This window comes from Leeia sp. (assembly GCF_041909055.1).
Lineage (GTDB): Bacteria > Pseudomonadota > Gammaproteobacteria > Burkholderiales > Leeiaceae > Leeia > Leeia aquatica.
In genome coordinates this window covers 1-45596 of record NZ_JAYREC010000009.1, presented here as the reverse complement: position 1 = coordinate 45596, position 45596 = coordinate 1, and the positions used below count along the sequence as shown (strand labels likewise).

Below are 45596 nucleotides of genomic sequence, written 5' to 3'. Positions count from 1 at the left end.
TCGCGTTCAGCAACAGCGGAGACAACCCGTCGACGGTAGACCGGGTGATCAACGTGGTGGTGAACGACGGCACGGCCAACTCCAACGTCGCGGTCAGCACCATCCACGTGACGGCGGTGAACGACGCCCCGGTACTGGACCTGGACGCCAACGACAGCAGCCTGGTGAGCGGCAGCGGCTACCAGACCACCTACACCGAAAACGGTGCCGGGGTCTCGATTGGCGACACCGACGTCAGCATCACCGACGCCGACAGCAGCAACATCGTCAGCGCCACCATCACCCTGACCAACGCCCAGGCTGGCGACCTGCTGGCCGCCGGCAGCCTGCCGGCCGGGATCACTGCCAGCGCCTACAACCCGGCGACCGGCGTGATCACGCTGACGGGCAGCGCCAGCCTGGCCAACTACCAGGCCGCGATCCGCGCCATCGCGTTCAGCAACAGCGGAGACAACCCGTCGACGGTAGACCGGGTGATCAACGTGGTGGTGAACGACGGCACGGCCAACTCCAACGTCGCGGTCAGCACCATCCACGTGACGGCGGTGAACGACGCGCCGGTCAGCGCCGGTGGTGCGGTGACGGGAACAGAAGATACGCCGTTCGTCTTCAACTGGGCGCATTTCAATGTGTCGGATGTGGATACGCCTACCGCATCGTTGAGTGTGCAAATTACCTCTCTGCCGGCGGATGGGATCCTGCAGTTCTTCAATGGCAGCAGCTGGGTGAATGTCACCCTCAATCAGGTTGTCTCGCAAGCCAGTATTGCAGCGGGCAACCTGCGCTTCATGCCGGATCTGCATGAATCGGGCGATGGCAGCTTTGCGGGCTCGGGAACGGGTAATCTGCAGTCTGACTATGCGCAGTTCAACTTCCGCCCGACGGATGGTGTCACTCCGGGCGCAAATGCCAGCATGCGAGTGGATATTGTGCCGGTGGCCGATACGCTGAACCTGTCTGTGGTGAATGCCGGCAAGGTGACGATGTTCAATACCACCTGGGAGACGTCGGATACCGGCTTGACTCAAGCCGTGCTGAACCCCAACACCACTTCAACAGGTAATCTGACCCAGACAACACTGGCCGGCTGGACCCGTGTGGATACGCCAGACCCGTTTGCCGGGGGTAGCAATGCCTGGGAGCTGTGGTCCAATGGCGATACCATGGCCAACCAGCTGGGTAACCAGGTGGCTGTCACCGCAGGCACCGGCAATGGTCAGAACTGGCTGGAGCTGAATAACGCGGATGGTAATGGGGCTTTGACGCAGACACTGGGTATCCAGCGCAGTGTGACCACGACCGCAGGCAAGGTGTACGACCTCTCCTTTGACTACGCAGGCCGCCCCGGCTTCTCGCAAGACTTCACGCGTATTACCGTTCTGGTGGATGGGGTGAAGGTGGCCAGCTATGCCGGCACCAGTCCGCAAACCGGCCTGAACTGGGAAACATTGCACTTCAGTTTTGTGGGTACAGGCGCATCGCAAAACATCCGCATCATTACTGACCCGATTCAGTTCAACACCAATGGCCGTGGGGCGATGATTGATGACATCACCCTCACCGAAGCCCAAGGTGCCCTGGCGGGGAATGCTGGCGGTGGTACCAAGACCCAGATCAACTTGGCCAGCTATGTAACGGCCAGCCTGGTGGATACGGATGGCTCGGAAACCCTCAAGCTCAGCTTCGCCGGCATGCCTGCAGGCGCAGTCATTGTGACGGCCAGTAATCCGACCGGCTACAGCCCGGTGGGTGGCATCATCACCATCTCGGCCGGTGAGCTGGCCAGTGCCAAGCTGCAGATGTCCTCCAGCTTTGTGGGTGATGTTGCCATGACGGTGACGGCAACGACGACTGAACCGAACGGCAGTACCGCGTCGACCAGCCAGCCGCTGAACTTCACCGTGCTGGTCGGGGCAGGGGATGTGGGAACGGAAACCAGCACCCACACCCTGATGGCCACCACCTCGGTGATCGCCGGGCCGCTGGGTCTGCATGGCGAGTACTTCGGCTACAACGAAACGGCCAATCCGGGCACGGGCTACAACCTGCAATCGGGTGATGGTACAGTGGGCAATCTGGACAGCATTGCCGATATCACCTCCATCATCAACCTGCGGCAGGGCAGCAATATTGTCGGCACTGGCACGGCAGCCAGCGCCGCGGCGACGGATGCCACCTTCATTGCCAATAACCTGAACTATGGGCAATCTCCCACGGTGACGGGCAATCTGGGCAGCAACCCGAACGTGGTCACCGGCTCGGCCATCACCTCTGGGGCGCTGTTCAACTTCCTGGGCGCGAACAACACCGGCAGCAATGCCGGCACACTGACCGCAACCAGCAGCTACGGGCAGACGACAGACTCCATCATGCGGATGGCCGGGCAGGCGTACTTTGCCGAAGGCAACTACGACTTCCAGGTACGCGCGGATGATGGCTTCAGCATCCGCATTGATGGCGTGACGGTGTTCGAGTTCAATGCCAACCAGTCCCCCACCACCCGGACCACTACCACCCCGATCAGCCTCACCGAGGGTTTGCACAATATTGAAATCCTCTACTGGGAACAGGGTGGCAATGCCGAGCTGGCGGTTGGCTTCCGCCAGACCGGGGCCGCCAGCTTCCAGACCCTGGGGGTGAGCAACCTCGCCATCTTCCAGAGCACCAATGCGCCAGCGCTCACCGAGTTGCAAGATGTGATCCGCGACCCGAGCAACAGCGCACAGTACCTGATCCGGACAGGACAGGAAGCCTACGGTGGCAGCGGCTCGGACAACATCACCGGCAGCGATGGCCGCGACATCATCCACGGTGGTGCCGGTAACGACACCATCAACGGCGGTGGCGGTGCGGACCGGCTGGAAGGTGGCGCCGGTAACGACACCCTGACCGGTGGTGCCGGTGCGGATACCTTCCGCTGGGAGCTGGCAGACAAGGGCACGGTGGGCACGCCCGCCATCGACACCATCACCGACTTCAACAACGGTGTCGGTGGCGACAAGCTGGACCTGAAAGACCTGCTGCAAGGCGAAAACCACACCACCGGTATCGGTAACCTGAACAACTACCTGCACTTTGAAAAGGTAGGCACCGATACCGTGGTACACATCAGCAGCAGCGGCGGCTTCTCCGGTGGTTTCAACGCCAGCCTGGACGATCAGCGTATCGTGCTGACCGGGGTAGACCTGACCAATGCCGGCGCACAAGCCGACCCGGCCATTATTCAGGACCTGCTCACGCGTGGTAAGCTGATCACCGACTAAGGGGAGGGTAGTCTGCCACACAACAAACCGGCCCTGTAGGCCGGTTTGTTGTTTCAAACAGGAAAGGTGCAGTTGATAGAGCGCGTACAGCGCAATAGCCGAAGGGCATTGCGCCGTACCCTGCTTCACCTTCGAAATGGCTCGAGGTGTTTTCAATGCCCCTGATATGGGTATTGCCCCAGCGTATTGGGCTAAAGGTGGTCTTCTCTCATCGCTAGGCCGAATCTGTCAGGCTTGGCGTATATGGTTCCACGTACGGTAAAATGTCCTGCGGTTATTGCTCCCTACGCGGGTTGAACGGAGAAGTTCGGGAAAGCATTAACCCGGTTGAGCCAGCCTGCCAGAAAACGGCGCAGTGCAGGATTCTCTTGCGCCAGAGTACGATAGTAGCCAATGCGTCCTGCCTTGTAGTGCATGTACACCTCAACAGAATCATGGTAATTCAGTGAGTCCATGATCTTGCGAGTAAGGTGACCACCAGGCGCATGATTGCTGCCCAGCATATTCAATACATGAATCAGCAGAATGATGGCGTGGAAGCCGGCATTGACATGAAAATCGCAGATGATATTGGCCAGTGGCTGGAACTGGATTTCATCCCCAAAGATTGGGTCCCAGTATTCGGATTTGTAAATCTTGCCAGCTTGTTCGTCGGTCAGCGCTCGCAAGTTCTCAATGGTGGGGCTGAGGTGGAGAATCTTGGGAGCAAACTCACGAAATGTGCCAAAGGTAATGCCTTTATTGGTAGAGCCGCCGGGATCGTATGGATTATCTACCCAGCCGCCTTCAAATTTTAGCAGCATGGGCAGGTATATATTGAAATCGGCCATAGTGTCCTCAGGTTTTTGGCTCGCTTACCGGTTTATGCCAACTCGCATCCAACGGCACTGATACTGATATAACGGTCGACATCAGCAAACTGACACTCAAACGTAACGCCTATACATCGCGTGATACAGAGTGGCGTGGCTAATGGGATTCGCACATCTTGCCACTGCTCATGTTGCAGATTAAGTGTGTCGAGGCGTACGAGAGCGATTTCACCATCGTGCAATGCCACCGAGCTGATGCTCGCCCCTTTCCCTCCTTGCATCCGTATCCAGATGGCGCTGACTTTCATGAGGGGGCCCGGCAGCTGCATGGGTGAAGGAATGGCGTAGTGCAAAGACAATGTGGACCAAGAGCGGCCTTGCACGACTCGGGCATTGCCGCGAATGCTGTCTGCTTCAAGCTGGTGGGCATTGATCACCGCTGCACTATTACCATGCACCCAGCTGATAGGCGCTGCCAACGCACCGGGACTAGCGGCTGCGATAGGCAGCACAGACATGCTTAGCGATGCCTTGAGGAGCGTCCGGCGACTGCGGTCCTGTACCCATACATCCCCACCAGATTCATCGTCCATGGCCATGCAGTATGTTCCCCACTGATGAGCTGCAACTATGTCTCACGTACCAACACACCGGGTGTAATAGGTGTTGTATATGGTCTAATCAGCTTTGGGAAGTGCACCTGTACAACCTGGCAGCCCGCGTAGGGCGCAATAACCGCAGGGCATTGCGCCGTGCTTGCCTTATTCCCGATTCGGGTCTGGGTGATTGTACGCCTGCCCGGGTGGCGTCGGGCTGGCGTCTATTGATTGCGAGATGACAGTGGCAAGTGGCTCAAGCGCTACGCTCGCTGAGCGAGCCGTGCTTCGATCCGCTGCTGGATACCTGCGGCATCCAGTCCGCATTCACTGAGCAGCAGGGCAGGGTCGCCGTGGTCGATGTAGCAGTCAGTCAGGCCCAGTTGCAGTACAGGGCAGGCGATGCCGTGTTCTGCGAGGGCTTCCAGCACGGCGCTACCGGCACCGCCCATGATGGCATTTTCTTCGACGGTGACCAGCAGGCTGTGGCTGTTCGCCAGTTGCCGCACCAGTTCCAGGTCCAGCGGTTTGACGAAGCGCATGTTGGCAACGGTGGCATTGAGCGCTTCGGCGGCTTGCAGCGCCGGTGTGAGCATGCTGCCAAAGGCGAGGATGGCGACTTGTTCGCCTTGACGACGAATTTCCCCTTTGCCGATCGGCAGCGCCTGCAGCGCACCATCGGATGGCGTGCCGGGGCCGTGGCCGCGCGGGTAGCGTACTGCGGCAGGGCCGTTGTACTGGTAGGCGGTGGTCAGCAGTTGGCGGCACTCGGTTTCGTCGGCCGGGGTCATCACCAGCACATTGGGCAGGCAGCGCAGGTAGCTGAGGTCGAACGAGCCGGCATGGGTCGGCCCATCGGCGCCTACCAAACCGGCGCGGTCGATGGCGAAAGTGACATCCAGGTTCTGCAAGGCCACGTCGTGGATCAGCTGATCGTAGCCGCGCTGCAGGAAGGTGGAGTAGATCGCCACCACCGGTTTTTTGCCCTCACAGGCGAGGCCACCGGCAAAGGTAACGGCGTGTTGCTCGGCAATCGCCACATCAAAATAGCGATCCGGATATTCCTGTTCAAACCGCACCAGGCCTGAGCCCTCGCGCATGGCGGGGGTAATGCCGACCAGGCGCTCGTCTTGTGCCGCCATGTCGCACAGCCAGTTGCCAAACACCTGGGTGTAGGTCAGCTTGCCACCCGACTTACCTCCGCTGAGGCCATTTTCCGGGTCGAACTTGCTGACACCGTGATAGGCCACCGGGTCGTTTTCGGCCAGCTTGTAGCCTTGCCCCTTCTTGGTGACCACGTGCAGGAACTGTGGGCCTTTCAGCGAGCGGATGTTTTGCAGGGTAGGGATCAGCGCATCCAGATCATGGCCGTCAATCGGGCCAATGTAGTTGAAGCCGAAGGCTTCAAACAGGGTGGACGGGGTGAACATGCCTTTCATGTGCTCTTCACCACGGCGGGCAAACTCGCGCAGTGGCGGCACCACTTCCAGCACCTTGTTACCGGTACTCTTCAGGGCGGAGTAGAACTTGCCGCTCATCAGCTTGGCAAAGTAGGTGTTCAGGGCGCCGACATTGGGCGAGATCGACATGTCGTTGTCGTTGAGGATCACCAGCAGGTTGGTATCCCGGCGCGCGCCTGCGTTGTTCAGGGCCTCGAATGCCTGACCGGCGGTCATCGCGCCATCACCGATGATGGCGACCACCCGGCGCTCTTCACCTGCCAGCCGGGCTGCTTCGGCCATGCCGAGCGCGGCAGAGATGGAGGTGCTGGAGTGGCCGACGCCAAAGGTATCAAACTCACTCTCTTCGCGCTTGGGGAAGCCGGCCAGCCCGCCTTTCTGGCGCATGCTGCCCATGCGCTCGCGACGCCCGGTGAGGATCTTGTGCGGATAGGACTGGTGCCCCACATCCCACACCAGCCGGTCATACGGGGTCTGGAACACGTGGTGCAGGGCGACCGTCAGCTCGACTGCGCCCAGATTACTGGCGAAGTGGCCACCCGTCTTGCTGACCGACTCCACCAGAAAGGCACGCAATTCGTCGGCCAGCTGCTGCAGCTCTTTGCGGCTCAGCGGTTTTAACTGGTCCGGATGGTCTATGCGGTTCAACAACTCGTACATGATGATGCTTCTATTTCAAGATTGAATGCTTAATGGTGGCGCAGCACGATGAAATCGGCCAGCTCACGCAGTCGTCGTCCGGCATCGCCAAAGCTCGCCAGGGCATCATGCGCCTGCTGATGCAGCGCGGCGGCCATGCGCTTGGCCTCTGCCAGGCCGAGCAGGCTCACGTAGGTGGGTTTGTCCGCAGCGGCATCCTTGCCCGCGGTCTTGCCCAGGGTGGCGCTGTCAGCTTCGACGTCCAGAATGTCGTCCACCACCTGAAACGCGAGGCCGATGGCGCGGGCGTAGTGGTCCAGCGATTGGCGAGCGGTGTCCGGCAAGGCGGCAGATTTATCCGCGTGGCACAGACTGCCCATGCGCACGGCGGCATGGATCAGTGCGCCTGTCTTCATGATGTGCATCAGCTCCAGCTCAGGCAGCTCCATGTGCTGGCCTACGTGCTGCAGGTCAATGGCCTGGCCGCCCGCCATGCCAAGTGAGCCACTGGCGTGGGCCAGCTCCTTGACCAGGGCGATACGCTGGTCTGGGCTCAAAGGCGCGTCGGCCAGCAATTCAAACGCCTGGGTTTGCAGGGCATCCCCTGCCAGCAGGGCAGTGGCTTCGTCAAATTGCACATGGCAGGTGGGTTTGCCACGACGCAGCACATCGTCATCCATGCACGGCAGATCATCATGCACCAGCGAGTAAGCGTGAATGCACTCCAGCGCACTGGCTACTGGCAGAATGGCGCCTTCGCTGGCGTTGACCAGTTGCCCGGCAGCCAGACACAACAGTGGGCGAACCCGCTTGCCCCCGCCGAGGGTGGCGTAGCGCATGGCTTCATGCAGGCGCTGGGGCAGGGTGTCACGCGCGGGCAGCAGCTGCGTCAGGGCCTGCTCGATCAATTGCTGGCTGTAATGGGCCCAGACTTCAAAACTGGCGTTGCGGTATTCAGCGGGCGTCATCATTCAGCTCGAATGGTTGTAACTGGCCTTCGGCGTTCAATTGCTGCACTTTGTGCTGGGCTTCCTGTAATTGGCCCTGGCACTGGCGCAGCAGGGCTGCCCCCCGGCTGTAGGCGGTCAGCGAGGCTTCCAGGCTGAGCTGGCCGCCTTCCATCTGGTTGACGATACCTTCCAGTTCGGCCAGTGCTTCTTCAAAGGTCGGCTCAGCTTTGCTCTTGGCCATGTCAGCGTCCTTGTTGCAGCAATGGGGCCAGATAGTGCCCGGTGTGGCTTTCCGGATAGGCTGCTACCGTTTCCGGCGTGCCTTCCACCAGAATGCGGCCACCTCCTGCGCCACCTTCCGGACCCAGATCCACCAGCCAGTCGGCGGTCTTGATCACGTCCAGATTGTGTTCAATGATCACCACGGTATTGCCGTGGTCGCGCAGGCGATGTACCACCGACAGCAACAGCTCGATATCGTGGAAATGCAAACCGGTGGTCGGCTCATCCAGTATATACAGGGTACGACCGGTGTCACGCTTGGACAGTTCCAGCGCCAGCTTTACCCGTTGTGCCTCGCCACCGGAGAGGGTGGTGGCACTCTGACCCAGCCGGATATAGCCCAGCCCCACATCCAGCAGGGTTTGCAGCTTGCGGGCCACCACCGGCACGGCGCTGAAGAACTCGGCAGCCTGCTCCACCGTCATGTCCAGCACTTCGTAAATATTCTTGCCCTTGTAGCGGACTTCCAGCGTCTCCCGGTTATAGCGCATGCCGTGGCAGACGTCACACTGCACATACACGTCCGGCAGGAAATGCATCTCCACCTTGATGACGCCATCGCCCTGGCAGGCCTCACAGCGCCCACCCTTGACGTTGAACGAGAAACGGCCCGGGCCATAGCCACGCGAGCGGGCTTCCGGCACGCCGGAGAACAGGTCGCGGATCGGAGTGAACAGGCCGGTATAGGTGGCCGGGTTGGAGCGCGGCGTGCGGCCAATCGGGCTTTGGTCGACGTTGATCACCTTGTCAAAGAAGCCGAGGCCATCAATATGCTCGAATGGTGCAGGTTCTTCGTTGCTGCCGTACAGATGGCGGGCAACGGCATGGTAAAGCGTATCGTTGATCAGGGTGGATTTGCCAGAGCCTGAGACGCCGGTGATGCAGGTGAGCAGGCCCACCGGCAGGTTCAGCGTCACCCGCTTCAGGTTGTTGCCGCTCGCGCCCTGCAGGACCAGCATCCGCTCCGGATCCGGCGCAGTGCGCTGCGCGGGGACCTCGATCTTGCGTTGACCACTGAGGTATTGCCCGGTCAGCGATTGCTCGCACTGCTTGACCTCATCGGGAGAACCGGACACCAGCACCGCACCACCATGCACACCGGCGCCGGGGCCGATGTCCACTACAAAATCCGCCGCGCGGATGGCGTCTTCGTCGTGCTCGACCACGATGACGCTGTTGCCGAGATCGCGCAGCCGCATCAGGGTTTGCAGCAGGCGGTCATTATCGCGCTGATGCAGGCCGATGGAGGGCTCATCCAGCACGTACATGACCCCCGTCAGCCCGGAGCCAATCTGGCTGGCCAGGCGGATGCGCTGTGCTTCGCCGCCCGACAGGGTATCCGCCGCCCGGTTGAGGTTCAGGTAATCCAGGCCGACATTGTTCAGGAAGCCAAGCCGCTCGCAGATTTCCTTGAGGATTTTCTCGGCAATGGCTTGCTTCTGGCCTTGCAGGGTCAGCTGGTCAAATAAGGAAGCGGCTTCGCGCAGCGGCATGCCGCTGATTTCGTGCAGGGTTTTGTCGCCTACCCGCACATTGCGCGCCTCGATACGCAGGCGGGTGCCCTCGCAGCTGGGGCAGGGCTGGTTGTTCTGGTATTTGCTCAGCTCTTCCCGCACCGTGACGGAATCGGTCTCACGGTAGCGGCGCTCCAGATTGGGGATAATGCCCTCAAACGGATGCTCGCGCAGGAAGGCGGTGCCTTTCTCGCTGATGTAGCGGAAGGCAATGCTGGTTTTGCCAGAGCCATACAGCACCACCTGCTGTACCGCATCCGGCAGTGTTTCGAAGGGCTGCTCGATATTGAAATCGTAATGCGTCGCCAGGCTTTCCAGCATCTGGTAGTAGAACTGGTTACGCTTGTCCCAGCCCTTGATGGCACCATTGGCCAGGCTCATCTGCGGGAAGGCCACCACTCGCTTGGGGTCGAAGAAGGTGATTTGACCCAAGCCATCACACTTGGGACAGGCGCCCGCCGGGTTGTTGAACGAGAACAGGCGAGGTTCCAGCTCCGGCAGGCTGTAGGAGCAGACCGGGCAGGCAAATTTGGCGGAAAACCAGTGCGACTTGTCGCTGTCCATTTCCAGCGCAATGGCGCGGCCATCAGCATGGCGTAATGCGGTTTCAAAAGACTCTGCCAGCCGCTGCTTTTGCTCGGCATCCACCCGAAGGCGGTCGATCACCACTTCAATGGTGTGCTTCTTGTTCTTATCCAGCTTGGGGGTCTGGTCCAGTTCACAGACCTCGCCGTTGACCCGTACCCGCACGAAGCCCTGCGCCCGCAGCTCGTCGAACAGCTCCACATGCTCGCCTTTGCGCGCGCTGACGGCCGGGGCCAAGATCATCAGCTTGGTGCCTTCCGGCAGCGCCAGCACATGATCCACCATCTGCGAGATGGTCTGCGAAGACAGCGGCAGCTGGTGCTCCGGGCAATACGGGTCGCCCACCCGCGCAAACAGCAAACGCAGGTAGTCATGAATTTCCGTGACGGTGCCGACCGTCGAGCGCGGGTTGTGGCTGGTGGCTTTCTGCTCAATGGAGATGGCGGGCGAGAGGCCTTCGATCAGATCGACATCCGGTTTATCCATCAGCTGCAGGAACTGCCGCGCGTAGGCGGAAAGCGATTCGACGTAACGCCGCTGCCCTTCGGCATACAAGGTGTCGAACGCCAGCGAGGATTTGCCGGAGCCCGACAAGCCGGTGACCACCACCAGCTGGTTGCGCGGGATATCCAGATTGATGTTCTTCAGATTGTGGGTACGGGCGCCGCGGATACGTATGTAATCGGTCATTGTTGTCTGTTCTGGCCAGAGAAAGGCCTGGTCGGGCTCGGGGCTATCCACCTGGCTCGCGGCAGGTGGGCCAACCTGTTAATATACCGGACTTCTTGCGTTTACCCAATTTCCCTGACCATCAAAATGAGTGCATCTTCACGCATGTCGGCGCTGGAATTGCGCGCCAGCGCCGGGCTGGCAGGCATCTACGCGCTGCGCATGCTGGGTATCTTCCTGTTTCTGCCGGTATTCATGCCCTATGCCGCCCACCTGGAGGGTAGTAATCTCAAGCTGGCCGGGCTGGCGTTTGGTATTTTTGCGCTGGTGCAAGCCGTGCTGTTGATCCCGTTTGGCATGTGGTCTGACCGAATCGGGCGCAAAAGGGTGATCTACATTGGCCTAGCGTTGATGGCCGCAGGCAGTTTTCTGGGCGCTTGGGCGGATAGCATCGGCTGGCTGATTGTCGCCCGTGCCCTGCAAGGCACCGGTGCGATCAGCGCTGCGCTGACCGCGCTGTTGGCGGACCTCACCCGTGAAGAACACCGCACCAAGGCCATGGCGATGGTGGGCGGCAGTATTGGTGTGACGTTCGCCGTGTCGCTGGTGGTGGCGGCACAGATTGAGCACGCCATTGGCGTCTCCGGCATGTTTTTCCTGATGGGGTGCCTGGCGATTGCAGCGGCCTTCGGCGTACGCTTTGTGGTGCCGGACCCGCAGCGCTCACGCTTTCATTCTGACGCGGAAACCAATGCCAACCGACTACCCGCCATCTTGCGGGATGGTCAGCTGTTGCGCTTGAACTTTGGCGTGTTTGCGCTGCACGCTGCGCAAGCCGCCATGTTCTCGGTGATTCCGTTTTCGCTGGCCCAGTTGGGGATGCACAAGCCGGATCACTGGCACGTCTACCTGCCGGTGGCCATGGTGGGCTTTGTGCTGATGGTGCCTGCCATCATCTACGGTGAGAAGCGCGGCAAATTGAAGCAGGTGTTCCTTGGCGCCATTGTGCTGATGATGCTGGCGCAGCTGGGCATGGCCTTGTGGCTGGACTCGATCACCAGCATCGTGCTGTGGCTAGGGGTATATTTTCTGGCCTTCAATGCGCTGGAAGCGACCTTGCCGTCCTTGATCTCCAAGATGGCACCGGCCGATGCCAAAGGTACCGCCATGGGCGTGCAGAACACTGCACAGTCGATTGGTTTTGCCGTGGGCAGTGTCGGTGGCAGCTTCCTGCATGCACATGGCGGACCGGCGGCGGCCTTTCTACTGTGCGCCGGCCTGATGCTGGTGTGGGCCATCCTGGCGCTGACCATGCAAACCCCGCTGCCGGTATCGAGCAAGATGCTGCATATTGCGGACGACTGGGAGGGGGATGCAGCCCTGCTGGGCGAGCAACTACGAGCCTGCGCCGGGGTGATTGAGGCGGTGGTGATTCCGGGCGAATCGGCAGCCTACCTCAAGGTGGCCCAGGCGGGGTGGGACGAAACCGCCGTGCTGGCGCTGATCGAAGCGACTTCCGGTACAGACCGTGCATCCGCCTGACCTTCGCGTTAGAATGCTGCATTCCTCTTTTTGCCTGCCACCGGGCAGGTACCAACGACAGTACAGGTAATCAACACATGGCCTCTCTCAACAAAGTTCTGCTGATCGGTAACCTCGGGCGTGACCCGGAAGTCCGCTACATGACCAACGGCGAAGCGGTGGCCAACTTCAGCATTGCCACTACCGAGAGCTGGAAGGGCAAAGACGGACAGAAGCAAGAGCGCACCGAATGGCACAATATTGTCATGTACCGCAAGCTCGCCGAAATTGCGGGCCAGTACCTGAAAAAGGGTAGTGCGGTTTATGTTGAAGGCAAGCTGCAGACCCGCAAGTGGCAAGACAAGAATACTGGTCAGGACCGCTACACTACCGAAATCATCGCGGACGAAATGAAGATGCTGGGTGGCCGCAGCGGCGGCGGCAGCGCCCCGTATGACGCCGACGACGGCGGCTTCTCCACCCCGCCGCAATCCTTTGGCGGCGGCCAGCAAGGCGGCGGCTTCAGTGGCAATCAGGCCGCCCCCGCGCCGCAACAGCAACAAGCCCGCAAACCGGCATTTGACGACCAGTTCGACGACGATATTCCGTTCTAGGCTCGATTATATTATGCAATAAAGCCTCAGTTGCTTTGTGGTTGCTGGGGTTTTTTGTTAGTGTTTTTAAGAATTTTCGTTGACATCGCATGCGACATCAAGCGATCTGCTGCAAGACGATATATCGGTGGTATCTAATGTACTAGCCCCCAACTGCTTCCCTAGCAAAGCGCAAAAGCTTAATAGTGTAAGCACCAGGTATTTGTGCTACGAAGCCATACATCATCGCAGTCAAACCGATAACCCAAGGCTCAGAAACAAGTAGGGCTAGCGCCACCAAAATAATCAAACCTATTAAAACGCCAACGAAGGCGGCCTGAGCCTGAGGAATCCCAAGGATTTGATTGTGTTGTCCGCGATATTTTAGCTTAACACCTTTTTTTGTAATGGAAAGCCAGATATTGGGCGTAGAAGAAGTCTGGGCAGAATTCAGATAAGTGATCGTGATTGTTTCACCACGATTAAAAATTGGAATGACATGTTCACGCCGCCCTGTATACATACTCCATTGATCTTCAGACGGAGTTTGTCCCTCCTCAACGTGCAATCTTTCTTTATAATTTTCAGACCACTCGAGAATATTTGGGGAGTCAAGCAACTGAGTTTGTTCACTCATGAGGCTGGTATCGCTTGTGTAAGTCTTAACCACGACGCTCTCATAGTCGTTCAGACTTTCATTTCTCATGGTTATTGTCGATAGATAGAGGTTGGAGACTTCTTTTCCATTCCAAGTTACTGCAAACGATCCAAAGATCGGGTCTTCAGTAGTAATGCCGACAATGTTGTGCGTCACTGAATAGGAAAATACACCTCGCCTATTGAGTACTCGTTGAGTAAGCCATGCGGTAAGGATGCCCCCGAAACCACCAGCGATAATGGAGATATATTGGTTCTGAAAAAGTTTAAGTAGCACGCTCATATCAGCCTAAACAGGTGTATATTTGGTTCATCGATGTGTTGAACTTGGCATGGTACGCGCATTCTTCATTACCTTCCAAGCATGCGAGTTGTAGGTGCCCAAAAGTACAGCATTAGCCGAGGTCTCTGTGCCACACATTGTTGAATGTGTGGAAACTGTGCCCGCCTTGTGGGCACCTGCACCACCGTATGCTTGCCCTTACTTGGTGCCCCCACCTTCTTACCAGATTCGTCGCAGTTTGTCGTAGGGGACGGTTTCGTCACGTGATTTTTTCGTTGCGGGTCGGGCTTTGTGCCCACCGGGGCTGCCTAGCCAGTAGGTTGGGGGCTGTTGCGGGGTCAGGCGGGGTGGGCAGTGCAGGCCGGGTTGTTGCGAGAGCTTCTGCAGGACGCCATCCATCCATCTGGCAGGCCGAGTTTGGTGGAACGCAGCCGGCACTTTTGCTGAGGTATGGGCAGATGAGTCTGGATGATGTGGACCGTTGTGTGTCGCTGCTCAGGCTGGTGAGGATGAGTGAGGTGACAGCGCAACCAAAATAATACCCGGGTGTTATTGCATTTATTTTTATCCGGGTTTAATATGTGATCTTCATTGACCAAGAGATCACCGCCATGCACGACTCATTCCCCATGTCCTATACCAGCTTCCAAGGGCACCACCGGCTGGCAACAGGCTCATTGCCGCATAATGCCTTGGCCATCAAGCGCGCGATGGGCACGGGTAACACTGTGCTCATCCAGCTGTTTGACGATGCAACAGGCCAGCCTCTGGATATTGACCTGCGTGGCAGTGATGAAGAGATGCTGGCTCGCCTGGCACTCAGCCATCCCCATGCCTTTGAGTCGTCGGAGCAAGATGAAATCAAGGCGGGGGAAGAACCTCGCGGGCGCGGGCGCCCCAAACTGGGCGTGGTGGCTCGCGAAGTGACCTTGCTGCCGCGCCATTGGGCGTGGCTATCGTCGCAACCCGGCGGTGCATCCGTCGCGTTGCGCAAGCTGGTGGAAGAGGCACGTCGAGTTTCTGGCCAAAAAGAGGCGCAACGGCAGAATCAGACACGCGCCTACCATTTCATGTCAGCCATCGGCGGCGATCTGCCGGGCTTTGAAGAGGCAAGCCGTGCCCTGTTTGCCAACGACCTTAATGGGCTTGAAGTTCATATGTCAGACTGGCCGGCCGATATCCGGGCGCATGTACTGCTGCTGGCAGGCAAGGCGTAGTATCATGGCCGCATCAGCACAGTGTTTGTGGGAAGCAGCATGAAGTGCCCTTTTTGCGGTTCGCTGGATACCCAGGTTCTGGAAACCCGCCTGACCGAGGACGGCGACACCATTCGTCGCCGTCGCCGCTGTACGGCGTGTGAGAAGCGGTTCAATACTTTTGAGACTGCGGAAATTCGCCTGCCGCAAGTGGTCAAGCAAAATGGCAACCGTGCCGAGTTTGACCGAGACAAGCTGCGCCTCTCCTTCATGCGCCCGCTGCACAAGCGCCCGGTGCCCACGGCCCTGGTTGATGAGGCCATTGTACGGATCACCCAGAAACTGTTGGCCCTGGGGGTGCGTGAGGTGCCTGCGCGGCAGATCGGCGAGATGGTGATGACTGAGCTGAAAAAGCTGGATCAAGTTGCCTATATCCGCTTTGCCTCGGTGTATCGAAGTTTTCAGGATGTGGATGATTTTCGCGACGCCATCCAGGAAGTGCAAAAAGGCGCTTCCTGATGCCCATCACTGCCGCAGACCATCACTGGATGGCGCAAGCCCTGCAATGGGCCAGCAAAGGACGCTACATCACCACCCCCAACCCCAGTGTGGGCTGCGTGCTGGTCAAGAATGAGCAGCTGATTGGTGCGGGGCACTCACAAGTTGCCGGGCAAGCGCATGCCGAGGTGATGGCCTTGCGCATGGCGGGTGAGCAGGCGAGGGGGGCGACGGCCTATGTCACCCTGGAACCATGCAGCCACTTCGGCCGCACGCCGCCCTGTTGTGACGCTTTGGTGCAAGCGGGTGTAGCGCGCGTTGTGGTTGCCTTGCAGGACCCGAATCCTCAGGTGGCCGGGCAAGGGCTGGCCAGGCTGCGCGAAGCGGGCATCACGGTTGATACCGGCGTACTGGCCGAGGCAGCCCGTCAACATCACCGTGGTTTTCTCAGCCGGATGACCCGGCAGAAACCCTGGGTGACGCTGAAAGTCGCGACCACCCTGGATGGTAAAACCGCGCTGCTGAACGGTGCCAGCCAATGGATTACCAGCCCGGCGGCCCGTGCCGATGTACAGCAGCTGCGCGCCCGCAGCTGTGCCATCCTCACCGGCAGCGGTACCGTGCTGGCGGATGATCCACAGCTGACCATCCGGCACATCGACGGTTTGCCCTGGCAAGGGCGGCAGCCGCTGGCGGTGGTCGTCGACAGCCAGCTGCGCACCCCGCAAACGGCTCGTCTGCTGCAAGGCCGCCCCAGTCTGCTGGCCCATGGCGTGGCAAAGCCCAGCTGGGCAGCGCCCCACGCTGAATTACTGTATTTGCCCGATCCGCAGGGCAGGGTAGATCTGCACGCCCTGCTGCAGGCATTGGCCGTACGTGGCTGCAGCGAGTTGCTGGTTGAAGCGGGCAGCATACTCAATGGCGCGTTGCTGCGCGCGGGGCTGGTCGATGAAGTGATCCTCTATCTGGCGCCCAAGCTGTTCGGGCATCACGCGCAAGGGGCGTTCAACTGGCCTGCCTTGGAAGCGGTAGACCTGCACACGGCCTTGCAATGGATAGACTGCCGCCATATCGGCCCCGACCTGCGGCTCACCGCCATCCCGACCACACACTGAACCTTACAAGGAAAGCGCATGTTCACCGGCATTATTCAAGCTGTTGGCCGCATTACCCAGATGGAGCACCGCGGACAAGACGTCCGGCTGATTGTCGAGGCCTGTGGCCTGGATTTGTCCGATGTCGCCCTGGGGGACAGCATTGCGCATAACGGCGTATGCCTGACGGTCATCGACAAAACAGAGACACACTACACGCTGGATGTGTCGGCAGAAACCCTGCGGGTGACGGTCGGGCTCGACCAAGTAGGTAATCTGGTCAATCTGGAAAAAGCCCTGCGGCTGGCTGACCGCCTCGGTGGCCATCTGGTATCCGGCCATGTGGACGGGGTGGGCACCGTCGCCCACTTTGCTCCGCCTGCTGGCGAAACCAACAGCGACTGCATGGAGCTGCGCATTGACGCGCCAGGGACTCTGGCCCGCTACATCGCCACCAAAGGCTCCGTCACCATCAACGGTGTCAGTCTCACCGTCAACCATGTCGACGGTAACCGTTTCTCCATCAACCTGATCCCCCACACCCTGACGGCCACCAACCTGCACCAGCTCAAGCCCGGCAGCCCGGTCAACCTCGAAATCGACCAGATCGCCCGTTACTGCGAGCGGATCCTCAGCTACCAGAGCGCTGCCCAGCAGGGATGACAGGGCATCCCCTCGCATCAGGCGCGGTCGCGGTACAGGCTTGATCAGCCGATCAAGCCTTGAGTAAAGAGGGCGAAACGTTCAGTGCTGTTAGCCGTGAATGGCTCAATACCCTCGATGCCGATCCACCAGCCCGCCTGCGGGTAGCCCTTGCAGAAGACAACCTAGCTTCTGCTGGATTTGCTGCAGGGCATCGGGCAGAGGGGTGAGTGCGCCGATATGAGGGGTGACGTTGACCTTGGGGTGCTGCCAGTAGCGGTGTTCGGCCGGCAGTGGCTCATGCTGGAACACATCCAGCGTGGCACCGGCCAGATGGCCGCTGTCGAGGGCGGCCAGCAAGTCTTCGTCCACCACATGTGCGCCCCGCGCCAGATTGATCAGATAGCTGTCAGGCGGTAACTGAGAGAGACGTTGCTGGTTGAGCAGACCACGGGTTTCCGGGGTGAGCGGCAGCAGGTTGACCAGTACACGGGTGCTGCCCAGGCAGGCAGGCAGCGCGTCCAGCCCGGCGTGTACCGGAATGGCGGCGTCGCCTGCTGGCTGGCGGCGCCAGGCTTGCACCGGAAAACCGAGCTGCCGCACCCGTTCTGCCACTGCGCTACCCATGGCACCATAGCCGAGAATGGTGACCCTCCAGCGGGCTTTGTCGTCCAGCGTGCCGGGTTGCCAGTGGTGTTGCAGCTGGTAGGCATCGTAACGGTAGAACCAGCGCAGCAGGTAGTGGCTCACATAGTCCGCCATCTGCTCCCCCATGCCACTGTCTTCCAGCCGATAGAGCGGCAGGCTGTCCGGAATCAGCGGTAGCTGCGCGTCCACTCCGGCGCCGAGTACAAATACGGCTTTGAGGGTGTTTTGCTGCTGAAACAGCTCAGCGGGGGGCTTCCACAATAGCGCGTAGTCAGCCTGCCAGTCTGGTGTGCAGGGCCAGCCTTGCACATCGGCCTCAGGGAAATGCTGCCGGGTTTCAGCCAGCCATTCATCCAGATGGTTTGGGGAGTAGACCAGAATGCGCATCAGGCATGCTCTCCCAGCCAACGGCCCAGTGCCTGCACTTCCTCCATGCAGACCGAGTGTTGCATCGGGTAGGTGTGCCAGCTTACCGGGTGACCGAGCTGGGTGACATGCTGGCGGGCCACATCACCCAGCCGCAGGTTGACAACCGGGTCCAGCGTACCGTGCGCGGCAAAGACCGGGGTGTGCTGGTTGGCCGGGCTTAACTGTGCATCCAGCTGGGCCGCATTCGGCAGATAGGTAGAGAGCGCAATGATGCCGGCCAGTTTCTGCGGGTAGCTGAGGCCCACGTTGTAAGCCATGACGCCGCCTTGCGAGAAACCGGCGAGGAAAATGCGCTCGCTGGGGATGCCACGTGCAACTTCCCGCGCCACCAGCGCCTCGATGGCGTGGCGGGAACGGGTGATACCCGCTTCATCCACGGTACGGTGCAGGTCGGAGAAATCGAGGATGTCGTACCAGGCCCGCATCACGTAGCCGTTGTTGATCGTCACCGGAATGGCTGGCGCATGCGGGAACACAAAACGCAGCTGCATGTGCGCGGGCAAGGGCAGCTCATCGGCAATGGGCTCAAAATCATGGCCGTCGGCACCGAGGCCATGCATCCAGATGATGCTGTGGGTGGCGGGCTGGGCCGGTTCAATTTCAACAGCGGGGAGCAGGGCAGTCATGCAATCCTCAAACAGGGATGGTACTAGTTACGCGGGTGGGTACGGCAATGGCAGCCGGTTTCATGGTCATCCACCATGCCGGTAGCCTGCATATAGGCGTACATGATGGTGGAGCCGACAAACTTGAAACCTCGCTGGCTCAGCGCCTTGGATAATTGATCGGACAGCTCGGTACGGGCCGGGGCCTGGCGATAGTCTGCCCACTGATTGACGATGGGCTTGCCGTCTACAAAGCGCCACAGCCAGGCATCGAAGCTGCCAAACTCGCGCTGGATCTCCAGAAAGCCTTGGGCATTGCGCACCGCTGACTGCACCTTGAGCCGGTTGCGCACGATGCCGGGGTTGCCCAGCAGCTCGGCCATTTTCTGCTCATCATAGCGGGCGACCTTGACAGGGTTGAACTGGTCAAAGGCTTCGCGATAGCTGTCGCGCTTGTTCAGGATGGTTTCCCAGGAGAGCCCGGCTTGTGCGCCTTCCAGAATCAGCATCTCGAACAGATGCTGATCGTCGTGTTGCGGGCGGCCCCATTCTTCATCATGGTAAGCCAGATACAGAGGGTTGGCCGGGTTGGCCCATCCACAGCGGTGCATGTGTTGTCTCCTGTGCGGGCTTAGCGGTCCCGCTTGCGTTTGTCACGTTGCCGCCCCCACCACAGGCGCAGGCCGGCAAACAGGCCGACGAGGCCACCCAGGGGTGCGACAAGTACATTGTCGACCACCGCACGGTGAGGACCGAATGCCGTAAACAGGGCAAACAGCACACCACCAATGGCCAGCCAGATCAGGATGATTTTACCGGTAGACAACAGACAGCCTCCTGTCAGCAGGATTCAGGTAATGCTGCCCAGCGCAAGGGTGCGGGGAGCGGTGCATCGCAAAACTCCAGATGCACGACCCGGCGCGGGCGCGGGGAGTGTGATTTGCTGGAGCGATGCAGCAGCAAGGGGCGCATCAGCATGAGGTCTCCCCGTTTGGCCGGGCACGACAAGGGGCTCAATTGCGCAAGTCGTGCACGGGTCTCCGCCTGGCTCAGCAACCCCCACAGGTGTGAACCACTGTGCACCTGCAGGCAGCCATTATCGGTATCGGCGTCGTCCAGATGCAAGCGCAAGGTGAGCATGCGCGTGAGGATGGTTTGGGGAGCCTGCACGTGCCAGCAGTGGTCACGCGGTCGCCACGGCCCCCATCCCGGCATCTCGACTCGAGCCGCCAGCATGACTGTCTTGTCCTGATGCCAGCCCACCTGCCAGTTGTTCTCGCTGGACTTGTCGAAATACAGCGCACGCACCAGCAGCGCCTGATCACTGAGCATGGTCTGCAGCAAAGCTTGGGTGCACGGGTGCCGGACCAGTTGCAGGATCAGCGGGTGTTGCTCCAGGTCACGCACGCCGCCCTGATGCGCTTGCCGGGTGTACTGGCCCAACTCGCTTTGCAAGGCATCCAGCAAGGCGGTGGGATAACCCCCTGCCACGATCTGCCAGCCCTGCTCCGCAAAAGTATCCAGATGCATCATGTGTTCGGCTGCAGATAGCGGCGGTCATCAAACAGACGTACCCAGCGCGGGCGGTACACCACCATCAAGGTCAACAGAAAGCCGGTTTCAAAGGCCTCACCCCAGGACAGCAGCCACCAGAAGGGCAGCGAGGGCGGCAGCCCTTGCGCGGGCCACGCCACCAGCCCGATATGCAAAGCCAGACCAGCGGCGGCGTGGCTGAGCGCACCGCCAGCAAAGCCGCTGCCCAGCAGGTAGACAAACAGATTGGGCGGGGCCACCTTCTGCAGCAGGCGGTGCCAGCCCCAGCTCAGCAGCACCGGCAGTAACACCAGGCTGAGCGCCAGCCAAGGCCATTGGATTGGGGGTACACCATGCAGGCTGCTGGTGGCCAGCAAGACCAGCATCAGCATCAGGCTGGCCAGTGCCGGGCCGACCATCTGCACCAGCAAGGCTGCGCCAATCAGATGCAAGGGCTGCGGGCCATTGGCGTGCGCCTGCAGCATCCACAAGCTGCCACTCAGCACACAGCCGCCCAGCACCAGATGCTGCAGGGTATTGTCCTGCCAGTCTTGCCATGGCAGCCGGCGCAAGGCCCAGATCAGCCACAGCAGGAGCAGCGCCAGTGGCGGCCAGAGGAAGCCCTGCAAAGGTTTAACCTGCGGAAGCCGGGCGTTGGGCAGACTTGGGGCGGAACGCCTTGACCACCTCGGCATGGGTGTCTACCCATGGCCCGCCAATCAGGTCGATGCAGTAGGGGACAGCTGCAAAGATGCCCGGCACCTTGACCTGACCGTCCGCATCTTTCAAGCCTTCCAGCGTTTCCGCAATCGCCTTCGGTTGCCCCGGCAGGTTGAGGATCAAGGATTGCTTGCGGATCACCCCGACCTGACGCGACAGGATGGCGGTGGGGACAAACGCAAGGCTGATCTGTCGCATCTGCTCGCCAAAACCGGGCATCACCCGGTCGGCCACCGCCAGCGTGGCCTCCGGGGTGACATCACGTGGCGCCGGGCCGGTACCGCCGGTGGTCAACACCAGATGGCAGCCTGCCCCATCCACCAGCTCGCACAGGGCGGCCTCGATCATCGCCTGCTCATCCGGGATCAGGCGGGTTTCCATCTCCCATGGCGTGGCGAGGGCACGACCAAACCAGTCACGCAGGGCCGGGATGCCCTTGTCTTCATACACCCCCTGGCTGGCACGGTCACTGATCGACACCAGCCCGATTTTCAGCACCTCAGGCATCATCGTCTTCCTCAGCCTCATCGTGATGTGGAATCCCCGGCTCTTGCTCCAGCTGTTTCAGCTGCTGGAACAATTCGCGGTAGGCCTTGGGCGGCTTGTTCTGCTCACGCTCGCGATGGGCATTGCGGATCAGTTGCCGCATCACCTGCAAATCGGCTGCCGGATATTGCTCGGCCAGTTCGGTGAGCGCATCGTGTTCTTCCAGCAGACGGTCGCGCCAGCGTTCCATGCGGTGCAACCAGGCCGTATGTTCGACCGAGGCATTGCCCAGCGCATCCAGATAGCGCTGGATCGGTTCAGGCTCGACATCACGCATCAGCTTGCCAATGAACTGCAACTGGCGGCGAATGGCGCCGTGCGCGGTCAGCCGTTTGGCCTCGCGCAGCGCATCCTGCAGCCGCTCCGGCAGATCAAGGCTGGCCCATTGGTCAGGGCGCAACTTCAGCAGGGCTTCGCCCAGGTCCTGCATGTGGTGCATGTCCCGCTTGCGCTGGGACTTGCTGGGGCGATCGTCGTCATACACATCATCATCGTGGTTCATCATTACCGCTTCCTGCTGGGGCAGCGATGGCGCCGCCAAAGCTGTTATCATACCAGCCCGGACAGTCCGCAGCCTGTTGGTGAGCGGTCTTTTCTCCCATGTTGTGCCTTGCAAGGAATTACGCTGTGGCTTCATCTCCGTTTGCACAGACCCTCGACCAACTCAAGCAGGTGGTGACCGACGCCCTGGATTACGCCCGCAGCAAAGGGGCCAGCCAGGCTGAAGCCGAGGTATCGGAAGGGTGTGGCCATACGGTGTCGGTGCGCCTGGGTGAAACGGAAACCATCGAATACCACCGCGATAAAGGCTTCAACCTTACCGTCTATCTGGGCAAAGCCAAGGGCCATGCCAGCACCGGTGACTTCTCGCCTCAGGCATTGCGCGACACCGTGGATGCCGCGCTGAACATCGCCCGCTATACCGCGTCGGACGATTGTGCCGGTCTGGCTGAGCCCGATACCCTGGCGACCCGCTTTCCGGACCTCGACCTGTACCACCCGTGGGATGTCAGCGTGGAAGACAGCATTGCGCTGGCGCAGCGCTGTGAAGCAGCGGCGCGCGCGGTGGATGGACGCATCACCAACTCGGAAGGGGCCAGCCTGTCGACCCAGGTTGGCCACTTCGCCTATGGTAACAGCCACGGTTTCCTCGCCGGTTTCCCGACCAGCCGCCACTCGCTGTCCTGCGCCGTGATCGCCAGCGAGGGCGAGGCGATGCAGCGGGATTACTGGTACGACTCCCGCCGTGACGTGGCTGATATGGACAGCGCGGAAACCATTGGCCGCGTCTGCGGTGAGCGTACGCTGCGACGGCTCAATGGCCGCAAGATTGATACCTGCCAGGTACCGGTGCTGTTTGAAGCCCCGATTGCCGCCAGCCTGATCGGCCATTTCGTGCAGGCGGTGAGTGGCGGCAGCCTGTACCGGGAGGCCAGCTTCCTGCTCAACAGCATGGGGCAGCAGGTGTTCTCGCCCATCATCCAGCTGTCCGAGCAGCCCTTGCTGCTGAAAGGCCCGGCCAGTACCGCCTTTGATGACGAAGGGGTGGCAACGCAGGAGCGCGAAGTGGTGCGTGACGGGGTGGTGAATGGCTACTTTCTTGGCAGCTACAGCGCCCGCAAGCTGGGCATGCAGAGCACCGGCAATGCCGGGGGTAGCCATAATCTGCTGCTGAAATCGACGGCGGGTGACCTGCAGTCCCTGCTGAATCAAATGGGCCGGGGCCTGCTGGTGACCGAACTGATGGGGCAGGGGGTCAACCCGGTGACCGGCGACTATTCGCGCGGTGCGGCCGGCTTCTGGGTGGAAAACGGGGTGATCGTGCATGCGGTGGAAGAAGTCACCATCGCTGGTAATCTGAAAGACATGTTCCAGCAGATCATGGCGGTCGGCTCAGATGTGCTGGATCGCAGCTCGCGGCAGACGGGCTCCATCCTGATCGAGCAGATGACAGTGGCGGGGAACTGAGCGATTCATCACTCGCTCTATGAAAACGGTTAAACCTATTACAGGAGTCAAGCATGGCAGGCATGGGTTCACGCGTTGAGCACAAACTGGAAAAACTGGTGTTCTGGAGCCGCTGGCTGCAGGCACCGCTGTATATCGGTTTGATTGTGGCGCAGTGTGTCTACGTCTATTTCTTTGGCAAGGAGCTGTGGCATCTGCTGGTGCATGTGCAGGAGTGGTCCGAGATTCAGGTCATGCTGGTGGTGCTGGGCCTGATCGACGTGGTGATGATTTCCAACCTGCTGATCATGGTCATCATCGGTGGCTATGAAACCTTTGTGTCCAAGCTGGACCTGGGCGACCATCCGGACGTGCCGGAGTGGCTGTCGCATGTGAATGCCGGAGTGCTCAAGGTCAAGCTGGCGATGGCGCTGATCGGCATTTCTGGTATTCACCTGCTGCGCAGCTTCATCAATGCGGCGCAGATGGACGTCAAGACACTGGTGGCACAAGCCGCCATTCATTTGATCTTCCTGCTGACGGCGATTGGCCTTGCGGTGGCCGATCGCATGATGATGAACAGCCAGTTGTCCGCCGCGCACAAATGAGCGTTGCCCCGCGCCAGAAGCAAGCCCCCTCCTACTGGGATGAGGCCTGTGCTCAGCTGGCGCGGCAGGACAGGGCGCTGGTGGGCCTGTTGCAGGCGTTCCCGGCGGAGCGTCTGCAGGGCGGCGGCGATGCCTTTGTCACGCTGGCCAACTCCATTATCGGTCAGCAGATTTCGGTGCGTGCCGCCGAACAGATCTGGGGCCGGCTGAACCAGCGGGTGCAGCCTTTGACACCCGAACACGTGTTGGCGACCCCTGCGGATGAACTGAAACAGGTGGGGCTCTCCACCCGCAAGGTGGAGTATCTGACCGATCTGGCACGCCATTTTTCCGATGGCCGTATTGAGCCGGACCAGTTTGATCACCTCAGCGACGCCGAGGTGATCGCCCGGCTGACCGATGTGCGCGGCATTGGGCGCTGGACAGCGGAAATGTTCCTGATCTTCCATCTGTTGCGGCAAGATGTGCTGCCGTTGGACGACATCGGCCTGCAGCGTGCGGTGGCTCAGCATTATGGCTGGCCGTATCCGTTCCCACTCAAACAGCTGGATGCCTTCGCCGAGCGTTGGCGACCCTGGCGGACAGTGGCCACCTGGTACTTGTGGCGCAGTCTGGACCCTATTCCCGTCGCGTATTGAGCGATCCGCCCGCTTTTCTGCGCTGCATCGCTTGGCAGCGCGCCGGATTCATTGGAAAATCAGACCATCTTAGACCCTACGGTAAGTGTTGCCGGGAAATCCGACTCCATCCATGAAAAGCGCAGAAATCCGACAGAAGTTCCTCCAGTTCTTTGAAAGCAAGCAGCATCAGGTGGTGGCCAGCAGCCCGCTGGTGCCGGGCAATGACCCCACCCTGATGTTTACCGTGGCGGGCATGGTGCAGTTCAAGGATTGCTTCCTGGGCCACGAGAAGCGCAGTTACACCCGCGCAGTGACCTCGCAGCGCTGTCTGCGGGCCGGTGGCAAGCACAACGACCTGGAAAACGTCGGCTATACCGCCCGCCATCACACCTTTTTCGAGATGCTGGGCAATTTCTCGTTTGGGGATTACTTCAAGCGTGATGCCATCACTTACGCCTGGGAATTCCTCACCGGCAGCCAGTGGCTGGCACTGCCAAAAGAGAAGCTGCTGGTCACGGTCTACGCCTCGGATGACGAAGCCTTCGACATCTGGAACAAGGAAGTCGGCATTCCGGCGGACCGCATCATCCGCATTGGTGACAACAAGGGTGCGCCCTACGCGTCGGACAACTTCTGGACCATGGGCGATACCGGCCCTTGTGGCCCGTGTACCGAAATCTTCTATGACCACGGCCCGTCCATTGCCGGTGGCCCGCCCGGCAGCCCGGATGAGGATGGCGACCGCTTCATTGAAATCTGGAACAACGTGTTCATGCAGTTTAACCGCGATGAAAGCGGTACCCTGCATCCGCTGCCCAAGCCCTCGGTGGATACCGGCATGGGGCTGGAGCGCTTGTCGGCGGTCTTGCAGCATGTGCACTCCAACTACGAAATCGACCTGTTTGTGGCGCTGCTGAAAGCGGCTGCACGCGAAACGGGTCTGACGTATAGCCAGTCCGAGCCGTCGCTGAAGGTGATTGCTGACCACATTCGTGCCTGTGCCTTCCTGATTACCGATGGCGTGCTGCCCAGCAATGAAGGCCGTGGCTATGTGCTGCGCCGGATCATTCGTCGTGCCGTGCGTCATGGCTACAAGCTGGGCCAGCATGGCCTGTTCTTCCACAAACTGGTGCCGGACCTGGTGCGGGAAATGGGGGATGCCTATCCCGAGCTGAAAGAGGCAGAAGCCCGCGTGATGGCGGCCCTGAAGGCCGAAGAAGAGCAGTTCGCCAAGACGCTGGAAAATGGCATGCAGGTGCTGGAAGAGGCGCTGGCGGGTGAGGTGCGTACCTTGCCGGGCCAGGTGGTGTTCAAACTGTACGATACCTACGGTTTCCCCACCGACATGACGGCAGACATCTGCCGTGAGCGCAATGTGGAAGTGGATCTCGACGGTTTCGAGCGCGAGATGGAAGCACAGCGCGAGCGTGGCCGTGCCGGTTCTTCCTTCAAGGTGGCCGGGCAAGTGGATTATGACGGTGAGGCCACCTGCTTTGAAGGCTATGTTAAGAGCAGTGCCGATGCCCGCGTACTGGCGCTGTATAAAGGTACTGAGCCGGTCAGTGAGTTGCACGCCGGTGAAGAAGGCCTAGTGGTGCTGGACAACACCCCGTTCTATGCCGAGAGCGGTGGCCAGGTCGGTGATCTGGGTGAAATTTCCACCCTGGGCGGTGTCGGTGCCCTGTTTGATGTGCTGGATACCCAGAAGGTACAAGCCAGCGTGTTCGGTCACCGTGGTCGCTTGCGGCAGGGTAGCCTGAAAGTGGGCGATGAGGTGCAGGCCACCATCGACCTGCATCGCCGTCTGGCGACCACCCGTAACCACTCGGCTACCCACTTGCTGCACGCGGCCTTGCGTGAGGTGCTGGGTAGCCACGTGGCGCAGAAGGGCTCGCTGGTGAATCACGAGCGCACCCGTTTTGACTTTGCCCACGGTCAGGCGGTGACGGATGAAGAAATCGCCCGCATTGAGGCGGTGGTCAACCATGTGATTGCCGCCAACTATTCGGTGACTGCGACGGTGATGTCGTTTGACGACGCGTTGAAGACCGGTGCGATGGCCCTGTTTGGCGAGAAGTACGGCGACGAAGTGCGTGTGCTGAAAATGGGCGAGTTCTCCACCGAATTGTGCGGCGGTACCCACGTCAGCCGTACCGGTGACATTGGCTTCTTCAAGATCGTCAGCGAAGGGGGCGTGGCGGCCGGTATCCGTCGTCTGGAGGCGGTGACCGGTGAAGGCGCGCTGAAGTTTGTGCAGCAGCAGGAGCAGCAATTGCGGGATGCGGCAGCCCTGCTGCGCAGCCCGACTGCAGAGCTGCCGCAACGGATCGGCCAACTTCAGGACAGCATGAAGGCGCTGGAAAAGGAATTGGGCCGCCTGAAAGACAAGCTGGCGGCGGCGCAAGGGGGTGATCTGGCAGGCCAGGCGGTACCGGTTGCAGGTGTGCCGGTCTTGTCGGTGGAAGTGGAAGGGGCCGATGCGGCGACCTTGCGTAACCTGCTGGATCAGCTGAAGTCCAAGCTGGGCAAGTCGGTGATCGTGCTGGGTAGCCGGGAAGGGGGGCAGGTTGCGCTGGTTGCCGGGGTGTCCGACGATCTGACCGGGCAGCTGAAAGCCGGTGAGCTGGTCAACCATGTCGCCCAGCAGGTCGGTGGCAAGGGTGGTGGCCGTCCGGACATGGCCCGTGCCGGTGGCAGTGAGCCGGCCAAGCTGCCGGAAGCCTTGGCCAGTGTGGTCGCCTGGGTGGCTGCCAAGCTCGGCTAGAACCTGCTGATAGTCAGCTGCGCGACGGTGATACTGCGTTGAAAACGGCTTCGGAATGCTCATTTACGCCGAGTAAACTCCGCTTCCTTAGCCCTTTTCGCCTTGTCTCACCCTCGCTCGCGAGACCATCAACAGATTCTTGAGCCCGTACCCATACGGATGGCGAGAATGCCACCACGTGTTTAACGTGGTGGCATTTTTATTTGAGAGAGATGAGCGTGGCCGTGCACGAGCCAGATTATGCGCAAATCCTGAGCGCCATTGCCGAGCAGGTTGCGCCACTGTGCAAGCAGGGGCGGGTTGCCGACTATATTCCTTCACTGGCCAGCGTGCCGGTGGATCAATTCGGCATGGCAGTTCAGCTGCTGGACGGTCGGCGTTTCAGCGTGGGGGAAGCGGAGCAGCGTTTTTCGATTCAGAGCATCTCCAAACTGTTTAGCCTCACGCTGGCGTTCCGGCTGCTTGGAGACGCGGTCTGGCAGCGCGTTGGGCGGGAGCCTTCGGGCAATCCGTTCAATTCGCTGGTACAGCTGGAATACGAGCAGGGCAAGCCGCGTAACCCCTTTGTCAACGCGGGGGCGCTGGTGGTGACGGACATCCTGTGCCAGCACCATGCCCAGGCGGAGGTGGCGGTATTGCAGTTCATGCGCCGCCTGACCGGTATCGCGGACCTGAATCTCGATGCTGAGGTGGCCCGCTCCGAGCTGGACACCAGCTTCCGCAATGCGGCAATGGCCAATTTCATGAAAGCTTTTGGCAACCTGCACGCCCCGGTAGATGCCGTACTGCGCAGCTATTGCCATCAGTGTGCCATTGCCATGAGCTGCTCCGAGCTGGCACATGCAGGTCTGTTTCTAGCGAATGGCGGAGTGATACCGGGCTCAGGGGAGCGCTTGCTGACCACCAGTGAAGCCAAGCGCTTGAATGCGGTATTGCTGACTTGTGGCACCTATGATGCGGCAGGCGATTTTGCCTACCGGGTGGGCTTGCCAGCTAAGAGCGGGGTGGGAGGTGGCATTCTGGCCGTGGTGCCGGGGACCTTGTCCGTCTGCGTCTGGTCGCCCGGGCTGGACAGTAATGGTAACTCGCTGGCAGGGACTCAGGCGCTGGAGCTGTTTACCACCTTGTGTGAGAACTCCATTTTCTGACTTTATCCGCCCGTCGTTTTACTCAGCTGCATGACCCAGTCCAGCGCGGTGAGCTGGGTGTGGCTCAGACTATCCAGCGTGAGCTCAGACCAGGGGTTCAGGTCAGGCGTGCGCTCAGGCTGCTCACTACACTCGACCAGGTCCAGCAGCTGGCCATAGCGGCCTGTGCGTTGCAGTAGCGCCTCTGTAACAGCATCGCTCAGGTTGAGGGGCTCCAGCAGCGCTTGCAGTGGTTGCTGGAACAGCGCATCCAGCAGGGAGAGCATGCCAACGGTAAAGGCTTGGTCTTGCTCATTGCGTGACCAACGCAATTGCTCCGCCAGTAGCTCCATCTGTTTGCCACGGGTGCTGGCCAACTGCATCAAGGGGCTGGGTTCCTGATCGTCACTGGTGGATGAAACGGAGAAAATCAGGATTTGTAGCCAGCGCTTCAGCTGTTGTCGCCCCAGCACCACAATGGCTTGGTGCATACTTTCAATACGACGACCAATACCACTCCCCACCGAGTTGACCAGCCGCATCAGGCTCAAGGTCAGGTCGGGCTGGCGTTTGAAAACTTGCTCGATGTCTTCGGTTTCGGCGTCACCCAGCACCATGCCCAAGAGATTCAATAAGGCAACTTGCGAAGGATTCGCCCGTTTACCTTGCAGCATGGTGGGTTTGGCAAAGTAGTAGCCTTGATAGAGGTGAAAGCCCAGTTTCTGGCAGTGTTCGAACTGTTGTTGGTTGTCGACCTTCTCAGCAAGCAACTGCACATGCAAGGGCTTGAGCTGCTTGACGACCTTAGGCAGGTCCGCCTCGGTCATGGCCAGCAAGTCCAGTTTGATGATGTCGATCCACGGCAAGACATCTTTCATGCGCGGACCAATGGAAACCACATCATCCATTGCCAGCGTGTAGCCGGCTTTCTTCAACTCCTGGCAGCGGATCACGATGACGTCGTCAACTTCGATGGTCTCCAGCAGCTCCAGCACCACCTGTTCCTTGGGTAGCAAGGTAACCAGATCAGACAGCAGCATTTCGCGCGACAGGTTGATAAAGCCTTTATGCTGCCCCAGCACATGCTGGACACCCAGCTCCGAGAACGCATAGTGGATGACGGCGGAGGTTGCGGCAACATCATCGCTGATGAGTGCGCCGTTTTGTTGACTGGCCCTGAACAGCAATTCGTAGGCATACAGCTTGCCGTTACGATCGAGAATGGGTTGTCGGGCCAGGTAAAACGGTTGCTGGCTCATGCGGGCTCCATGCCTGGGGTCAGAAAGGCAAGGTCAGCTCCGGGTGAACCGTCAGCAGTGCCTGGCGGAAATCATGCTGAATGCGCTTGAGCGATTTGCTGTCCTTGCCTTCAAAGCGTAGCACAAGCACCGGGGTTGTGTTGGAGGCGCGGACCAGTCCGAAGCCATCCGGGTACTCCACGCGCAGGCCGTCAATCTTGACGATGTCCCTGGCACCATGAAAGCGGGCACACTCGGTCAGCGAGGTCATCAGGCTGTGCTGCGCGCCTTCCTTGCCGCAGTCGACGTGCAGCTCTGGCGTGGATGGCTGGCTGGGCAGGGCTTCGAGCAAGGCGCTCGGGTTATCGACCCGCGACAGGATTTCCAGCAGGCGTGCGCCGGCGTAGATGCCATCATCAAAGCCGTACCAGCGCTCCTTGAAGAAGATGTGACCACTCATTTCACCGGCCAGCGGCGCACCCAGTTCCTTGAGTTTGGCCTTCATGAAGGAATGCCCGGTGCGCCACATGACAGGCTCGCCGCCCAGATCCTTAACCCAGCTGGCCAGCAGGGCAGTGGATTTGACGTCATAGATGATCTGGCTGCCGGGATTGCGCTCCAGGATATCGGCCGCAAACACCATCATCTGCCGGTCCGGGAAGATGATCTGGCCGGACTTGGTGACCACCCCCAAGCGATCGCCATCGCCATCAAAAGCCACACCAAATTCGGCGTCGGTTTTCTGCAGGGCATCAATCAGGTCGGCCAGATTTTCCGGCTTGGCCGGGTCCGGGTGATGATTGGGGAACTGGCCATCCACTTCACAAAACAATTCACGTACGCGGCAACCCATGCGGCGATACAGCACCGGCGCCAGCGCACCGGCCACCCCATTGCCGGCATCCACAATGATGTTCAGCGGGCGTTGCAGGCGGATGTCGCTGGTGATGCGCTGCAGGTAGGCCTCACGCACATCTTGCTGCTGATAGCTGCCTTCACCTTGATGCAGCCGATTTTCTTCGATACGCAGGCGCAGCTGCTGGATGGCATCGCCAGCCAGCGTTTCACCCGCCAGCATCATCTTCAGGCCATTGTATTCCGGTGGGTTATGGCTGCCGGTGATCATGACCGCAGAGCCGGTTTCCAGATGGTGGGCCGCAAAGTAGGTGACCGGGGTAGCGACCTGGCCGATGTCGATCACATGGATGCCGCTGGCGCGAATGCCCTGGGACAGGGCTTCAGCAAAAGCCGGGCCTGACAGGCGGCCATCGCGGCCGATGACGATGGATTTGACCTGACGGTCGCGGGCCTCACTGCCGATGGCGCGGCCGATCTGGCGCACCCGCTCCTCAGTCAGCGATTTGCCGACGATGCCACGGATGTCGTAGGCCTTGAAGATTTCTGCTCCGGATTTTGCCATCTAACCACGCTCCAAGGATAAGCTGCCCAGCAAAGGCCCAAAATGGGCCAACAAGCAATGTGGCAGCCAGTTATTATGATCATGAAACAACGAGCCCGACAAGAATCCGGCGTGCCCCCCTTGTTGCGGGAACAACCGTTTCACCGCAGGGGAGACTTCATCGGCTGCAGGCAGACTGTTGGCCGGGATGAAGGGATCGTTGCGGGCATTGAGTAACAGGGTGGGTATCGTGATTTGTGGCAACAGCGGCTTGCTGCTGGCACGTCGCCAGTAATCCTCCACCCCTGCAAAGCCATGCATCGGCGCGGTAACGTAGTCGTCAAAGGCCTTGAGGGTGCGCATCTGTTGAATACGCCCAGCTTGTAACCACGCGGCTAATTGTGGGTGGCGCTGCAGGGCGAGCAATACTTTGGGTTTCAGGGTACGCAGGAATTCCCGCGCATAGAAATGCCGGTTGATGCCCTGATCCAGGCAGGCGCCCGCTGCCCCGAGGTCCATGGGGGCTGAAATGGCGGCCGCAGCCCGCACGGATGACGGTACGGCAGCACCCTGTTCTCCCAGCCATTTCAGCATGGCGTTAGCCCCGAGTGACACACCTGACAGCAGAATGGGGCGGGTAGGGGCAAGGGTGACCAAGCGGCGCACAATCCAGTCGATTTCGGCGCTGTCGCCGGCGTGGTAGGCCCGTGGCAACAGGTTGTCGATACCCCCACAGCCACGAAAGTGCGGCACCACGGCTTGCCAGCCCTGGCGGGCGGCCATTTGCAGCAGGTGGGCAGCATAGTTGCTGCGGCTGCTGCCTTCCAGCCCGTGGAACAACACCAGCATGGGGCGGGTGTCGTCCAGTGGGTAAAGACTGTCGAGTGCAATACGATCCTGGTCCGGAGTAGTCCACAGGGTGCGCACCAGTGTAGGTCGCGGACGCCTGGCCCACAGCGCGGGGATGATGGTCTGCGCGTGGCTGCCACGCAGCCAGCGTGGGGCGCGGTAGCTTGGTGCTGGCGCCAGCGCTTGCACCATCAGTGCAGAACCAGCGAACTATCCGGCTCGGCCACACTGGGTGAGGCATGGTGTGCCAGCAGGCGCCAGCCGCGCTCGGTATGCAGGAAGACATTGGTGGCGGTGATCCAGTGGCGCTGCTCGCCCTGGCTCATGACTTGAACCAGTTGCACCACACTGTGTACGGCCAACTGACCGTCCTGCACCATCGTACGTTGGTGCAGGTGGATGTGCAGGTCGGGGGACTGGCCAAACAACAACTCCCAGCCGGTCATGATCTCTTGCAAGCCATTCAGACGTTGCCCCAGCGGCAGGATGCAGTAGGCGCGCTCATCATCGGCCCACAGTGCGGTCAGGGCGCTGAGGTCGCGGTGCTCGAGGGCATGATAGAAAGCGTCTTCGATGTCTTGCGGGGAGGCTGCAGTATCAAGCATGCGGTACGGTCAGGCTGTCGGGGCTAGGGGCCGGGACGGGAGCAGGATGCCAGTGCATCTTCTCCCAGATGCGGTCCGGATGTAGTTCGGTCAGGCATTGCAGATGCCCCAGCGGACAGGTGCGCTGGAAGCACGGGCTGCACTCCAGTGCCAGGTGGGCCAGCTTGGCCTTGTCTGACAGTGGCGGGGTAAAGTCCGGGCTGCTGGAGCCATAGATGGCGACCAAGGGGCGGTCCAGCGCGGCGGCAATGTGCATCAGGCCAGAATCATTGCTGACCACCTGGCTGGACAGGGCCAGCAGGTCGATGGCCTGGGTCAGGCTGGTCTTGCCGCACAAGTTGAGCGCACCAGGCGCTTGCTGGACAATGGCTTCGGCATCCTCGCTGTCCTTGCTGGAGCCGAGCAACCAGACCTGCCAGCCCGCCTGACGGGCACGGCGGGCCAAGTCCGCGAAATGTGCTGCAGGCCATCGCTTGGCAGGGCCAAATTCTGCACCAGAACAGAGCGCCAGCGCCGGGGTCTCATCCTGCAGCCCAAGGGCAGACAGGGTAGCCAACTGTTGCGCACGGCTGCTGCTGAGCTGCGGGCGCGGCATAGTGGATTCTGCCAGCGGTGGTGTCCCCGGCTCCTCCGCCAGCCAGACAAAGCGCTCGGCCATGGTGGGCAGGGTGACCGGGTCCAGCTTGCGCAAGTCGTTGAGCAGACCATAGCGCTGCTCGCCCTTGAAGCCCGTACGCTTGCGGATGCCGGCAAAGAAGGGCACCAGGGCTGACTTCAAGGAGTTGGGCAGCACGATGGCTTGGTCATAGCCTTGCACTGCCAGCGAGCGCCCCAGCCGCATACGTGAGCGCAACTTGATGTCACCGTGCACAAAGGGGTTTTCAAAGCTGGCGTGGACTTCAGGCATGCGAGACAGCAGCGGGCGGGTCCAGGCCGGGGCCAGAACGTCCAGCTGCAGCTCCGGGCCATGGCGCTGGTGTAGCCGCTTCATCAGCGGCTGGGCGAGGACCGTGTCACCCACCCAGGCCGGTGCAACAATCAGAATGCGGTACACGATGGAATTCAATCAGAGAGGCTGACGGCAGCGCGGCTCAGTGGTGGCCACCGGCCAAGGCACCACCCTTGAGGGTGTACAGGGTGCCGCAATAGGGGCAGCGGGCTTCACCGGTCTTGGCGACCGGCAGGAACACGCGCGGATGGGCATTCCACTTCTGCATGTCAGGCATCGGGCAGTGCAAGGGCAGGTCATCTGCCGTCACTTCGATGCTTTTTTGTGTATTTTCAATCAATTGGGACATGTTCGCTCGTCCTGAAAGGGGGCGGCTGCCCCCACTCAATTACTTTACAAAGGTCAGCCAGTCGAGATGCTTCTCATCCCGGCCCTGTACCACATCAAAGAACATCTTCTGCAATTGCTTGGTGATGGGGCCTGCACTGCCTTCACCGATCTGGCGGCCATCCAGCTCGCGGATGGGCGTGATTTCTGCGGCCGTACCGGTAAAGAAGGCTTCATCGGCAGTGTAGACTTCATCACGGGTAATGCGCTTTTCCACCACGGTCAGGCCGATTTCATTGGCCAGCTGTACCACCGTGTCACGGGTGATGCCTTCCAGAGCCGAGGTCAGGTCCGGGGTGTACATCTTGCCCTTGCGGATGATGAAGATGTTCTCACCCGAACCTTCTGCCACGAAGCCATCCACATCCAGCAGCAGGGCTTCGTCGTAACCCTGGCTACTGGCTTCCTGGAAGGCCAGGATGGAGTTGACATAGTTGCCCGATGTCTTCGCCTTGCACATGGTGACGTTTACGTGGTGGCGGGTGAAGCTGGAGGTTTTGATACGGATGCCTTTTTCCAGCGCTTCCGCACCCAAGTAGGCACCCCAGGTCCAGGCGGCGACGGCCACGTGTACTGACAAGGTCTTGGCTGAAATGCCCAGCGCTTCCGAGCCATAGAAGGCAAACGGGCGCAGGTAGGCGCTGTCCAGATTGTTGTTGCGGATCACCGAGACCTGCGCATCCATCAGGGTCTGGATGTCAAAGGGGACTTTCATGCCGAGGATCTTGGCCGAGTTCAGCAGGCGCTCGGTGTGCTCCTTCAGACGGAAAATGGCCGGGCCACGGTCTGTTTTGTAGGCGCGCACGCCTTCAAACACGCCCATGCCGTAGTGCAGGGTGTGGGTCAGCACATGGGTGGTGGCATCCCGCCACGGTACCAGTTTGCCGTCGTACCAAATCCAGCCGTCACGATCCGCCATCGACATGTTTCAAAGTCTCCTGATTGTTGCAGATGCTTTGCCTGATCGTTTGCCAGGCTCAAGCGAAAGTCTTGATTGTATCCGTTTTCACGCCCGCCGGTAAGCCGACGGTCAGCGGGTTTGCTCAAACACCGCTTGCCACAGCGCCAGCACGGCCTCACGTTCGGCCTGCCGCAGCGGGGCTGGTACACGGTTGTGAGGTTGCCCCCCCAGCCGCAGCACATGCTGCTGATGACGCAGCTGGCGGTAAGCATCACGAGCAGCATCGGCAATGGCGGGCGGGATCAGCCCATACTCACCGGCGGCCTTGAGCAGCGCGATGTTGCCACTGTTGCGGGTCAGCTCCGGGTAACGGGCGGCGTGGGCCAGTACCAGATACTGCACGCAGAATTCCACATCAATCAGCCCCCCTTCGTCATGCTTGACGTCGAACTCACCCGCATGCGGTGGATGGGCGTGGTGCATCTTGTCGCGCATGTCGAGCACGGCCTGGCGCAAGCTGGCCGTGTCGCGCGGGCGGGCCAGTACCGCTTGCTTGACCTGCTCGAACTGCTGACCAATGTCGGCATCACCAGTAATGTAGCGAGCGCGGGTCAGCGCCTGGTGCTCCCAGATCCAGGCATGCTGCATCTGGTATTCGGTGAAGGCTTCGACCGTTGACACCAGCAGCCCGCTCTCCCCATTGGGGCGCAGCCGCAGGTCCAGTTCGTAGACATAACCGGACGGGGTGGGGGTACTGAGCCAGGACGAGAGCCGCTTGGCCAGCCGGGCGTAGTTTTCGCTGGCATCCGGATGCGGGTCATCGTAGAGGAAGATCAGGTCGAGGTCGGTCGCGTAGCCCAGCTCCTTGCCGCCCAGCTTGCCGTAACCCACCACCGCGAAGCGGGGTGCCTCACAATGGCGCTGACGGATATCCTGCCAACACAAGGGAATGCAGGCCGCCAGCAATACATCGGCCAGATCGGAGAGATAGTCGCCCAGCGCTTCTACGGTATGCATCCCGGCCAGGTCCTGTGCCACCAGCCGGAACACCTGGGTGTGATGCACATCGCGCAATACGTTCATCAGCTGCTCGGTGTCGCCGGGGTGCTCGGCCAATCGTGCCGCCAGTTCGCTGGCCAGTGCGCTGCGCTCGGGCGGGGTGTACAGCACCCGCACGTCCAGCAACTCATCGAGCAGGATGGGATGGCGGGTCAGATACTCCGACACCCAGGGGCTGGCAGCGTAGAGGGTCGCCAGCTTTTGCAAGGCTTGCGGATGCTCGACCAGCAGCGCGAGATAGGACTCGCGGCGGCTGATCACTTCCAGCAAGTGCAGCAGGCGCCCCAGCGTTTTGTCTGGCTGCGGCTGGCGGGCGGCTGCAGCCAGCAGCGGAGGCACCAGCCAGTCCAGCCGGCGACGGCAGTTTTCCGGTAGTGACTGGTAGCGGTTGCCGCTCTTGAGCTGTGCCAGCAGGTTCAGGACAGATGCAGGCTCGGCAAAGCCCAGCTCTGCCAGGCGAGGTAGCGTTTGCTCCGGGTTATCCACTTCCAGCCAGATCGGGTCCAGCGGGTGATCGCGTCCTTCCACTGGTGCTATGAACACCTGCTCGAAACGGCGGGTGACCGCTTGCCGGTGTTGCTCCAGTTGCTGCAGCAGGCTGGCGTAGTCCGGCAAGCGCATGGCCTGGGTGACCATCGCTTGCGCGGCCTCACTGGTGGGCAGGCGCTGGGTCTGCTGGTCATCCAGATACTGCAGCCGGTGCTCCAGCCGCCGCAGGAAATCGTAGGCCGACAACAGTTCATCGACCGCCTCTGCAGGCAGCAGGTTGAGCGCGGCAATTTCGCGCAGCGCAGCGCGCGTGCCACGCAGTTGCAAACGCGGCGCTCGGCCACCCCGAATCAGCTGGAAAATCTGGGCGATGAATTCGATCTCGCGGATGCCACCCGGCCCCAGCTTGATGTCGTCTTCCTTGTCCCGTCGTGACACTTCTCGGCGGATTTGCGCGTGCAGGTCGCGGATGGCCGCATAGGCACCATAATCGAGGTATTTTCGGTAGACAAAGGGGCGCACCAGCGACATCAGCCCGGCGGATTCACCAGTAATCACGCGGGCTTTCATCCAGGCATAGCGTTCCCATTCACGCCCCTGGGTAATCAGGTAATTCTCCAGCATGGCGTGGCTGGCCACCAGTGGCCCGCTTTCACCATGCGGGCGAAGGCGCATGTCGACACGGAACACAAAGCCGTCCGCCGTCACGTCGTGCAGGCTTCGGATCAGACGTTGCCCTAGCCGGGTGAAGAATTCATGGTTACCCAAGCGGCGCGGCCCCTGGGTTTCGCCATCCTCCGGGTAGATGAAAATCAGGTCGATGTCACTGGATACGTTCAGCTCTTCGCCGCCCAGCTTGCCCATCCCGACGATGCTCAAGGCTTGGGGCTCGCCACTTTCTTCGCCAATGGGCTCGCCGTGGGTGCCGGTCAGCGCCTGATAGTGAAAGCGGTAGGCGGTTTGCACCACAAAATCAGCCAGCTGGCTGACAAACTGCACCACTTCATCCAGGTCTGCCAGCCCTGCAATATCCCGTGTAATCAGCGCCAGCATGGCTTGCTGACGCAGCTGGCGCAAGGCTTGCGCCAGCTGGGTATCATCCTGGGGATCGGTCTGACCCCACCAGTGTTCCAATTGTGTGCGACTGAGCGGGTGCAACAAGGCGGGACTAACTTGCTCAACCCGCTCCGGGCGGGATTGAAGCAAGCGCTGAACATAGTGGCTGACCTGGGCGGCTTGCTGCAGCATGGTATCCGTGTGCATGATTGCTCTATGATGAGGGCCTGAGATGCCAGTGTAGCGCGCACTGGGCGATTGGTCAGCCGGGAACCATTGCGCGCCGACGAAAGCCAAAAGAATGATAAGCTTGCGCCCTGCCTGGATCGGGGTGTTCCTGAGCGGGCTTGACCGACGTGACTTGAATTGACCTGATTTTGACTTCGCTGCCCGAAACCTTGCCCACCGAGCCTGCCGAGACGGAGCTGCCTGCCGTCATGCACCGGCGGGGCTGGCATCGCCTGCCACAGCGGGTGCTGCGCTGGCACGGGCGCTGGTTGTGGCGTCTGCTATTGCTGCTGGTATTCCTGCTGTTTGCGCTGATCGGCGGTTTACGCTACTGGTTGCTGCCTCATATTGATGATTACCGCCCGTGGATTGCCCGCAAGCTGACGGCGTCTATCGGCATTCCGGTTCAACTGGACCGGCTGGAAGGGGAGTGGCAGGGCCTGAACCCCACGCTGGTGGCGCATGGCTTTCGCATGCTGGACCCGCAGCAACGCCCGGCCATTCAGCTGAAGCGGGTGGATACCACCTTGTCGTGGTGGTCGCTGCTGAGCGGCGAAATTCGTTTTGCTGACATGCGCGTCGAGCAACCCGCACTGGATTTCCGTCGTAGTCGCGATGGCGTGATCTACCTTGCCGGTCTGCCTCTGAATCGATCCAAAGGTACACCCGATAATGCGTTTCCAGACTGGCTGTTCAAGCAGGGGCGCATCCGGATTGAGGGTGCACAGCTGAGCTGGATTGATGAGCTGAGGGATACCCCTCCCATTACACTGAGCAAGCTGGACGTCACATTATTGAACCGTCTGGGGCGTCATCGCTTGGCCGTACGGGGTACGCCGCCGACAGACCTGGCGTCCGCGCTGGATTTTCGTGCCAATCTGCAAGGGGAGCGCTTGCAGGACTGGCAAGACTGGACGGGGCAGCTGTACCTGCGGCAAGACTATGTAGATATGGCGCGGCTGCGCACCTGGCTGCCGGTCAGCGAGCTGCCGCAAGGGGTGCCCAGCCAGGGGCGTGGCGGGCTGCAGGTCTGGTTGAAACTCAATCAAGGGCGGGTGGCAGACGCTACTGTCGATGTCGCCTTGCGTGATGTGCGCTTGCGCATGGCGGAGACCACCCCTGAGCTGGCCCTGCGTCAATTGAGCGGGCGCGTGTATTGGGCGCTGGCGGCAGACCGCTTGCAAGTCAAGACCAATGACCTGCGCTTTGATTTACGGGATGGCAACAGCCTGCCGCCCTTGTCGCTGGACCTGACGCTGCTGCGTGATGGGCCGCGCAGCATCAAAGGGGGTACGCTGACCGCAGTGGCGCTGCCGCTCAGCCCGTTTGCCCGTCTTGCGGCTTACTTCCCCTTACCCGCGCCCCTGCCAGACTGGCTCAATGGGCTCTCCCCGCGCGGCGCGCTGAAAGACGTGAAGCTGGCCTGGCAGGGCAGCGGTCGCCCTGCGCATTATTCGGCGGATGCCCAGCTGGACGACCTGGGTATCAGTGCCTGGCGCGGGGTCCCCGGCGTAGATCATCTGAATGGGCGAATCCGCATTACGGAAAACCAGGGTGAACTGGCCTTGCAGAGTGGCAAGCAGTCGCTTGCGTTGCCGGGTGTGTTTGAAGTGCCTTTACCTATTGATCGTTTGCAGCTGAACGCAGGCTGGTTGCGGCAGCCGGATGGGCAGTGGTCCGTGCAGCTCGACCGGTTGCAGCTCAGTAGCTCGGACCTGGAAGGGGTGTTCCATGGTCAGTATCGCACGGAAGCCAAGGGTTCGGGCTGGATCGATTTGCGTGGTGAGCTGGCGCGGGGCGAGGCCAACGCCGTGTGGAAGTATCTGCCGCTGGTGACGGCGGAGGATGCGCGCCACTGGCTGAAGGCCAGCCTGCTGCAAGGACGTGGGGTGGACGGCCGCCTGCAGTTGACCGGGCGGCTGGATGAGTTTCCTTTCGACAAGAAAAAAGGCCTCTTCCACATTACAGCCCGTGCCGAAAACGTGCTGATGCAGTTCAACCCATCCTGGCCGAAGGTGGAGCAGATTCAGGGGGAAATAGAATTCCTCGGCGACGTGATGACGGTGCGCGCCCGCCAGGCGCGCATCATGGGTACCCAGGTGCAGCAGGCTGAGGCCAAAATCGGGGCGCTGTCACATGCCGAGCTGTTGACCGTAGAAGGTACGGTGAACGGGCCGATGGCCGCGTATCTGGATTACGCGCAAAAAAGCCCGGTGAAAGAAGTGGTCGGTGATTTGCTGGATGATGCGGTGGCGAAAGGCGATGCCACCTTGCAGCTGCAGATCAAGGTGCCGCTTCGCCACGCGGTGGACACCAGCGTTAATGGGGCTTTGCGTTTCCAGAACAACCGGCTGCAGATCAACCCGACTATTCCGGTGATTGACCGCGCCGAAGGGACCTTGCTGTTTACCGAAAAAACGTTTGGCCTGCAGGGCGGGCGGGCTATGGTGCTGGGGCATCCCGCCAGCTTTGTGGCCAATACCGATGCAAGTGGCACGGTTCGTTTGTCTGGCAATGGTCGAGCCGGTGCGGCAGCCTTGCGCCAGCAGTTTGAGCTGCCATTCGAACATGCGCTGCAAGGTGAAACCGACTGGCAAGCCCTGATTGCCCTGAACAAGCGCCGTACCGATGTACGCATCAGCAGTACCCTGCAGGGGCTGGCCGTCGATTTGCCGCAGCCGATGCGCAAAGCCGCTGCGGAGAATTTGCCGCTGCTGCTGGAGCGGGTGCCGATGAATGATGACGCCACCCGCTGGAATGTCCGGCTGGGGACACTGCTCGCCGCCAGCCTGCGGCAACAGGACGGCAAGCTGGAACGCGCCAGCATTCAGTTGGGCAAGGTGAGTGGGGTGCCTGAATTACCTGTGACGCCTGGCCTGACGGTGATGGGTAATCTGGCCAGGCTGGATATGGATGCCTGGATCGAATTGCTGCAAGCGGAGCCCTCCGGCAGTAGCCTGCCGGTGCAGCAGGTACAGGCGGGTGTGACCGAGCTGGAGGCGGCAGGCCGTATCTGGCACGACGTGCAGGTCAAGGCCAGCCAGTCACGCTATGGCCCCAAACTGGAGTCTCCGCGCTGGACCGCTCAGGTCAGTGCCCGTGAGCTGGAAGGCCGGGTGGACTGGCTGCCGGAAAAGGACGGCCTGGTGGTGGCGCGCCTCAAGCGGCTGGCATTGCCAAAGCAGCAGGATACGGTGACCAAGGGCTTGTCAGAAGGTAAAAAGTCCAGGCAGCCCCCCGCGCTGGACATTGAAGTGGCCCAGTTTCAATATGGCGACAAGCAGTTGGGGGAGCTGAAGGCGCTGGCGCGGCCGGACGGTGAGGACTGGCGCTTGCAGCAGGTACGCCTGACTGTGCCGGAAGCGGTGTTGAGCATGGATGGCCAGTGGCAGGATAATGCGCCCAATTCTGTCCTGAAGATCAATCTGAAGATTGACACGTCGGACGCGGGCGCTTTACTGGACCGGCTGGGCTACCCCAATACGCTCAAGCGTGGCAAGGCGGTGCTGGAGGGGCAGCTGGCTTGGGCGGGCAGCCCGTTCGAGCCGAATATTCCGACCCTGGCGGGCAAGCTGACCTTGCAGGCTAGGGAGGGCCAGTTCGTCAAGCTGGACCCCGGTGCCGGGCGGCTGCTGGGCGTGCTGTCGCTGCAGGCGCTGCCTAGGCGGATCGCGCTGGACTTCCGTGATGTGTTCAGTGACGGTTTGGGCTTTGACGAAATCACGGCTTCTGCACGTGTACAGCAGGGCGTGATGCATACGGAAGATTTCAAGCTGACCAGCCCGGTCGCGGGCGTAGCACTGCGTGGTGATATTGATCTGGTGCGGGAAACCCAGACCTTGCATGTACGGGTCGTGCCAGTGGTGGGGGACAGCGTGTCAGTGGCTGCGGGCCTGGCCTTCTCCAACCCGGTAGCGGGCCTGGCCGCCTTCTTGTTGCAGAAAATCCTGCGCGATCCGATCGGTCAGATGGTGGCCTTTGAATATGATGTTACCGGCCCGTGGGGTAATCCCAATGTGGTCAAGACCGGCGATGGGCAGAAGGTCGACAAGCCGATTACCAGTAAATAAGGTGGCATGGGCTGCCAGACAATGAATACGAGGATGTCCATGAGCATGACGCAACGCTGCAGTGTCGCCAGTATCCAGATGGTGGCGGGAACCGATGTAGAGACCAATCTGGCTGCGGCTGCCCGTCTGGTACGCCAGGCGGCGGCCCAAGGCGCACAGCTGGTGGTGTTGCCGGAGTACTTTGTACTGATGGGGCAGCATGATCAGGACAAGGTGCATGTTGCCGAGCCGGCGGGCCAGGGCCGGATGCAGACGTTCTGCGCAGAGCTGGCTCGTGAATGCAAGGTCTGGCTGGCTGCTGGCACCTTGCCGCTGCAGTCCAGTCACCCGGATAAGGTCCGTAACAGTCTGCTGGTGTTCAATGCGCAAGGCGAGCAGGTCTGCCGCTACGACAAGATTCACCTGTTTGGTTTTCAGAAGGGCGCAGAGTCCTACAATGAATCCAGCAGCATTGAAGCCGGTAACGCAGTAACCGTGCTGGATACGCCCTTTGGCCGTATCGGACTCGCCATCTGCTACGATATCCGTTTCCCTGAGTTGTTCCGCCAGATGGGCAGCATTGACATCCTGATTGTTCCGGCGGCCTTTACCCGAACCACCGGGCAGAAGCACTGGGAGGTTTTGCTGCGTGCCCGTGCCATAGAGAACCAGTGTTTCGTGATTGCGTCCGGTCAGGGTGGCCTGCATCAGAACGGGCGCGAAACCTTTGGGCACAGCATGGTGATTGACCCTTGGGGCGACGTGCTGGCCTTGTGGGAAGAGGGTGAAGGCATGGCGATTGCCACCCTGAACCCGGAGCGTCTGGAAGAGGTCCGCAGCAATTTACCTGCACTGGCACACCGGGTGTTGGGCTGAGCCACATCAAACGATTTATGTAATGGATACTGAAACCATGAGCCTTGCTGCTACGCATACGCCAGCGGACCTGATTGAACACGCTGCAGCGCAATTGCTGCACCCCAACCAGCTGGATGAATCGGCGCTGGATCGCGTGTTTGCAGACATCATGAGCCATGATGCCGACTACGCCGACCTCTACTTTCAGTACACTCGCTCTGAAGGCTGGTCGCTGGACGAGGGCATCGTCAAGGCGGGAAGCTATAGCATCGACCAAGGGGTAGGCGTGCGGGTGGTGAGTGGCGACAAGACCGCCTTCGCCTATTCTGATGAAATCAGCCTGCCGGCATTGCGTCAGGCTGCTCAGGCGACACGTGCCATTGCCCGGCACGGTCAAAGCAAGATTGCGCCGCAGCTATTCCGCCAGTCCGGGCGAGGTCTGTATCTGCCACTGGACCCGATTGTCAGCCTGGAGGCGGCGGAGAAGGTCGCCCTGCTGGAGCGCCTGGAACAGATGGCGCGCGCGCTGGATCCCCGCGTCAAGCAAGTGATGGCCAGCATGGCCGCTGAGTATGATGTGGTTTATGTGGCGCGCGCCGATGGCGTTCGCGCGGGTGATGTACGCCCACTGGTACGGGTCAATATCCAGGTGATCGTCGAGCAGAATGGCCGGCGTGAGCAGGCCAGCGCCGGTGGCGGCGGCCGCTTTGATTTTGCCTGGTTTACGGACGAAGTCTTGCAGGGTTACGCCAGCCGTGCAGTCAAGGAGGCTATTACCAATCTCGACGCTCGCCCTGCGCCGGCAGGACAGATGACGGTGGTGCTGGGGCCGGGCTGGCCCGGTGTGCTGCTGCACGAGGCCGTTGGGCATGGTCTGGAAGGCGACTTCAACCGCAAAGGCAGCTCCGCCTTCTCTGGCCGCATTGGTCAGCAGGTTGCCGCCAAGGGGGTGACTGTCGTTGACGATGGCACGCTGGCGCAACGTCGTGGTTCGCTCTCCATCGACGACGAAGGCACCCCGACGCAGTGCACCACCTTGATTGAGGACGGTATTCTTAAAGGCTACATCCAGGACACCCTGAACGCCCGCCTGATGGGCGTAGCGGCCACCGGTAATGGTCGCCGCGAGTCCTATGCCCATCTGCCGATGCCGCGCATGACCAATACCTATATGCTGGCAGGCCATACCCCGGCAGAGGAAATCATCGCCTCAGTCAAGGACGGCCTCTATGCGGTCAACTTTGGCGGTGGTCAGGTCGATATTACCAGTGGCAAGTTCGTGTTCTCGGCGAACGAAGCCTGGAAGATCGAAAATGGCAAACTGGCTTACCCGGTCAAAGGCGCAACCTTGATCGGCAATGGCCCGGAGGCCATGAATCGCATCTCCATGATCGGTAACGACATGCAGCTGGATACCGGCGTGGGCGTCTGCGGCAAGGAGGGACAGAGTGTGCCGGTGGGGGTCGGTCAGCCCACCCTGCGCATTGATGGCTTGACCGTCGGCGGCACCGTCTAACCTGCAACGCCCTGCTGGATGGCGCACTGGCAACAAGGCCTGGAGCCGTCGCTAATCCAGCAAGAAGCGGAATGCCCTGCTGTCAGGGCTGCCCCTAGACTGCAACCTCCATGACATGATTTAAAGACGGAGGTTGAAGTGGGGCAATTAGACGGAAAAGTCGCCATTATCACCGGAGCCAGTTCCGGTATCGGGCGCGCAGCGGCCATGCTGTTCGCCCAGGAAGGGGCCAAGCTGGTTATCAACGCCCGCCGGCAAGCCGAGCTGGACGAATTGGCGAAGGCGATTACGCAGCAGCATGGGGATGTGGTTACCGTCGCGGGCGACATTACGGAAGAAGACACTGCGGCACGATTGGTTGAAACGGCGGTGACGTGTTTTGGTGGGCTGGATGTGGCGTTCAACAATGCAGGCGCATTGGGCGCAATGGGACCGGTCCAGAGCATCAGTCAATCAGGCTGGCACGATACCCTGAATGCCAACCTCTCCAGCGCCTTCCTTTGTGCTAAATACCAGATCCCGGCCATGCAACAGCGAGGGAAGGGAGCTTTGATCTTTACCTCCACCTTTGTGGGCCATCACATCGGTTTCCCCGGGATGGCCGCTTATGCGGCAGCAAAAGCGGGTCTCGTCGGGTTAACCCGGGTGCTGGCTGCGGAACTGGGGCCTGTTGGCATACGTGCCAATGCCATTCTTGCCGGTGGTACGGATACCCCGATGGGGCAGGCGGTTGCCAGCACACCGGAGGCAAAAGCATTTGTCGCGGGCCTGCATGCTTTAAAGCGAATGGCTCGCCCGGAAGAAATTGCCCAGGCCGCGCTCTACCTTGCCTCGGATGCCTCCAGTTTCATGACCGGTGCCGCCATGGCCGTCGATGGTGGTGTCACCATTACCCGCACTTGAGAATTGATGCGCTCTGGTTGCAACAACACCGCCGTTTGGCGGTGTTGTTGTATGCGAAGTCAGAAAAAGCGCCTTGAGAGGGGGCTGGGGTGACTTTTCGAGGCCAAAATCACACTACACGCCGTCGAATTTCCAGTCAGGACTGGCTGTGCAGCCCATTTTGCAGAGAAACAGCCGTGAAGCCGCAAAAAACTTTAGCTGAATAAACGCTGTCTCATCAATGGTTTGCTGGGGCTTGGAGGGGAGTTACAGCAAAAAGTGCGTATTGGGGTGTTGACGGCTGTGGCTGGTGTGCGTATAGTTCGCATC

Annotated in this window: 39 protein-coding genes; 16 read left to right on the top strand and 23 right to left on the bottom strand. The window is 60.5% G+C overall.

The features are described from left to right. Positions 1-3263: type I secretion C-terminal target domain-containing protein (locus ACE3O2_RS17650; RefSeq protein ID WP_374339779.1), on the top strand; the 3263-nt coding region annotated here is incomplete at its 5' end. Positions 3264-3547: 284 nt separating this feature from the next. Here ACE3O2_RS17650 and ACE3O2_RS17645 read toward each other — a convergent pair. From ACE3O2_RS17645 to uvrA, 6 genes are all read right to left on the bottom strand, one after another. Further along, complete coding sequence (locus ACE3O2_RS17645; RefSeq protein WP_374339777.1) at positions 3548-4093, bottom strand: glycoside hydrolase family 108 protein; 546 nt, start codon at positions 4091-4093, stop codon at positions 3548-3550. 32 nt (positions 4094-4125) lie between these two features. Then, positions 4126-4674 carry a hypothetical protein gene (locus tag ACE3O2_RS17640; RefSeq protein ID WP_374339775.1) on the bottom strand — a complete coding sequence of 183 codons (549 nt, stop codon included), beginning with the start codon at positions 4672-4674 and terminating at the stop codon, positions 4126-4128. 260 nt (positions 4675-4934) lie between these two features. Beyond that, on the bottom strand, positions 4935-6791 hold the full coding sequence (gene dxs / locus ACE3O2_RS17635) for a 1-deoxy-D-xylulose-5-phosphate synthase (RefSeq protein WP_374339773.1): 1857 nt from the start codon (positions 6789-6791) through the stop codon (positions 4935-4937). A 29-nt stretch (positions 6792-6820) separates the two neighbouring features. Then, entirely contained in the window at positions 6821-7738 is a 918-nt protein-coding gene (locus tag ACE3O2_RS17630) for a polyprenyl synthetase family protein (protein ID WP_374339771.1), read from the bottom strand. After that, a complete protein-coding gene (locus ACE3O2_RS17625; RefSeq protein ID WP_374339769.1) occupies positions 7725-7961 on the bottom strand; it encodes an exodeoxyribonuclease VII small subunit in 237 nt (78 codons plus the stop codon). The genes ACE3O2_RS17630 and ACE3O2_RS17625 overlap by 14 nt, the downstream gene beginning before the upstream one ends. Position 7962: 1 nt before the next feature. Continuing rightward, entirely contained in the window at positions 7963-10791 is a 2829-nt protein-coding gene (gene uvrA / locus ACE3O2_RS17620; protein ID WP_374339767.1) for an excinuclease ABC subunit UvrA, read from the bottom strand. Positions 10792-10917: 126 nt separating this feature from the next. Here uvrA and ACE3O2_RS17615 point away from each other — a divergent pair, with 126 nt between their 5' ends. Together ACE3O2_RS17615 and ssb are read left to right on the top strand one after the other, a co-directional pair. After that, positions 10918-12312: an MFS transporter gene (locus ACE3O2_RS17615; RefSeq protein ID WP_374339765.1), complete on the top strand. Its 1395-nt coding sequence runs from the start codon at positions 10918-10920 to the stop codon at positions 12310-12312. A 77-nt stretch (positions 12313-12389) separates the two neighbouring features. After that, a complete protein-coding gene (ssb, locus tag ACE3O2_RS17610; protein ID WP_374339763.1) occupies positions 12390-12905 on the top strand; it encodes a single-stranded DNA-binding protein in 516 nt (171 codons plus the stop codon). Positions 12906-13047: 142 nt separating this feature from the next. Here ssb and ACE3O2_RS17605 read toward each other — a convergent pair whose 3' ends face one another. Beyond that, positions 13048-13824, bottom strand: a complete 777-nt coding sequence (locus tag ACE3O2_RS17605; RefSeq protein ID WP_374339761.1) for a hypothetical protein — start codon at positions 13822-13824, stop codon at positions 13048-13050. 611 nt (positions 13825-14435) lie between these two features. Here ACE3O2_RS17605 and ACE3O2_RS17600 point away from each other — a divergent pair. Genes ACE3O2_RS17600 through ACE3O2_RS17585 form a run of 4 tightly spaced genes read left to right on the top strand, consistent with a single transcriptional unit; the run spans position 14436 to position 17275 of the window. Further along, complete coding sequence (locus tag ACE3O2_RS17600) at positions 14436-15041, top strand: DUF2239 family protein (protein ID WP_374339759.1); 606 nt, start codon at positions 14436-14438, stop codon at positions 15039-15041. 39 nt (positions 15042-15080) lie between these two features. After that, a complete protein-coding gene (gene nrdR / locus ACE3O2_RS17595) occupies positions 15081-15539 on the top strand; it encodes a transcriptional regulator NrdR (RefSeq protein ID WP_168877017.1) in 459 nt (152 codons plus the stop codon). Then, a complete protein-coding gene (gene ribD, locus ACE3O2_RS17590; protein ID WP_168877016.1) occupies positions 15539-16633 on the top strand; it encodes a bifunctional diaminohydroxyphosphoribosylaminopyrimidine deaminase/5-amino-6-(5-phosphoribosylamino)uracil reductase RibD in 1095 nt (364 codons plus the stop codon). The genes nrdR and ribD overlap by 1 nt, the downstream gene beginning before the upstream one ends. Positions 16634-16651: 18 nt before the next feature. After that, positions 16652-17275 carry a riboflavin synthase gene (locus ACE3O2_RS17585; RefSeq protein WP_168877015.1) on the top strand — a complete coding sequence of 208 codons (624 nt, stop codon included), beginning with the start codon at positions 16652-16654 and terminating at the stop codon, positions 17273-17275. A gap of 105 nt (positions 17276-17380) precedes the next feature. On the opposite strand, the gene ACE3O2_RS17580 is transcribed toward ACE3O2_RS17585, so the two are convergent. From ACE3O2_RS17580 to yjgA, 8 genes are read right to left on the bottom strand one after another with little or no spacing between them, the layout of a single operon-like run. Beyond that, a complete protein-coding gene (locus tag ACE3O2_RS17580) occupies positions 17381-18289 on the bottom strand; it encodes a glyoxylate/hydroxypyruvate reductase A (RefSeq protein WP_168877014.1) in 909 nt (302 codons plus the stop codon). Beyond that, a complete protein-coding gene (locus ACE3O2_RS17575; protein WP_374339756.1) occupies positions 18289-18957 on the bottom strand; it encodes an alpha/beta hydrolase in 669 nt (222 codons plus the stop codon). Before ACE3O2_RS17575 ends, ACE3O2_RS17580 begins: the two co-directional genes overlap by 1 nt. Before the next feature lie 23 nt (positions 18958-18980). Further along, positions 18981-19547 (bottom strand): DNA-3-methyladenine glycosylase I, encoded by a 567-nt coding sequence (locus ACE3O2_RS17570; RefSeq protein WP_374339754.1) that lies wholly within the window; start codon positions 19545-19547, stop codon positions 18981-18983. A 20-nt stretch (positions 19548-19567) separates the two neighbouring features. Beyond that, positions 19568-19762, bottom strand: coding sequence for a hypothetical protein (locus ACE3O2_RS17565; RefSeq protein WP_374339752.1), 195 nt, complete (start codon positions 19760-19762; stop codon positions 19568-19570). A gap of 14 nt (positions 19763-19776) precedes the next feature. Continuing rightward, positions 19777-20469 (bottom strand): phytanoyl-CoA dioxygenase family protein, encoded by a 693-nt coding sequence (locus ACE3O2_RS17560; protein WP_374339750.1) that lies wholly within the window; start codon positions 20467-20469, stop codon positions 19777-19779. Beyond that, positions 20466-21098, bottom strand: a complete 633-nt coding sequence (locus ACE3O2_RS17555; protein ID WP_374339748.1) for an energy-coupling factor ABC transporter permease — start codon at positions 21096-21098, stop codon at positions 20466-20468. The genes ACE3O2_RS17560 and ACE3O2_RS17555 overlap by 4 nt, the downstream gene beginning before the upstream one ends. A gap of 4 nt (positions 21099-21102) precedes the next feature. Beyond that, positions 21103-21696, bottom strand: coding sequence for a molybdopterin adenylyltransferase (gene mog, locus ACE3O2_RS17550; RefSeq protein ID WP_374339783.1), 594 nt, complete (start codon positions 21694-21696; stop codon positions 21103-21105). After that, positions 21689-22240 (bottom strand): ribosome biogenesis factor YjgA, encoded by a 552-nt coding sequence (yjgA, locus tag ACE3O2_RS17545; protein ID WP_374339746.1) that lies wholly within the window; start codon positions 22238-22240, stop codon positions 21689-21691. The genes mog and yjgA overlap by 8 nt, the downstream gene beginning before the upstream one ends. 122 nt (positions 22241-22362) lie before the next feature. Between yjgA and pmbA the strand changes: the two genes are divergently transcribed. The 5 genes from pmbA (at position 22363) to ACE3O2_RS17520 (ending at position 28822) form a co-directional block, all read left to right on the top strand. After that, on the top strand, positions 22363-23703 hold the full coding sequence (gene pmbA, locus ACE3O2_RS17540) for a metalloprotease PmbA (protein WP_374339744.1): 1341 nt from the start codon (positions 22363-22365) through the stop codon (positions 23701-23703). A 53-nt stretch (positions 23704-23756) separates the two neighbouring features. Next, the gene (locus tag ACE3O2_RS17535) at positions 23757-24290 is read left to right on the top strand and encodes a TIGR00645 family protein (protein WP_374339742.1); all 534 of its coding nucleotides are present in this window, start codon (positions 23757-23759) and stop codon (positions 24288-24290) included. Then, on the top strand, positions 24287-24928 hold the full coding sequence (locus ACE3O2_RS17530; RefSeq protein ID WP_374339740.1) for a DNA-3-methyladenine glycosylase: 642 nt from the start codon (positions 24287-24289) through the stop codon (positions 24926-24928). The genes ACE3O2_RS17535 and ACE3O2_RS17530 overlap by 4 nt, the downstream gene beginning before the upstream one ends. A 112-nt stretch (positions 24929-25040) precedes the next feature. Further along, positions 25041-27674 (top strand): alanine--tRNA ligase, encoded by a 2634-nt coding sequence (gene alaS / locus ACE3O2_RS17525; RefSeq protein ID WP_374339738.1) that lies wholly within the window; start codon positions 25041-25043, stop codon positions 27672-27674. A 224-nt stretch (positions 27675-27898) separates the two neighbouring features. Next, positions 27899-28822, top strand: coding sequence for a glutaminase (locus ACE3O2_RS17520; protein WP_374339736.1), 924 nt, complete (start codon positions 27899-27901; stop codon positions 28820-28822). Positions 28823-28824: 2 nt separating this feature from the next. Here ACE3O2_RS17520 and ACE3O2_RS17515 read toward each other — a convergent pair whose 3' ends face one another. From ACE3O2_RS17515 to glnE, 8 genes are all read right to left on the bottom strand, one after another. Continuing rightward, entirely contained in the window at positions 28825-30060 is a 1236-nt protein-coding gene (locus tag ACE3O2_RS17515; RefSeq protein WP_374339734.1) for an EAL and HDOD domain-containing protein, read from the bottom strand. A 19-nt stretch (positions 30061-30079) separates the two neighbouring features. After that, positions 30080-31459: a phosphomannomutase/phosphoglucomutase gene (locus tag ACE3O2_RS17510; protein ID WP_374339732.1), complete on the bottom strand. Its 1380-nt coding sequence runs from the start codon at positions 31457-31459 to the stop codon at positions 30080-30082. After that, positions 31460-32479, bottom strand: a complete 1020-nt coding sequence (locus ACE3O2_RS17505; protein WP_374339730.1) for a YheT family hydrolase — start codon at positions 32477-32479, stop codon at positions 31460-31462. Next, on the bottom strand, positions 32479-32892 hold the full coding sequence (locus ACE3O2_RS17500) for a nuclear transport factor 2 family protein (RefSeq protein WP_168876999.1): 414 nt from the start codon (positions 32890-32892) through the stop codon (positions 32479-32481). Before ACE3O2_RS17500 ends, ACE3O2_RS17505 begins: the two co-directional genes overlap by 1 nt. Continuing rightward, positions 32885-33946 carry a lipopolysaccharide heptosyltransferase II gene (waaF, locus tag ACE3O2_RS17495; protein ID WP_374339728.1) on the bottom strand — a complete coding sequence of 354 codons (1062 nt, stop codon included), beginning with the start codon at positions 33944-33946 and terminating at the stop codon, positions 32885-32887. The genes ACE3O2_RS17500 and waaF overlap by 8 nt, the downstream gene beginning before the upstream one ends. Before the next feature lie 37 nt (positions 33947-33983). Then, positions 33984-34190, bottom strand: coding sequence for a zinc-finger domain-containing protein (locus ACE3O2_RS17490; protein WP_168876997.1), 207 nt, complete (start codon positions 34188-34190; stop codon positions 33984-33986). Between the two features lie 39 nt (positions 34191-34229). Further along, the gene (locus ACE3O2_RS17485) at positions 34230-35153 is read right to left on the bottom strand and encodes a branched-chain amino acid transaminase (protein WP_168876996.1); all 924 of its coding nucleotides are present in this window, start codon (positions 35151-35153) and stop codon (positions 34230-34232) included. A 105-nt stretch (positions 35154-35258) separates the two neighbouring features. After that, positions 35259-37940, bottom strand: coding sequence for a bifunctional [glutamate--ammonia ligase]-adenylyl-L-tyrosine phosphorylase/[glutamate--ammonia-ligase] adenylyltransferase (gene glnE, locus ACE3O2_RS17480; protein WP_374339725.1), 2682 nt, complete (start codon positions 37938-37940; stop codon positions 35259-35261). A 170-nt stretch (positions 37941-38110) separates the two neighbouring features. Between glnE and ACE3O2_RS17475 the strand changes: the two genes are divergently transcribed. From ACE3O2_RS17475 to ACE3O2_RS17460, 4 genes are all read left to right on the top strand, one after another. Further along, entirely contained in the window at positions 38111-42031 is a 3921-nt protein-coding gene (locus tag ACE3O2_RS17475; RefSeq protein WP_374339724.1) for a YhdP family protein, read from the top strand. Between the two features lie 45 nt (positions 42032-42076). Beyond that, positions 42077-42886: a carbon-nitrogen hydrolase family protein gene (locus ACE3O2_RS17470; RefSeq protein WP_374339781.1), complete on the top strand. Its 810-nt coding sequence runs from the start codon at positions 42077-42079 to the stop codon at positions 42884-42886. 37 nt (positions 42887-42923) lie between these two features. Further along, complete coding sequence (gene tldD, locus ACE3O2_RS17465; RefSeq protein WP_374339722.1) at positions 42924-44384, top strand: metalloprotease TldD; 1461 nt, start codon at positions 42924-42926, stop codon at positions 44382-44384. A 138-nt stretch (positions 44385-44522) separates the two neighbouring features. After that, positions 44523-45287 (top strand): SDR family oxidoreductase, encoded by a 765-nt coding sequence (locus ACE3O2_RS17460; protein WP_374339720.1) that lies wholly within the window; start codon positions 44523-44525, stop codon positions 45285-45287. Positions 45288-45596 lie beyond the last annotated feature (309 nt).

Bases quoted from the DNA above. Each gene is read 5' to 3' on its own strand.
- ACE3O2_RS17575 (WP_374339756.1), bottom strand. From the start codon at position 18,957: ATGACTGCCCTGCTCCCCGCTGTTGAAATTGAACCGGCCCAGCCCGCC.
- mog (WP_374339783.1), bottom strand. From the start codon at position 21,696: ATGCCTGAGGTGCTGAAAATCGGGCTGGTGTCGATCAGTGACCGTGCC.
- nrdR (WP_168877017.1), top strand. From the start codon at position 15,081: ATGAAGTGCCCTTTTTGCGGTTCGCTGGATACCCAGGTTCTGGAAACC.
- ACE3O2_RS17570 (WP_374339754.1), bottom strand. From the start codon at position 19,547: ATGCACCGCTGTGGATGGGCCAACCCGGCCAACCCTCTGTATCTGGCT.
- ACE3O2_RS17560 (WP_374339750.1), bottom strand. From the start codon at position 20,469: ATGATGCATCTGGATACTTTTGCGGAGCAGGGCTGGCAGATCGTGGCA.
- ACE3O2_RS17485 (WP_168876996.1), bottom strand. From the start codon at position 35,153: ATGTCGATGGCGGATCGTGACGGCTGGATTTGGTACGACGGCAAACTG.
- uvrA (WP_374339767.1), bottom strand. From the start codon at position 10,791: ATGACCGATTACATACGTATCCGCGGCGCCCGTACCCACAATCTGAAG.
- tldD (WP_374339722.1), top strand. From the start codon at position 42,924: ATGAGCCTTGCTGCTACGCATACGCCAGCGGACCTGATTGAACACGCT.
- ACE3O2_RS17600 (WP_374339759.1), top strand. From the start codon at position 14,436: ATGCACGACTCATTCCCCATGTCCTATACCAGCTTCCAAGGGCACCAC.
- yjgA (WP_374339746.1), bottom strand. From the start codon at position 22,240: ATGATGAACCACGATGATGATGTGTATGACGACGATCGCCCCAGCAAG.
- ACE3O2_RS17640 (WP_374339775.1), bottom strand. From the start codon at position 4,674: ATGGCCATGGACGATGAATCTGGTGGGGATGTATGGGTACAGGACCGC.
- ACE3O2_RS17505 (WP_374339730.1), bottom strand. From the start codon at position 32,479: ATGGTGCAAGCGCTGGCGCCAGCACCAAGCTACCGCGCCCCACGCTGG.
- ACE3O2_RS17585 (WP_168877015.1), top strand. From the start codon at position 16,652: ATGTTCACCGGCATTATTCAAGCTGTTGGCCGCATTACCCAGATGGAG.
- ACE3O2_RS17510 (WP_374339732.1), bottom strand. From the start codon at position 31,459: ATGGCAAAATCCGGAGCAGAAATCTTCAAGGCCTACGACATCCGTGGC.
- ACE3O2_RS17580 (WP_168877014.1), bottom strand. From the start codon at position 18,289: ATGCGCATTCTGGTCTACTCCCCAAACCATCTGGATGAATGGCTGGCT.
- ACE3O2_RS17500 (WP_168876999.1), bottom strand. From the start codon at position 32,892: ATGCTTGATACTGCAGCCTCCCCGCAAGACATCGAAGACGCTTTCTAT.
- glnE (WP_374339725.1), bottom strand. From the start codon at position 37,940: ATGCACACGGATACCATGCTGCAGCAAGCCGCCCAGGTCAGCCACTAT.
- alaS (WP_374339738.1), top strand. From the start codon at position 25,041: ATGAAAAGCGCAGAAATCCGACAGAAGTTCCTCCAGTTCTTTGAAAGC.
- ACE3O2_RS17615 (WP_374339765.1), top strand. From the start codon at position 10,918: ATGAGTGCATCTTCACGCATGTCGGCGCTGGAATTGCGCGCCAGCGCC.
- ribD (WP_168877016.1), top strand. From the start codon at position 15,539: ATGCCCATCACTGCCGCAGACCATCACTGGATGGCGCAAGCCCTGCAA.
- ACE3O2_RS17535 (WP_374339742.1), top strand. From the start codon at position 23,757: ATGGCAGGCATGGGTTCACGCGTTGAGCACAAACTGGAAAAACTGGTG.
- ACE3O2_RS17605 (WP_374339761.1), bottom strand. From the start codon at position 13,824: ATGAGCGTGCTACTTAAACTTTTTCAGAACCAATATATCTCCATTATC.
- ACE3O2_RS17515 (WP_374339734.1), bottom strand. From the start codon at position 30,060: ATGAGCCAGCAACCGTTTTACCTGGCCCGACAACCCATTCTCGATCGT.
- ACE3O2_RS17630 (WP_374339771.1), bottom strand. From the start codon at position 7,738: ATGACGCCCGCTGAATACCGCAACGCCAGTTTTGAAGTCTGGGCCCAT.
- ACE3O2_RS17470 (WP_374339781.1), top strand. From the start codon at position 42,077: ATGACGCAACGCTGCAGTGTCGCCAGTATCCAGATGGTGGCGGGAACC.
- ACE3O2_RS17625 (WP_374339769.1), bottom strand. From the start codon at position 7,961: ATGGCCAAGAGCAAAGCTGAGCCGACCTTTGAAGAAGCACTGGCCGAA.
- ACE3O2_RS17490 (WP_168876997.1), bottom strand. From the start codon at position 34,190: ATGTCCCAATTGATTGAAAATACACAAAAAAGCATCGAAGTGACGGCA.
- ssb (WP_374339763.1), top strand. From the start codon at position 12,390: ATGGCCTCTCTCAACAAAGTTCTGCTGATCGGTAACCTCGGGCGTGAC.
- ACE3O2_RS17530 (WP_374339740.1), top strand. From the start codon at position 24,287: ATGAGCGTTGCCCCGCGCCAGAAGCAAGCCCCCTCCTACTGGGATGAG.
- ACE3O2_RS17645 (WP_374339777.1), bottom strand. From the start codon at position 4,093: ATGGCCGATTTCAATATATACCTGCCCATGCTGCTAAAATTTGAAGGC.
- dxs (WP_374339773.1), bottom strand. From the start codon at position 6,791: ATGTACGAGTTGTTGAACCGCATAGACCATCCGGACCAGTTAAAACCG.